At 50.7% G+C, this 55077-nt stretch carries 48 protein-coding genes, 2 pseudogenes and 1 CRISPR repeat array (1 of these 51 cut by a window edge); of the genes and pseudogenes, 18 read left to right on the forward strand and 32 right to left on the reverse strand.

Translation table 11 applies throughout. The features are described 5' to 3' along the window. A protein-coding gene (gene iap / locus FEK46_RS03030) for an alkaline phosphatase isozyme conversion aminopeptidase (protein WP_131162384.1) crosses the window boundary here: on the forward strand, nt 1-407 show its end. 631 nt of this gene lie to the left of the window's left edge; the window shows 407 of its 1038 coding nt (coding positions 632-1038); its start codon lies beyond the left edge, outside the window; it ends in the stop codon at nt 405-407. Nucleotides 408-453: 46 nt separating this feature from the next. Here iap and FEK46_RS03035 read toward each other — a convergent pair. From FEK46_RS03035 to cysJ, 5 genes and pseudogenes are all read right to left on the reverse strand, one after another. Continuing rightward, nucleotides 454-1836: pseudogene (locus FEK46_RS03035) on the reverse strand (CRISPR-associated endonuclease Cas3''); the annotation flags it as partial. Nucleotides 1837-2054: 218 nt separating this feature from the next. Further along, on the reverse strand, nt 2055-2207 hold the full coding sequence (locus FEK46_RS03040; RefSeq protein ID WP_135490267.1) for a Hok/Gef family protein: 153 nt from the start codon (nt 2205-2207) through the stop codon (nt 2055-2057). 265 nt (nt 2208-2472) lie between these two features. Further along, complete coding sequence (gene cysH, locus FEK46_RS03050; RefSeq protein WP_135559283.1) at nt 2473-3207, reverse strand: phosphoadenosine phosphosulfate reductase; 735 nt, start codon at nt 3205-3207, stop codon at nt 2473-2475. A gap of 274 nt (nt 3208-3481) precedes the next feature. Then, the gene (cysI, locus tag FEK46_RS03060; RefSeq protein WP_135559282.1) at nt 3482-5194 is read right to left on the reverse strand and encodes an assimilatory sulfite reductase (NADPH) hemoprotein subunit; all 1713 of its coding nucleotides are present in this window, start codon (nt 5192-5194) and stop codon (nt 3482-3484) included. Beyond that, nucleotides 5194-6993, reverse strand: a complete 1800-nt coding sequence (gene cysJ, locus FEK46_RS03065) for an NADPH-dependent assimilatory sulfite reductase flavoprotein subunit (protein ID WP_135559281.1) — start codon at nt 6991-6993, stop codon at nt 5194-5196. The genes cysI and cysJ overlap by 1 nt, the downstream gene beginning before the upstream one ends. Nucleotides 6994-7308: 315 nt before the next feature. Here cysJ and queD point away from each other — a divergent pair, with 315 nt between their 5' ends. From queD to FEK46_RS03085, 4 genes are all read left to right on the forward strand, one after another. Further along, entirely contained in the window at nt 7309-7674 is a 366-nt protein-coding gene (queD, locus tag FEK46_RS03070; protein WP_016159619.1) for a 6-carboxytetrahydropterin synthase QueD, read from the forward strand. 77 nt (nt 7675-7751) lie between these two features. Continuing rightward, nucleotides 7752-9023, forward strand: a complete 1272-nt coding sequence (locus tag FEK46_RS03075) for an FAD-dependent oxidoreductase (RefSeq protein WP_135559280.1) — start codon at nt 7752-7754, stop codon at nt 9021-9023. After that, nucleotides 9014-9274, forward strand: a complete 261-nt coding sequence (locus tag FEK46_RS03080) for a ferredoxin family protein (RefSeq protein ID WP_135559279.1) — start codon at nt 9014-9016, stop codon at nt 9272-9274. The genes FEK46_RS03075 and FEK46_RS03080 overlap by 10 nt, the downstream gene beginning before the upstream one ends. Nucleotides 9275-9290: 16 nt before the next feature. Then, complete coding sequence (locus FEK46_RS03085; RefSeq protein ID WP_130214505.1) at nt 9291-9866, forward strand: glycerol-3-phosphate responsive antiterminator; 576 nt, start codon at nt 9291-9293, stop codon at nt 9864-9866. A 146-nt stretch (nt 9867-10012) separates the two neighbouring features. Here FEK46_RS03085 and FEK46_RS03090 read toward each other — a convergent pair whose 3' ends face one another. The 5 genes from FEK46_RS03090 to FEK46_RS03110 all read right to left on the reverse strand — a co-directional run bounded on the left by FEK46_RS03090 (nt 10013) and on the right by FEK46_RS03110 (nt 15367). Further along, on the reverse strand, nt 10013-10873 hold the full coding sequence (locus tag FEK46_RS03090; RefSeq protein ID WP_135559278.1) for an electron transfer flavoprotein subunit alpha/FixB family protein: 861 nt from the start codon (nt 10871-10873) through the stop codon (nt 10013-10015). After that, nucleotides 10870-11649: an electron transfer flavoprotein subunit beta/FixA family protein gene (locus tag FEK46_RS03095; protein ID WP_135559277.1), complete on the reverse strand. Its 780-nt coding sequence runs from the start codon at nt 11647-11649 to the stop codon at nt 10870-10872. The genes FEK46_RS03090 and FEK46_RS03095 overlap by 4 nt, the downstream gene beginning before the upstream one ends. Continuing rightward, nucleotides 11627-13036 carry an MFS transporter gene (locus FEK46_RS03100; protein WP_167852907.1) on the reverse strand — a complete coding sequence of 470 codons (1410 nt, stop codon included), beginning with the start codon at nt 13034-13036 and terminating at the stop codon, nt 11627-11629. The genes FEK46_RS03095 and FEK46_RS03100 overlap by 23 nt, the downstream gene beginning before the upstream one ends. Before the next feature lie 21 nt (nt 13037-13057). Then, the gene (locus tag FEK46_RS03105) at nt 13058-14512 is read right to left on the reverse strand and encodes an FAD-binding oxidoreductase (protein WP_135559275.1); all 1455 of its coding nucleotides are present in this window, start codon (nt 14510-14512) and stop codon (nt 13058-13060) included. Nucleotides 14513-14581: 69 nt separating this feature from the next. Further along, nucleotides 14582-15367, reverse strand: a complete 786-nt coding sequence (locus FEK46_RS03110) for an SDR family oxidoreductase (protein WP_000021321.1) — start codon at nt 15365-15367, stop codon at nt 14582-14584. Nucleotides 15368-15685: 318 nt separating this feature from the next. Here FEK46_RS03110 and FEK46_RS03115 point away from each other — a divergent pair, with 318 nt between their 5' ends. Beyond that, on the forward strand, nt 15686-16963 hold the full coding sequence (locus FEK46_RS03115) for an MFS transporter (protein WP_130258101.1): 1278 nt from the start codon (nt 15686-15688) through the stop codon (nt 16961-16963). Between the two features lie 26 nt (nt 16964-16989). After that, entirely contained in the window at nt 16990-18468 is a 1479-nt protein-coding gene (locus tag FEK46_RS03120) for an FGGY-family carbohydrate kinase (protein ID WP_135559274.1), read from the forward strand. 45 nt (nt 18469-18513) lie between these two features. Further along, nucleotides 18514-18726: a CRISPR direct-repeat array (repeat unit 29 nt; unit sequence CGGTTTATCCCCGCTGGCGCGGGGAACTC). Nucleotides 18727-19065: 339 nt separating this feature from the next. On the opposite strand, the gene queE is transcribed toward FEK46_RS03120, so the two are convergent. After that, a complete protein-coding gene (gene queE, locus FEK46_RS03125) occupies nt 19066-19737 on the reverse strand; it encodes a 7-carboxy-7-deazaguanine synthase QueE (protein ID WP_135407680.1) in 672 nt (223 codons plus the stop codon). Between the two features lie 172 nt (nt 19738-19909). Between queE and FEK46_RS03130 the strand changes: the two genes are divergently transcribed. The 3 genes and pseudogenes from FEK46_RS03130 to FEK46_RS03140 all read left to right on the forward strand — a co-directional run bounded on the left by FEK46_RS03130 (nt 19910) and on the right by FEK46_RS03140 (nt 22351). After that, nucleotides 19910-20512 (forward strand): LemA family protein, encoded by a 603-nt coding sequence (locus FEK46_RS03130; RefSeq protein ID WP_130207677.1) that lies wholly within the window; start codon nt 19910-19912, stop codon nt 20510-20512. Nucleotides 20513-20525: 13 nt separating this feature from the next. Beyond that, a pseudogene (locus FEK46_RS03135) lies at nt 20526-21197 on the forward strand (YgcG family protein); the annotation flags it as partial. A 233-nt stretch (nt 21198-21430) separates the two neighbouring features. After that, on the forward strand, nt 21431-22351 hold the full coding sequence (locus tag FEK46_RS03140) for a YgcG family protein (RefSeq protein WP_135559272.1): 921 nt from the start codon (nt 21431-21433) through the stop codon (nt 22349-22351). Between the two features lie 59 nt (nt 22352-22410). Here the strand turns inward: FEK46_RS03140 and eno are convergent, their stop codons facing one another. The 7 genes from eno to rlmD form a co-directional block, all read right to left on the reverse strand. Continuing rightward, nucleotides 22411-23709 carry a phosphopyruvate hydratase gene (eno, locus tag FEK46_RS03145; protein ID WP_064528183.1) on the reverse strand — a complete coding sequence of 433 codons (1299 nt, stop codon included), beginning with the start codon at nt 23707-23709 and terminating at the stop codon, nt 22411-22413. Nucleotides 23710-23796: 87 nt separating this feature from the next. After that, nucleotides 23797-25434, reverse strand: coding sequence for a CTP synthase (glutamine hydrolyzing) (gene pyrG / locus FEK46_RS03150; protein WP_130207680.1), 1638 nt, complete (start codon nt 25432-25434; stop codon nt 23797-23799). Between the two features lie 227 nt (nt 25435-25661). Then, nucleotides 25662-26453, reverse strand: coding sequence for a nucleoside triphosphate pyrophosphohydrolase (mazG, locus tag FEK46_RS03155; protein WP_135559271.1), 792 nt, complete (start codon nt 26451-26453; stop codon nt 25662-25664). A 71-nt stretch (nt 26454-26524) separates the two neighbouring features. Continuing rightward, nucleotides 26525-26860, reverse strand: a complete 336-nt coding sequence (mazF, locus tag FEK46_RS03160) for an endoribonuclease MazF (RefSeq protein ID WP_135559270.1) — start codon at nt 26858-26860, stop codon at nt 26525-26527. Continuing rightward, nucleotides 26860-27108: a type II toxin-antitoxin system antitoxin MazE gene (gene mazE, locus FEK46_RS03165; RefSeq protein ID WP_000581937.1), complete on the reverse strand. Its 249-nt coding sequence runs from the start codon at nt 27106-27108 to the stop codon at nt 26860-26862. The genes mazF and mazE overlap by 1 nt, the downstream gene beginning before the upstream one ends. 77 nt (nt 27109-27185) lie before the next feature. Continuing rightward, nucleotides 27186-29420, reverse strand: a complete 2235-nt coding sequence (relA, locus tag FEK46_RS03170) for a GTP diphosphokinase (RefSeq protein WP_130207682.1) — start codon at nt 29418-29420, stop codon at nt 27186-27188. A gap of 47 nt (nt 29421-29467) precedes the next feature. Beyond that, nucleotides 29468-30769, reverse strand: coding sequence for a 23S rRNA (uracil(1939)-C(5))-methyltransferase RlmD (rlmD, locus tag FEK46_RS03175; protein ID WP_130259345.1), 1302 nt, complete (start codon nt 30767-30769; stop codon nt 29468-29470). 56 nt (nt 30770-30825) lie between these two features. Here rlmD and barA point away from each other — a divergent pair, with 56 nt between their 5' ends. Then, nucleotides 30826-33582, forward strand: coding sequence for a two-component sensor histidine kinase BarA (gene barA, locus FEK46_RS03180; RefSeq protein WP_130207684.1), 2757 nt, complete (start codon nt 30826-30828; stop codon nt 33580-33582). A 232-nt stretch (nt 33583-33814) separates the two neighbouring features. Here barA and gudD read toward each other — a convergent pair whose 3' ends face one another. The 7 genes from gudD to syd form a co-directional block, all read right to left on the reverse strand. Then, a complete protein-coding gene (gudD, locus tag FEK46_RS03185) occupies nt 33815-35155 on the reverse strand; it encodes a glucarate dehydratase (RefSeq protein WP_135559269.1) in 1341 nt (446 codons plus the stop codon). A 20-nt stretch (nt 35156-35175) separates the two neighbouring features. Then, nucleotides 35176-36516 (reverse strand): enolase C-terminal domain-like protein, encoded by a 1341-nt coding sequence (locus FEK46_RS03190; protein WP_135559268.1) that lies wholly within the window; start codon nt 36514-36516, stop codon nt 35176-35178. A 1-nt stretch (nt 36517) separates the two neighbouring features. Beyond that, nucleotides 36518-37870 (reverse strand): galactarate/glucarate/glycerate transporter GudP, encoded by a 1353-nt coding sequence (gudP, locus tag FEK46_RS03195; protein WP_135407692.1) that lies wholly within the window; start codon nt 37868-37870, stop codon nt 36518-36520. 435 nt (nt 37871-38305) lie between these two features. Next, nucleotides 38306-38755, reverse strand: a complete 450-nt coding sequence (locus FEK46_RS03200; RefSeq protein WP_130207688.1) for a flavodoxin — start codon at nt 38753-38755, stop codon at nt 38306-38308. Nucleotides 38756-38772: 17 nt separating this feature from the next. Further along, nucleotides 38773-39555, reverse strand: coding sequence for a tRNA pseudouridine(65) synthase TruC (gene truC, locus FEK46_RS03205; RefSeq protein WP_130207690.1), 783 nt, complete (start codon nt 39553-39555; stop codon nt 38773-38775). Beyond that, nucleotides 39555-39884: a YqcC family protein gene (locus FEK46_RS03210; protein WP_130207692.1), complete on the reverse strand. Its 330-nt coding sequence runs from the start codon at nt 39882-39884 to the stop codon at nt 39555-39557. Before FEK46_RS03210 ends, truC begins: the two co-directional genes overlap by 1 nt. Before the next feature lie 622 nt (nt 39885-40506). Further along, nucleotides 40507-41052: a SecY-interacting protein gene (gene syd / locus FEK46_RS03215; RefSeq protein ID WP_135559267.1), complete on the reverse strand. Its 546-nt coding sequence runs from the start codon at nt 41050-41052 to the stop codon at nt 40507-40509. A 67-nt stretch (nt 41053-41119) separates the two neighbouring features. On the opposite strand from syd, the gene queF reads away from it, so the two are divergent. The 5 genes from queF (at nt 41120) to xni (ending at nt 47755) form a co-directional block, all read left to right on the forward strand. Beyond that, nucleotides 41120-41968, forward strand: coding sequence for an NADPH-dependent 7-cyano-7-deazaguanine reductase QueF (queF, locus tag FEK46_RS03220; protein WP_130214551.1), 849 nt, complete (start codon nt 41120-41122; stop codon nt 41966-41968). A 111-nt stretch (nt 41969-42079) separates the two neighbouring features. After that, nucleotides 42080-43444, forward strand: a complete 1365-nt coding sequence (ppnN, locus tag FEK46_RS03225; protein WP_130207698.1) for a nucleotide 5'-monophosphate nucleosidase PpnN — start codon at nt 42080-42082, stop codon at nt 43442-43444. A gap of 557 nt (nt 43445-44001) precedes the next feature. Then, complete coding sequence (sdaC, locus tag FEK46_RS03230) at nt 44002-45291, forward strand: HAAAP family serine/threonine permease SdaC (protein ID WP_064528228.1); 1290 nt, start codon at nt 44002-44004, stop codon at nt 45289-45291. A gap of 57 nt (nt 45292-45348) precedes the next feature. Then, a complete protein-coding gene (sdaB, locus tag FEK46_RS03235) occupies nt 45349-46716 on the forward strand; it encodes an L-serine ammonia-lyase II (protein ID WP_130207700.1) in 1368 nt (455 codons plus the stop codon). Nucleotides 46717-46999: 283 nt separating this feature from the next. Beyond that, nucleotides 47000-47755 carry a flap endonuclease Xni gene (gene xni / locus FEK46_RS03240; RefSeq protein ID WP_130207702.1) on the forward strand — a complete coding sequence of 252 codons (756 nt, stop codon included), beginning with the start codon at nt 47000-47002 and terminating at the stop codon, nt 47753-47755. 53 nt (nt 47756-47808) lie between these two features. Here xni and rlmM read toward each other — a convergent pair whose 3' ends face one another. From rlmM to FEK46_RS03260, 4 genes are all read right to left on the reverse strand, one after another. Next, nucleotides 47809-48909 carry a 23S rRNA (cytidine(2498)-2'-O)-methyltransferase RlmM gene (gene rlmM / locus FEK46_RS03245; RefSeq protein WP_130214557.1) on the reverse strand — a complete coding sequence of 367 codons (1101 nt, stop codon included), beginning with the start codon at nt 48907-48909 and terminating at the stop codon, nt 47809-47811. Further along, nucleotides 48902-49297 carry a DUF423 domain-containing protein gene (locus FEK46_RS03250; protein WP_135495007.1) on the reverse strand — a complete coding sequence of 132 codons (396 nt, stop codon included), beginning with the start codon at nt 49295-49297 and terminating at the stop codon, nt 48902-48904. Before FEK46_RS03250 ends, rlmM begins: the two co-directional genes overlap by 8 nt. Before the next feature lie 18 nt (nt 49298-49315). Further along, nucleotides 49316-50233, reverse strand: coding sequence for a glycine cleavage system transcriptional regulator GcvA (gcvA, locus tag FEK46_RS03255; protein WP_130207706.1), 918 nt, complete (start codon nt 50231-50233; stop codon nt 49316-49318). A 350-nt stretch (nt 50234-50583) separates the two neighbouring features. Further along, nucleotides 50584-50811, reverse strand: coding sequence for a YgdI/YgdR family lipoprotein (locus tag FEK46_RS03260; RefSeq protein ID WP_130207708.1), 228 nt, complete (start codon nt 50809-50811; stop codon nt 50584-50586). A 191-nt stretch (nt 50812-51002) separates the two neighbouring features. Here FEK46_RS03260 and csdA point away from each other — a divergent pair, with 191 nt between their 5' ends. Together csdA and csdE are read left to right on the forward strand one after the other, a co-directional pair. Then, nucleotides 51003-52208, forward strand: a complete 1206-nt coding sequence (csdA, locus tag FEK46_RS03265) for a cysteine desulfurase CsdA (RefSeq protein WP_135559266.1) — start codon at nt 51003-51005, stop codon at nt 52206-52208. Beyond that, complete coding sequence (gene csdE / locus FEK46_RS03270) at nt 52208-52651, forward strand: cysteine desulfurase sulfur acceptor subunit CsdE (protein ID WP_130259362.1); 444 nt, start codon at nt 52208-52210, stop codon at nt 52649-52651. The genes csdA and csdE overlap by 1 nt, the downstream gene beginning before the upstream one ends. Before the next feature lie 56 nt (nt 52652-52707). Here csdE and tcdA read toward each other — a convergent pair whose 3' ends face one another. From tcdA to FEK46_RS23545, 3 genes are all read right to left on the reverse strand, one after another. Continuing rightward, nucleotides 52708-53514: a tRNA cyclic N6-threonylcarbamoyladenosine(37) synthase TcdA gene (gene tcdA / locus FEK46_RS03275; RefSeq protein WP_135559265.1), complete on the reverse strand. Its 807-nt coding sequence runs from the start codon at nt 53512-53514 to the stop codon at nt 52708-52710. Between the two features lie 238 nt (nt 53515-53752). Then, nucleotides 53753-54850 carry a murein transglycosylase A gene (gene mltA / locus FEK46_RS03280; protein ID WP_135559264.1) on the reverse strand — a complete coding sequence of 366 codons (1098 nt, stop codon included), beginning with the start codon at nt 54848-54850 and terminating at the stop codon, nt 53753-53755. Between the two features lie 11 nt (nt 54851-54861). Continuing rightward, nucleotides 54862-55077, reverse strand: a 216-nt coding sequence (locus FEK46_RS23545; RefSeq protein WP_205712902.1) for a hypothetical protein, incomplete at its 5' end; no start/stop codon positions are given.

The following is a 55077-nucleotide window of genomic DNA, read 5'->3' on the forward strand; positions in this document are numbered from 1 at the left end:
AGCTGTATTTCAACAGTGGCGTAAAAACACCTGAAGCAGTAAGGAAATTAACGCGCGACCGGGCGCTGGCAATTGCCCGCAGTCACGGAATTGCCGCCACCACAAATCCAGGTTTGAATAAAAACTATCCGAAAGGCACTGGGTGTTGTAATGACGCAGAAATATTCGACAAAGCGGGCATTGCTGTACTTTCGGTGGAAGCGACAAACTGGAATCTTGGGAATAAGGATGGTTATCAGCAACGAGCAAAAACAGCCGCATTCCCTGCGGGAAATAGCTGGCATGACGTAAGACTGGATAATCAACAGCATATAGATAAGGCACTTCCTGGAAGAATAGAACGCCGCTGCCGTGATGTTATGCGGATAATGTTACCGTTGGTGAAGGAGCTGGCGAAGGCGTCTTGATGGGGTTGAAAATGAGAGTTGGGAGTTCCCCGCTGGCGCGGGGAACACGCCGCTCGATCAACCCTTCAAGAATGCACGACATGTAAGCGTCACAGGCGTGGATCTCATCAGCCAGCAGGATTTTATTACTCAGCCCCAGAAGCCGCAGATTATTATGTTTGAACGGCATCACCGCCATCATCGCCTGATCCAAAGTGCCGACGCCAATTTCAGCCAGCAACGCCTTCTTGTTACTGTCGGCAAACCAGGCCGCACATCCCTGACTGAACGTTTGTTCATCCGATTCTTCTGACCCGACTAAATCACCGGACCAGAGTGATTCATTAAAGCGGTCCATTAATGTGCGGGAACTGTGTGCCAGCACCAGGCTGGGGCGAGATTCTGGAGAATAGAAAGCAAGCCAGGTTTTGACCAACCGATCGTACATGGCATTGGCCGTTGCCATTGTTGGCAAGCCAAAAAACAAACCCTGAGCTTTCCCCGCAGCCATCAACCTGTGCGCCAGGATAAGCGCCGCTTCCGTTTTACCTGCGCCAGTCACATCTTCCAGAATAAATAACTGTGGCCCAGGCTGGCTGATATCCAGATCCAGCACCTTTTGCTGTAACGGTGTCGGGTGCTCGATAAAAGGAAACAGTGTGTTAATTCCGGTGAAAGGCGCGGTTTCTGCTTTTGGAGGAAAGACGGTTAATGCGGTTTGAGCCTGAACTAAAGCCTTCTGCCAGTAATCTTTAATATCCATTGCCTGTGCGACACGTGGAAAAAATCGCGTTGACGAACCCGTCCAGTCTGCGAGTACGATGGTTGCAGAGATGTACCAGGAAAGTTGTTTTATAAGTTCAACACCCTCATCATCATCCCAGAATGCAGGGATCTCTATGAGGGGAAACAGTGGTTTGATTGCAAGGAGAAAATCTCGTGCGGCAGCTTTGTCTTCAGGCAGAAAATTATCCAGTTCATCCACGCGATCAGGGGGCCGACCATGATGCCCGGTAGTCAAAGGCATCCACATCTCTATCACCCGTTTAAGTTTGCGCGAAGAGAGTGAAGATGAAGGAAGCAATTCTTCGCATTCACATAAATAATGATGCCATAACCAGTAGCCCAGCGTTGAATGAGAGATCTTTTCGTAATTCTTTCTTGCGCCTTCCGGAACCTTGAGTTGTGGGTGCCGGTAAAGTTGCTGAAATGAGCGGGCAAATTTTCCAGTATCGTGCCAGCACAGCAACCAGGCGAAAAATTGTGCCGCCTGTTCCCTATCTGAAATACCTAATTGACGAAAATAGTCAGCCAGCCCGAAGCAATTGCTTTTGACCATTAAATAGCCCATCGCGGCTACATCGAGCGAATGCCAACAAAGAAGATGATAGTCGTCGCCACCCTCTTTATCACCCTGGCGGGTTTTCGCCCAGTAATTAAATAACGTCACAGCAATTCCTGTCGAAAAAAACTTCAGGAAATTTTATGTAATTTTAAGATATATTCTGTGATGAGTGTCGCCATTAATATTATCCACACAATGAATAAAACAAGTGAAAATATATAATTTTCAGAGAAATATGTTTTATAAATACCATGAATATTATAAAAGGGGTGCAGGAAGCCAACCATCACAATCCGAAACGCGGGGTTACCCCCGCGTGGTAGCTACTTCTTCGATTCGTAAGCGAGAACAGCCTTAAACTCAACACCACGTTCTCTGATACTCAACTCACATAACGAGTCGCCTACCATCAGCGTGAATCCCAGTACTGTAAAACACAGTACTATGATTGCCACAAGGGCATATTTTGTTAGCATGTCTTGCCTCCCTGCAAAGAAGAGACTAACATCCAAATTGCTTAGGTTTGAACGCTGGCCTCAGGTTGATAGAAATATCTCCTGGGGCTTTTGTCCATCTGGAGCCTCGCGAATGCTCAACGCCAGACAGCTTCAAGCACCCGTCGCTATTCTATTCCTTCCAGGCTCTCCCTCTATATTTCCGTGCAAAATCAGGAATGCTGCTCGCAAAATAAAAACGCCCCTATCATTTCTGACTGAGGCGTTTATTTTATTCAGAAGATATTTACCCTTCGTGCAATCCACATTCCCTTTTTAATCCAAAGAAACGCGTTTCTTCTTCCGCCATGCCAGGTTCCCATTTACGGGTTGTATGGGTATCTCCCACCGATAAATATCCTTCATCCCATAATGGGTGATATTTCAGGCCATGTTTTTGCAGGTACTGATATATCATCCGGTTATCCCAGTCGATAATCGGCAGCACCTTAAATACGCCACGCTGAATTGCCAGCACCGGTAAATTAGCGCGGCTGCCGGATTGTTCGCGGCGCAGGCCAGCAAACCACGTTTGCGCATTCAGTTCTTTCAGCGCCCGGTTCATCGGTTCAACTTTGTTGATGTCATTGTATTTTTCAATGCCTTCAACGCCCTGCTCCCACAGTTTACCGTAGCGCGCTTCCTGCCAGGCGGCGCTTTCGGTAGCACGGTACACTTTCAGGTTGAGCTTGAGTTTGTCCGTTAACTCGTCAATAAAGCGGTAAGTTTCCGGGAACAGATAACCGGTATCGGTGAGGATCACCGGAATGTCCGGGTGAATCTGATTCACCAGATGCAGGCTCACCGCCGCCTGAATGCCGAAGCTGGAAGAAAGCACATATTCACCGGGCAGATTATCCAGCGCCCATGCAACGCGGCCTTCAGCGTCCAGTTTTTCCAGTTCGACGTTAGTTTGGGCCAGCGCCAGAATCCGGTCTACCTTTGGCAGTTCGTTCAGGGTGTTTAGATCGAGTTTGGACATAAGTTCCTCACTGTTTGCCTTGCCTGATGCGACGCTGACGCGTCTTATCAGGCCTACAAGACCGGGCTCAACCGTAGGTCGGATAAGGCGTTTACGCCGCATCCGGCAAAGGTGCCAACTTGCCTGATGCGACGCTGACGCGTCTTATCAGGCCTACAAAACCGGGCTCAACCGTAGGCCGGATAAGGCGTTTACGCCGCATCCGGCAAAAGGTGCCAACTTGCCTGATGCGACGCTGACGCGTCTTATCAGGCCTACAAGACCGGGCTGATGGTTAATCCCACAAATCGCGCGCCGGGTCGAGCACCGGGCGAATGATGCCCGCACGCACCGTAAAGTCGCCGAAGCCTTCACCCGCTTCACGCTCTTTCGCCCAGCGCCCTATCAGTTCATCAAGCGACGCCAGGATTTCCGGATCGGAGATGTTTTCTTTATACATCCGTGGGATACGTGTCCCCATGCGGTTGCCGCCAAGATGCAGGTTGTAGCGACCCGGCGCTTTACCCACCAGACCCACTTCCGCCAGCATCGCGCGACCACAACCATTCGGGCAGCCTGTTACACGCATCACGATATGCTCATCGCTAATGCCATGTTTCGCCATTAAATTATCGATGTTATCGATAAACGACGGCAGGAAACGCTCCGCTTCCGCCATCGCCAGCGGGCAAGTCGGGAATGACACGCAAGCCATTGAGTTTTCACGCTGCGGCGTGACGGCATTCATCAACCCGCTCTCTTTGGCGATCTTCTCGATCTTCGCTTTCTCGCTTTCCGGTACACCGGCGATGATCAGATTCTGGTTCGCCGTAATGCGGAAATCGCCTTTGTGGATCTTCGCGATCTCCAGCAAGCCGGTTTTCAGCGGACGCCCAGGATAATCAAGGATGCGACCATTTTCGATAAACAGCGTCAGATGCCAGTTATCATCAATGCCCTTAACCCAGCCAATACGATCACCGCGTCCGGTAAACTCATACGGACGGATCGGTTCAAATTTGATCCCCGCGCGACGTTCCACTTCCGCTTTAAACGTCTCAACACCCACGCGCTCCAGCGTGTATTTGGTTTTGGCATTTTTACGATCGGTTCGGTTACCCCAGTCACGCTGAGTTGTCACGACGGCTTCCGCCACCGCCAGCGTATGCTCCAGCGGCAGATAGCCAAACTCGCTCGCCGTGCGGGCGTAGGTTTTCTTGTTACCGTGCTCCATGGAAAGCCCACCGCCCACCAACAGGTTAAAGCCCACCAGCTTGCCGTTTTCAGCGATCGCCACGAAGTTCATGTCGTTGGCATGCAGATCGATATCGTTCTGCGGCGGGATCACTACCGTGGTTTTAAACTTACGCGGCAGGTAGGTCTGACCAAGGATCGGCTCTTCATCAGTAGTGGCGACTTTTTCCTGATCGAGCCAGATCTCCGCGTAAGCTCGAGTACGCGGCAGCAGATGTTCAGAGATTTTCTTCGCCCATTCATAGGCTTCCGCATGCAGCTGCGACTCGAACGGGTTCGAGGTGCACAGCACGTTACGGTTCATGTCGTTGGCGGTGGCTAACGCATCCAGACCGACCGAGTGCAGCATCTGGTGCGCAGGTTTGACGTTCTTTTTCAGAATACCGTGGAACTGAAACGTCTGACGGTTGGTCAGGCGGATGCTACCGTAAATGGTGTTTTCCACCGCAAATTTGTCGATCGCCTGCCACTGTTTGGTGGTGATAACACCGCCAGGCAAACGGCAGCGCAGCATCATGGCGTGGCGCGGTTCCAGCTTCTGCTCAGCACGTTCAGCGCGGATGTCACGGTCATCCTGCTGATACATACCGTGGAAACGGATCAGCAGGAAGTTATCGCCCTTAAACCCACCGGTCAGGCCGTCATTTAAATCTTCAGCAATCGTGCCGCGCAGATAGTTGCTTTCAAGCTTCATGCGCTCGGCGTCTGCCAGTTTACCTTCGACCACTAAAGGCCCTGGATGTTTTTCGCTCATTAGTAGACATCTCGCTGATAACGGCGCTCTACGCGCAGCTCACTTAAAAATTCATCTGCCGCTTCGGTGTCCATGCCACCAAATTCGGCAATCACTTCCAGAAGTGCCTGTTCAACGTCTTTCGCCATGCGATTAGCGTCGCCACAGACATAAATGTGGGCACCGTCATTGATCCAGCGCCACAACTCCGCGCCCTGTTCGCGCAGTTTGTCTTGTACGTAAATTTTTTCTTTTTGATCGCGCGACCAGGCAAGATCGATACGTGTCAGCACGCCCTCTTTGACGTAGCGCTGCCACTCCACCTGGTAGAGGAAATCTTCCGTAAAGTGCGGGTTGCCAAAGAACAGCCAGTTTTTACCCGGCGCTACGTCGGCGGCACGTTGCTGCATAAAGGCGCGGAACGGCGCAATACCGGTACCTGGGCCAATCATAATCACCGGGGTTTCCGGGTTAGCGGGTAGGCGGAAGTTGTCGTTATGTTCGATAAAGACGCGAACTTCGCCCTCTTCTTCCACACGATCCGCGAGGAAACTAGAAGCACCACCGGCACGGGCGCGGCCTTCCACGTCGTAACGCACCACGCCAACGGTGACGTGTACTTCGTTCTCGACTTCCGCCTGCGAGGAGGCGATGGAATAGAGGCGCGGGGTCAGCGGGCGCAGCAGATTAATCAGCGCTTCGGCATCCAGTTGTGCCGGAGAGAAACGCACCATGTCGACAATCGGCGTGGTCGCGGCGTAATGCTGCAACTTCGCTTTATCGCCCACCAGCGGCAGCAGCGTTTCGCTGCGCGTTAAGGTAGCGTAGTTCTCAACGATATTGGCGGTGTTGACGGTCAGTTCGAAGTGCCACTGTAGCGCCTCGTTCAACGGCAGGGTTTTGCCCTCAACGGTGACAGGTTCATCGCCTTTCAGCCACAGCAGTTCGACAAGTTCTTTCACCAGTGCCGGATCGTTCTGATACCAGACGCCCAGCGCGTCACCCGGCTGATAACGCAGGCCAGAGTCGCCTAAGTCAATTTCGATATGACGAACGTCTTTTTCAGAGTTACGCCCGGTAATTTTCTGGTTAACCGAAAGGCTAGCCACCAGCGGCGCGTCTTTGCTGTACGGGCTGGTGTGGATTTCATTTACCGCGCCAGTAGCGACGGATTGTGAAGGTGCTGCGACGGGCGCGCGCGATTTAAGCGCATCAACCACGCGGGCGCGCCACTCGCTGGCAGCGGCCTGGTATTCAACGTCGGCATTGACACGATCGAGCAGGCGTTCACCGCCCAGTTCCGCCAGCTTGCTGTCGAAATCTTTCCCGGACTGGCAGAAAAATTTATAAGAGCTATCGCCAAGGCTAAACACGGCAAACGCGGTGTTTTCCAGCTTCGGCGCTTTTTTGGAGAACAGAAACTTATGCAGCGCGACGGCTTCTTCCGGCGGTTCCCCTTCCCCTTGTGTTGACGTCACCACGATAAGCAGTTTTTCGCTGGCGATTTGTTTGAATTTATAGTCGCCCGCGTTCACCAGCTTAACGTTCAGTTTTACCGCTAATAAGTCATCGCGTAACGCTTCGGCGACCCGACGCGCATTGCCGGTTTGCGAAGCGGAGATAATAGTAATACCCGGCATTTCTGCGGCGGGCGCTGGCGTCGCTGCAAGCGTAGCAGGCTGCTGATTGAGCACGCCCCAGAAATAGCCAGAAACCCAGGCAAGCTGGGCGGGCGTTAAATCGGTCGTGGCCGCCTGAAGGCGTGCCAGTTGCTCCGGGTTCAACGGAAGCAACGCGGAAGGTGGGACCTGTGTCGTCATGCGTCGTTATGTTCCAGTAAGCAAAGCTGTTTATCGGCCCTGTCAGCGCCCATAAAACAGAAGAGAAGGTAAGGTTAACGGCGCGAAGGGGGTGGATTAAAGACGGGATAGCGATAACTAATAACCAAATCGACTAACCTGTTTTAGCAATAGTCTTTAACAACAAAATAGATTTATTAACTCAATGAAAAATAAATAAATATCGACCGCAATTAAGTTAAATCGGTCATTTTGCGCAACAAACCCGTTTTTAGTAATGCGAAAAAACAGGCTTTCCGGTACTCTACGGCGGTTTTATCGTCCTGTAGAGAAATTATGATGTCCACCACGTTATTTAAAGATTTCACCTTCGAAGCCGCTCACCGTCTGCCGCACGTCCCACAGGGACATAAGTGCGGGCGCTTACACGGGCATTCTTTTATGGTGCGCCTGGAAATTACAGGGGAAGTCGATCCACATACGGGCTGGATTATTGATTTCGCTGAACTGAAAGCGGCGTTTAAACCGACCTATGATCGCCTCGACCACTATTATCTCAATGATATACCCGGTCTGGAAAACCCGACCAGCGAAGTTTTAGCAAAATGGATTTGGGATCAAGTTAAACCCGTTGTGCCACTATTAAGTGCGGTGATGGTGAAAGAAACCTGCACTGCGGGCTGTATCTATCGCGGCGAATGATAAGAGTGTGTCGGCGGTCAATTTCCCTTAAGTAACGCCATGTTAGGGTGTTGCGCTCTGGATATCTGGGGCATGACATGGAAGACGACTGCGACATTATTATTATTGGTGCGGGTATAGCAGGCACCGCTTGTGCTTTACGCTGCGCGCGGGCAGGTTTGTCCGTTCTGTTACTGGAACGCGCTGAAATTCCCGGCAGTAAAAACCTTTCAGGCGGGCGTTTATATACCCATGCGCTCGCTGAACTCCTCCCGCAATTTCATCTGACCGCGCCCCTTGAGCGCCGTATCACCCACGAAAGCCTTTCTTTATTAACACCAGATGGCGCCACAACATTTTCCAGCTTACTGCCCAGCGGCGAGTCATGGAGCGTGTTACGCGCGCGATTCGATCCGTGGCTGGTTGCCGAAGCCGAAAAAGAAGGTGTCGAGTGTATCCCTGGTGCGACGGTAGATGCGCTGTATGAAGAAAACGGCAGAGTGTGTGGCGTTATCTGTGGTGACGATATTCTCCGCGCCCGTTATGTGGTGCTGGCAGAAGGTGCCAACAGCGGACTGGCTGAACATCACGGGTTAGTGACTCGTCCTGCTGGCGAAGCGATGGCGTTGGGGATCAAAGAAGTGCTGTCGCTGGAAACATCCGCTATTGAAGAACGTTTTCATCTGGAGAATAACGAAGGCGCAGCGTTGCTGTTCAGCGGCGGGATCTGTGATGACTTACCCGGCGGCGCATTTCTTTATACTAATCAACAAACGCTCTCGTTAGGGATTGTTTGCCCACTCTCTTCCCTTACGCAAAGTCGTGTTCCGGCAAGCGAGCTGCTGGCTCGCTTTAAAGCGCATCCGGCAGTGCGCCCGCTTATCAAAAACACGCAATCGCTGGAGTATGGCGCGCATCTGGTGCCGGAAGGTGGTCTGCACAGTATGCCGGTACAATACGCTGGTAACGGCTGGCTGCTGGTGGGCGATGCATTGCGCAGTTGCGTTAATACCGGAATTTCAGTGCGCGGTATGGATATGGCATTGACTGGCGCACAGGCGGCAGCACAAACCCTGATAAGCGCCTGCCAGCACCGCGAACCGCAAAATCTGTTTCCGCTTTATCATCACAACGTAGAACGCAGTCTTCTGTGGGATGTTCTACGGCGTTATCAGCATGTTCCGGCGCTTTTGCAACGTCCAGGCTGGTATCGGGCGTGGCCTGCGTTAATGCAGGATATTTCCCGTGATTTATGGGATCAGGGTGATAAACCTGTTCCGCCGCTGCGCCAGTTACTCTGGCGTCATTTACGTCGTCATGGCCTGTGGCATCTGGCGGGCGATGTTATCAGGAGTATCCGATGTCTGTAGCCCGTAATTTCTGGCGCGCTGCTGATGCGCCGCATATTGTTCCCGCTAAATACGTTGAGCGCCAAACGGCAGAACGATTGATTAACGCCTGTCCGGCAGGGCTTTTTGCGCTCACACCGGAAGGGGACTTGCGCGTTGATTATCGCGGTTGCCTTGAGTGCGGAACCTGCCGTTTGCTGTGCGACGAAAAAACACTACAACAGTGGCGCTATCCGCCTTCCGGATTCGGCATCATCTACCGCTTTGGATAAATAACAAGGATAATTTATGTCCCTCTTACACCTGCTCCGTCAGAATCCGGTGATTGCTGCCGTTAAAGACAATGCCAGCTTGCAACTGGCAATCGATTCTGAATGCCGGTTTATTTCCGTGTTGTACGGCAATATCTGCACCATCAGTCATATCGTCAAAAAGATTAAAAATGCCGGGAAATATGCCTTTATTCATGTCGATTTGCTGGAAGGCGCATCGAACAAAGAAGTGGTGATTCAGTTTCTGAAACTGGTGACCGAAGCGGACGGTATTATCAGTACCAAAGCCTCAATGTTGAAAGCCGCCAGAGCAGAAGGTTTTTTCTGTATCCATCGCTTGTTTATTGTCGATTCGATTTCGTTTCACAACATTGATAAGCAGGTTGCGCAATCGAACCCAGATTGTATTGAGATCCTGCCTGGCTGCATGCCCAAAGTGCTGGGCTGGGTGACGGAGAAAATCCGCCAACCGCTGATTGCTGGTGGGTTGGTGTGCGATGAAGAAGATGCGCGTAACGCGATTAACGCGGGTGTCGTGGCGCTTTCCACCACGAATACCGGGGTCTGGACGTTAGCGAAAAAATTGCTTTGACGGGATAATCGTAACGAATTGAATTTGTGTGATTTGTAGGCTGCACGCCAAATCTGGCATTCAGCGCCTGATGCGACGCTTAACGCGTCTTATCAGGCCAACAAGTCCCGAGCCTGGCCCCCGTCCACGCCGCATCCGGCTGTACGTTATTGGCAATCTGCGTGAATGTTTGTCACCAGTGCCTCCAGCACGGCTTTCCAGTCATCTACCACACCAACATCTGCCTGCGAAAATACCGCCGCGCTGGCGTCATGATTAATCGCCACCACAAACTTACTATTACGTACGCCCGCCATTAACGCTGCCGCACCGGATGCGCCCGCCACAATGCAAACATCTGGCGCCAACAAATGCCCGGAAATACCAATGACCTTTTCGGCTTCAAAGCCACCGTTCATCACTCGCGCCCGACTGTAGCCCACTTCTGCCCCCAGCTTTTCAGCCAGTGTAGCGATGTCATGGCTATCTGCCTCGCCGCCCTGCCCCACTACCAGTACTCGTCTGGCCTCAGCTAATGGTTCGCGGGTAACATTTTTAAGATCCTCTGTGCTAACCAGCCAGTCGGGAAGCGCCCCGGGAACAATGTTCAGTTGCTGCATACCAGAGGGCAACGTGGCGTTTTTCGCTGCTCCCACCTGACGTGCCAGCGAAAGGCATAGCGGGCGTTTTTCTGTTTGCAGCGTCGCCGTTAGCGCATTTCCCCAGTGGGATTTACGCACGCTTACGGTTGGAATCTCTAACGAAGTCACCTGGCAGATGCTTGCACCATGTAAACGCCAGGCCAGCCGGGTCGACAGTTCATCGCCAAACGTTCCCGGCGGAAAGAGAACAACGTCCGCAGGCGTTCGCTGCCACTGTTCCACCAGCGCATTCAGCACCTGTTCCGCCACTACGGGCTGAGGTTCTATTTGCCAGTGCGCCAGGGTACAACCGCTGAAATCCTGCGCCGCCAGCCAGCTCGCTATTGCGGCATTCTCCTGATTTATTGTCACAATTGCGATATTCATGGCTGCATCCTTTGGCGTAAATAGTCCTGCCATAGCTTTTGCGCTTTTTCTGCTACCGTTTGCCCATCAATCAGCGTCGCTCCACGCCGTTGCTCTGCTCTTGCCAGATGCAGACACTGCATCGCTGGCAATTCGACAGCAACAGTTTTACGGATAATTTCTGCTTTCCCCGCAGCCATTCGCTGGCGCATTCCCGGTACTGGCAAGGCCACTTCACCACACTGGCGCACGGCAATCACCGCAGGCAAGCGAACCCGGCAACAACGCAACCCATGTTCAGTACGCTGTTCGAGGGTGATAAACGGCGCGTCGAGAGTGAAACGCTCCACCTGGGTGAAGCAGGGCCAGCCCAGCATTTCCGCCAGCAAAAATGGCGTTTGCCCATTTTGTCCTTCGCTGCTTTGGCAGCCGGTAATTAGCAGATCCAGCGGATTCTGGCGCTGCCATTCGGCAATATGCCAGGCGACAAATTCCGGCGCAAAGCGCAGATCTGCCGCCGTCTCCAGCAATACAACTTTCTCAAACCCAAGAGCCATGAGATAGCGCAGCCAGTGCAACGCCCGTTCATCGCCTATGCTCAACGCGGTTAAAGTCATCGGCGTGCCATTTTTTCTCTGCGCCAACAGCAGCGCGGCAGCGGCCTGTTCATCAGCACCGAGTAAACTTCGCAGTAGCGAAACATCCGGTCCGCTATTACCCTGAGCCGCCGCCTGCCACTCTTTTTCCGCCAGCATTCCGGCATCCGGTTCGGCTTTAAACGCTAACAGAATGTTCATTCGCACCTCCTACATTTCCCGCCGCCACCAGCGGGAGAGCTTTAGTTTCTGGTGCCCATAGCCAGGTCACGACAAAACCCACTAACAACACTGCCGCCAGGAGTAATAAGGTAACTTGCATTCCCCACTGCGCCAGAATCCACGGCAGCAGGCCAGTACTTACCGCCGCGCCCAACCGACTCATGGCGGTGGCAAAACCGACGCCTAACGAGCGAATGTCGGTAGGAAAACTTTCCGCAGGTAAAATGCCCACCAGATTACTGACCGCCGAAATGGTGGTACTGAAGAGAACAAAGAGCAGCAGCGTTACCGAACTGCCGGAAGGCAAACAGGCCATCACCATCAGTGTGGCTGCCAGCAGCAAAAAGCTCCCCAGTAAAAATTTGCGATGGGCCATCAGGTGCGTCAGAAATAATCCCAGCAGCGCGCCAACAATTAACAACGCATTAAGCATCAGGCTGGCAGTCAGTGCATCTTCCAGACCAATAGTCTGGGCGATGGTCGGCAGCCAGGTATAAATCACAAACCACGGGATCACCAGGCAGACAAAGAACACGCTGTTAAACGCCGTGCGCCGCCAGTAGCGCGAAGAGAACAAGGTTTTGATGTGCTTAGTGGTGGCCGTAGCCACTTCATCGCCCAATAAAACATGGGGACCAAAAAAGCGATGTACGATAGCGTGAGCTTCTGCAAAACGTCCCTGGCGTAGCAGCCAGCGCGGCGATTCCGGCGTCCCCCAACGTAACAACGTAATCAACAATGCGGGCAGAGCTGCCGATGCCAGCAGCCAGCGCCAGGCTTCCGGGTTTTCGGAAATAAAGTGATGTCCGGCAATACTTGCCAACACATAGCCTACGGTCCACACCACGCTGAACGCGCCCAGCAAAATACCGCGATGGCGGCGCGGGGAAAATTCAGCCAGCAAGGTATGACCTACTGAGTAATCGCCTCCCAGACCAATGCCAATCAAAATGCGCAGTCCAATAAGATGCTCTGGCGTGGTGGCAAAAAATTGTAAAAACGAAGCAAGCGTAATCAGCAAAAAACTGAAGGTGAAGATTTTTTGTCGCCCAATATGGTCGGAGATCCACCCCAAAACCAGACTGCCGATAAACAGGCCAAGTAACGCCGAGCCGCCAATCATACCCGCCATAAACGGCGTCAGTTGCATGGCTGGAGTAAGCTGAATAATGGCGTAACCAATGACGCCGAGGACATAACCGTCGGTCAGGTGCGCACCGAAAGTGAGCGCAGCAATGCGGCAGTGAAAACGGTTAAGTGGTAAATCATCCATTCGCACCGGTGAAGTGTTCATCTTTACCCCTTCATTGTCCGGTAATAAGAACGGCTTCCCGGTTGAGAAGCCGAAAAGGCAACGCCCCGTCATCAAGGGACGCTGCCTGACACATTATTTTTCAATCGGATAGATAGTACCCGTATTCATAATGCCGTTAGGATCGAACTGCTTTTTCAGCCCTTCCAGCAACGCCCATGCGCTGCCGTGTTCCAGCTTGCTCCAGTGAACGCGATGTTTACCAATGCCGTGGTGGTGCACCATCGAACCGCCGAGGCGAATGGTTTCTTCGCAGATGATTTTGTTGAGCGGATTGTGGTACTTGTCGATTTCCTCTTCCGGCTTACAGTCAACGACGTTGTAGTCGTAGACGAAGTACATGTTGGTGCCGTTCTGGTAGCTATGAGAGGAGTGACCGCCCAGCATGGTAATGTCGTCGGCGTGCGGGAACTCGGTACGAATACGGTTAATAACGCTTTCGTAGATTTCGTGGATGCAGCTCCAGCAGCCGGAGACTTCGGTGGTAAAGCCCATGTTGCCGGTTTTGAGGATCTGCACACGTTCGGCGGCAACTTTATCTGGTCCCCAGTTCAGATTGTTAAACCAGGTTTCAATCAGTTTGCTGTCTACACGCTGGCATTGCGGGTAGCGGGCAACGATTTCCGCAATCCCTTCGCCCGTCGCCTTCGCAATGCGAGGGTTACCTTCAGCCATAAAGATCAGCACACATTTTCCGTCGGCAAAATGAGTGAAATGCTGTGTGCCATCTTCAGCGTCATACAAACGAGCAATCGACGGGCGATACCCTTCCACCATGATTTCACGCAGGATGTTGAAGCCGGTTTTCATGTCTTCCAGGATATAGCCGTAGAAGAGGTTGTTTTCCGGAGTGAATTTAAAGATTTTCACTGTTACTTCAGTGATATAGCACAGTGCACCTTCGTTACCGATGATGACGTGACGAATGTCCGGCCCAGCCGCGCGACGTGGCACGTTTTTAATGCGTGTCATGGTGCCATCAGCCAATACTGCTTCCAGACCAACGACCATATCTTCGATTGCGCCGTAGAGTGTGGAGAACTGCCCGATACTGCGGGTCGCTACCAGCCCGCCCATCTGCGCCAGCGGTTTTGATTGCGGAGAATGCCCTGTGGTGTAACCCTTTTCACGCAACGCGTTTTCCAGCACCTCCAGCGGAACGCCACATTGCGCCGTGGCCTGCATATTCTCAATATCAATATTAATGATTTGATTCATGGCGGAGCCGTCGAGCACCACCGAGTTTTCTACAACGGTTTCCAGCCCACCTTCGGTGGCGGAAGCACCGGTACGCGGCACACCGTTAATTTTGTGCGCATTCATAAAATTCAGCACACGGGAGACTTGTTCTGTGGAACCGAGTTTTACGACCGCTGCCGGAATCGGCAAAGTATAAATGCCATGAATATCCGGAAATTTACGAAAACGGTCAATACTGTTCTTCTTTAATACTGTTTCATCGGTAATTACGCGATCTGCACCAACAATTTCCTTTAGCTGGTCGACAATCGCTGCGCGAGATAAAGACATAGTAATTCCTTCCTGGTAATAAAAATGGAATAATCATTAATAAGAGAAAACAGAAACCACCGTTATGGATTAGCGCACTAAATAACCGCCATCAACCACTAATAAATGTCCGTTGACATAATTTGAAGCCGGACTTGCGAGGAATACGGCTGCGCCCATTAAATCCTGAGTATCGCCCCAACGGTTTGCCGGAATATGATCAAGAACGCGCTGGTTAGTTTCTGGATTACTACGGGTCGCCAGAGTGATATCGGTAGCGTAATATCCCGGGGCAATACCATTTACCTGAATATTATATTGACCTAATTCATCGCAATAGGCTTTGGTGAATCCGGCAAGGGCGTGTTTAGTTGCAGAATATGCAGGTGACCATTGTCCACCTAAGTAAGAGAACAATGAACAGATATTAATGATTTTACCGCTTTTCTGCGGAATCATAATTTTTGCTGCTTCATAGCTTAACTCGAATGCGGCGGTCAGGTTCACATCAATCATCGGGTCCCAGTCGGCACGACCGAAGTCCAGCACCTTATTCAGCTTACAAATACCGGCATTGTTAACCAGAATATCGACTGTACCGAAACGCTCACAGCAGGCAGCGATAATCTTCTGCGGTGCGCCTTCTGCGGTGATGTCCACCTGCATGAAGTCCACTTCAACACCCTGTTTTTCAATCATTTCCTTTGTTTCGCCGTTATCTTTGACGAAACTTGGAATAAAAATATTTGCGCCTGCTTTGGCCAACGCCATTGCAAATGCCTGACCTAAACCGCTATTCCCGCCGGTAACAATTGCTGTTTTACCTTTCAGGGAGAAAAAATCCATTGAGAACGCATTGAGAGATTCGATTGACATAGTTAGCTCCAATTTCCGTAAGGCAAAAAAAAAGAAAGGTAACTTCCCCCGCGAGAGGGAAGTTACCTTTCTCATTATCTCTGGTAACTGGAGATAATTTTTAGCATAAGGGCATAACTGCTAATGTGATCGTAATCACAGAGTGCTGTTCGTATTATCAAATAGTTTTAAAAAGCAGAAGCGTGATTACTCTCACACAACACCTTTTCTTTCCATGTTATTTCTTATTGCAATTACTAGAGAGCTGAGAAAAGTAATCCACCTGAAAGGGCGGCTTACTTTTCTCTTTTTTTTGTCTATTACAAATGGGAATACGATATGCAACACAACTCATATCGCCGTTGGATAACCCTCGCGATAATTAGTTTTAGCGGCGGCGTAAGTTTTGATCTGGCTTATTTACGTTATATTTATCAAATTCCCATGGCGAAATTTATGGGATTCAGCAATACCGAGATAGGTTTAATAATGAGTACATTTGGTATTGCGGCCATTATTCTTTATGCCCCCAGCGGCGTTATTGCCGATAAATTTTCACACCGCAAAATGATTACTTCCGCGATGATCATTACCGGGTTGCTGGGCCTGATAATGGCAACCTATCCACCACTCTGGGTAATGCTCTGTATTCAGGTCGCCTTTGCCATAACCACTATTTTAATGCTGTGGTCAGTGTCGATTAAAGCCGCCTCATTGCTGGGCGATCATAGCGAGCAAGGGAAAATTATGGGCTGGATGGAAGGGCTGCGCGGCGTCGGTGTAATGTCGCTGGCGGTGTTTACCATGTGGGTCTTTTCTCGCTTTGCACCGGATGACAGCGCCAGCCTGAAAACGGTCATTATTATCTACAGTGTGGTTTACATCTTATTGGGGATTCTGTGCTGGTTTTTTGTTAGCGATAACAACAACCTGTGCAGTGCCAATAACGAAGAAAAACAGTCATTCCAGCTTAGCGACATCCTGGCCGTTTTGCGCATCAGCACCACCTGGTATTGCAGCATGGTGATTTTTGGCGTCTTCACCATCTACGCCATTCTGAGTTACTCCACCAACTATCTGACCGAGATGTACGGCATGTCGCTGGTGGCGGCGAGCTACATGGGGATTGTGATCAACAAAATCTTCCGCGCACTGTGTGGTCCACTTGGCGGCATCATCACCACCTACAGCAAAGTGAAATCCCCTACCCGCGTGATCCAAATCCTTTCCATCATCGGCCTGCTGGCACTGACTGCCCTACTCGTTACCAACTCTAACCCGCAATCGGTCGCGATGGGGATTGGCCTGATTTTACTACTGGGATTCACCTGTTACGCCTCACGCGGGCTGTACTGGGCCTGCCCCGGCGAAGCGAGAACACCGTCTTACATTATGGGTACCACGGTAGGTATTTGTTCGGTGATTGGATTCCTGCCGGATGTCTTCGTTTACCCGATTATCGGTCACTGGCAGGACACCCTGCCCGCTGCAGAAGCCTACCGCAACATGTGGCTGATGGGCATGGCGGCCCTCGGCATGGTGATCGTCTTTACCTTTTTGCTGTTCCAAAAAATTCGTACTGCTGATATCGCCCCCGCAACGGCTAACAGCAAGTAAGCCAGAAAAATTACAGGAGAAAAATCATGTCGAAGAAATACATCATAGGGATTGATGGCGGAAGTCAGAGCACAAAAGTAGTGATGTACGATCTGGAAGGTAATGTAGTTTGCGAAGGTAAAGGCTTATTACAGCCGATGCACACGCCGGATGCCGATACCGCAGAACATCCTGACGACGATTTATGGGCATCATTATGTTTTGCCGGTCACGATTTAATGAGCCAGTTTGCCGGGAATAAAGAAGATATTGTTGGCATCGGCCTGGGATCAATCCGTTGCTGTCGTGCGTTACTAAAAGCCGATGGCACGCCTGCTGCTCCGTTGATTAGCTGGCAGGATGCACGCGTTACACGCCCTTACGAACATACGAATCCTGACGTGGCATATGTCACCTCTTTTTCGGGTTATCTGACGCACCGTTTAACGGGGGAATTAAAAGATAATATCGCCAACTATTTTGGTCAGTGGCCGGTGGATTATAAGAGCTGGGCATGGAGTGAAGATGCTGCGGTAATGGAGAAGTTTAATATCCCCCGCCAGATGCTTTTTGATGTGCAAATGCCAGGCACTGTTCTTGGGCATATCACACCTCAAGCCGCGCTGGCAACGCATTTCCCGGCTGGGCTGTCCGTAGTTTGTACCACCAGCGATAAACCGGTAGAAGCTCTGGGAGCCGGGTTACTGGATGATGAAACGGCAGTAATTTCTCTTGGCACTTACATCGCATTGATGATGAACGGTAAAGCACTGCCGAAAGATCCGGTTGCGTACTGGCCGATTATGTCTTCTATTCCGCAAACGTTGCTTTATGAAGGTTACGGTATCCGAAAAGGCATGTGGACGGTGAGCTGGCTGCGCGACATGTTAGGCGAGTCGTTAATTCAGGATGCCAAAGCACAAGATCTTTCACCGGAAGATTTGCTCAACAAAAAAGCTTCTTGTGTGCCACCTGGCTGTAATGGTCTGATGACAGTGCTGGACTGGCTGACCAATCCGTGGGAACCGTACAAACGCGGGATTATGATCGGCTTTGATTCCAGCATGGATTACGCATGGATATATCGCTCGATACTGGAAAGCGTGGCGCTAACGCTGAAGAACAATTACGACAATATGTGTAATGAAATGAATCACTTTGCGAAGCATGTGATCATTACTGGCGGTGGTTCGAACAGCGATCTGTTTATGCAGATTTTTGCCGATGTATTCAATCTTTCGGCGCGCCGTAATGCCATTAACGGTTGTGCAAGCCTGGGGGCGGCGATCAACACGGCTGTAGGGCTTGGTCTGTATCCAGATTACGCAACGGCTGTCGACAAAATGGTTCGCGTGAAAGATGTCTTTATGCCGATTGAGAGCAATGCCAAACGCTACGATGCGATGAATAAAGGTATTTTCAAAGATTTAACCAAACATACTGATGTGATCCTGAAAAAATCGTATGAAGTGATGCATGGTGAGCTGGGGAATGCGGATTCAATCCAGAGCTGGTCGAATGCGTAAATGAGGAAGACCGGGCGGGAAACTGCCCGGCCTGAACATACCTGAATGGTTATCCCCGACTGACGCGGGGAGCTCATAGTCGAAGTCTTCATGACTTCCTTGATATTCGGTTTATCCCCGCTGGCGCGGGGAACTCACCAGTGCCGTCCGGCATCACGTCTTTAACCTCGGTTTATCCCCGCTGGCGCGGGGAACTCCGGCAGGTTCTGCGGCTAAAACAGTCGCCAAACGGTTTATCCCCGCTGGCGCGGGGAACTCTCTAAACATAACCTATTATTAATTAATGATTTTTTAAGCCAGTCACAATATACCAACTTTACAGGATCACACAAACAACATATCCATTATGTTAAAGAGCACTTAATCCATTGATTGAAAAGATAAATATATAAAATAACTCTATACAAACTAAAATCTACCAAACTCCGACGTAATAATTTTCACTCCAGTGAAAAATTAACGCCACAGAATTTGTAGAGAATGACAATGATTAGCCCGGAATGGGCAAAATGGATGAGTGTTCAGAGGCGACAAAAAATATAAATGAGTGGGAGACTTTACAAACCCCACCCATTTACAACGCTTATAAATGTTTAATCAGGCAATATTTAAATATTTATGTGTTTGCATCGACAAACGCCAGTTACGCGCAATGCAAGTTTCAATGCACAAACGCGTAGCATCTTCCTTCTGGCTAATTGGCTGAAGTGCAATGATTCGCGGTTTATCATCGGTCAGCGTCGCCAGCAATTCATCCAGTGCTTCGATATCCCGTACGCGTCCAACTGGGTGTTTGATTTCGTTAGCTCGCTCCAGGGCTTGCGACAATACTTCATAACCGCCACGCATATTCAGTTTTGGCGACACGGTGACCCAGGTATTCGGCGTACAACGCACTTCATGAGTGCCGCTGGTTTCAATCTGGCAGCTAAAACCGTTCTTTTCGAGCAGGTCAGTAAGCGGCAGCAAGTCATGAATGCAAGGCTCACCACCGGTAATCACCACGTGACGCGCGGTGTATCCCTGACGACCGATGACTGCGAGTAAGTCTTCACTGCTTGCTGCTCCCCACTTATCACTCTCTTTCGTTTTACCCAGAATGCTGAAAAGGGAAACTTCCCGATCCTCAAGCTTTTCCCATGTGTGTTTGGTGTCGCACCAGGCACAGCCGACCGGGCATCCCTGTAAACGAATAAAAATGGCGGGGACGCCGGTAAAGTAACCCTCACCTTGCAGGGTCTGGAACATCTCGTTAATCGGGTACTGCATAGCATTCTCTGAGAAGTGGATAATTGTTAATTATTGCAGATCCTGCCGCAATATTCATGCTTTATTAACATTCTGTTACAGGCGGGTTTAAGGTAAAAAGTGAATCAGATCATTAAGAATAAAATGAAGCGGCGTATTATGTTTTAAGGAATTAAATAAAAGGGATTTAAACATGTTTAGAATATTCATCGTATTTATATTTATTTTCAATTTATCAGGTTGCGGTTATAACGATATTCAAACCTATGATGAACAGGTCAATGCCTCCTGGTCAGAAGTATTGAATCAGTATCAACGCCGTGCAGATCTTATTCCTAATCTTGTCGCCAGCATTAAAGGTTATTCCAGCCATGAAAAAGAGGTACTGGAGGCCGTTACGTTAGCTCGTAGTCAAGCTAATCGTGCCAGCAGCGATCTTCAGCAAGCTCCGGGAGATGAGCAAAAATTACAAGCCTGGCAACAAGCTCAGGCGCAGGTAACTCGCACTCTCGGGCAGTTAACGATTATTAGTGAACGTTATCCAGAATTAAAGGCTCAGGAACTCTATCAAAATTTAATGGTACAACTCGAAGGAAGCGAAAATCGAATTGCTGTCGCGCGAGGAAGATATATTAAAGCCATTGAACAATATAATGTCACTATCCGCAAATTTCCCGCAGTGTTAACCGCAAAGGTCATGGATTACACACCAAAGAAAAATTATTTGCCGGATGATGTCGCCGCAGTAAGCAAAGCCCCAACAATAGATTTTAGCCAGAATGCTAATGCTCATTAGGCGAGTTAATTATATGAAAAATTTTATCTTACTTCTTGTTCTGGTCTGTTCATCTGCGTTTGCAGTGCAAGTTCCAGTACCTGAATTACCTAAATATATGAATGATTTAACAGGGACATTAACCAGAGGGGAAGTAAGTACGCTGACCAGCCAGATTAAAGCCCTGACGCAAAAAGAACAGACGCAGCTTGTGGTATTGGTGGTTGAAACCACAGGCGAAGAAACCATCGAGCAATATGCAACACGTGTGTTCGAGAGTTGGCAGCCCGGCCATAAAGGTCGTGATGACGGTATTTTACTGGTAGTTGCCTGGCAAGATCATACAGTTCATATTGAAATCGGTTACGGGCTTGAGGGTATTCTTACTGATGCACAGTCCGGGCAAATTATTCGCAACAGTATTATTCCAGCGTTTAAAAAAGGCGACCTTACTGGCGGCTTGCAACAGGGTATCAGTGATATTGAAACCCGACTATCAGGAAATGATTTAGTCAATAACACATCGCCCGATCACCCTTTGCCCTTTAGCGGTTGGTGGGCTTTGTTAGTCTGGGCGATAGTACTGACGTTTATTTCTGCCAGAGGATATGTCAAAACGCTGGGAGTAATTTGCTTTGCTGCCATAATATTGGCCTTTGTACTTCCCATCGCTGGATATAGCGGGAGCTGGGGAGTTCTTGCCACATTATTATGTTTCGCCACACCGTTCCTGGTCGTAGCTATCGCTTTCACACCTTTCGGCAGAAAGGTGCGTGCTTCAATGCGTAGTGCCAACCGACCGTCTCGTTACGAAAGAAGCAACTCGGCCTCCTGGCATTCTTCATCATCGTCGTCATCTTCCTCTTCATCGTCTTTCGACAATGACAATTTCAGCGGTGGCGGCGGTTCGTCTGGTGGCGGTGGCGCTTCCGGGCGCTGGTGATCGTAATGCGCTTAATCTTTATTTTACTCGCTTTGTGGTGCCTTCCGGTGCTTGCCCAGCAAATTGCTGTGCCGGAGCTGCGCCACCAGGTGACCGATATTACTGGTACGTTAAGCTCGTCTGAACAACAATCACTGACACAGCAGCTGCAGGATATTACACAAAAAACACGAGCCCAGGTCGCCGTATTAATTGTGCCATCCACCGGGGACGATACCATTGAACAATATGCAACTCGCGTTTTTGATAGCTGGAAACTGGGGGATGAGCGGCGTGACGATGGTATTCTGATCCTGGTCGTCTGGGAAGATCGTAAAGTTCGCATTGAAGTGGGCTACGGGCTGGAAGGGGTGGTTACCGACCTGCAAGCGGCGAAGATTATCCGTGATATATTAATCCCTGCCTTCAAAAGTGATGACCTTATGGGTGGGTTAACACTGGCAAGCGAAAATATTGGCGCGCTTCTGTTGAATGGTGAATTACCGGAAAACAGGGGGAATTACTACAGTATCAATCCCCCTATTCCATTATCGCTTGCTGTAATTATATTACTGGCGGTGCTTTCATATTTTATTGTTTTTACCGATCCGTCAAATCTCCCCTGGATAGCACTCACTGGCGCAATTTACGGGATGGTATTCCTCTATGTTGCAGAGCCAGGACCATGGACGAATTTAATCGTTGCCTGCGGCATGTTAACGCCTTTTGCGATCGTAGTGCTGCTTATCTTTTGGCTTATCGTTAGTAAAAAACTACGCGCCAGATATAAGAAACTCGGTAAAGAAAGAGCTTCAAGAAAAGGTTCTTCGTCATCCTCTTCCGGTGGCGGCTCAAGTGGTGGTGGGTTTAGCGGCGGCGGCGGATTTAGCGGAGGTGGCGGTTCTTCTGGAGGCGGTGGTTCCTCAGGCCGCTGGTAACTCGACCATAAAAAATGCCAGCCCGAAGGCTGGCATTTTTAAATCAGATAAAGTCAGACTTATGCCTGGCCTTTGATCTCTTTACGACCGTTGTACGGTGCTTTTTCGCCCAGAGCTTCTTCGATACGAATCAGCTGGTTGTATTTAGCAACACGGTCAGAACGGCTCATAGAACCAGTTTTGATCTGGCCTGCAGCAGTACCAACAGCCAGGTCAGCGATGGTAGCGTCTTCAGTTTCGCCAGAACGGTGAGAGATAACTGCAGTGTAGCCAGCGTCTTTCGCCATCTTGATTGCAGCCAGAGTTTCGGTCAGAGAACCGATCTGGTTGAATTTGATCAGGATGGAGTTAGCGATGCCTTTTTCGATACCTTCTTTCAGGATCTTGGTGTTGGTTACGAACAGGTCGTCACCAACCAGCTGGATTTTGTCGCCCAGAACTTTGGTCTGGTATGCGAAACCGTCCCAGTCAGATTCGTCCAGACCGTCTTCGATAGAAACGATCGGGTACTGTTTGGTCAGTTCTTCCAGGAAGTGAGTGAATTCTTCAGAGGTGAAAGCTTTGTTGCCTTCGCCAGCCAGAACGTATTTACCGTCTTTGTAGAATTCAGAAGCTGCGCAGTCCATCGCCAGAGTGATGTCTTTGCCCAGTTCATAGCCAGCAGCTTTAACAGCTTCAGCGATAACAGCCAGAGCTTCAGCGTTGGAACCCAGGTTCGGCGCATAGCCACCTTCGTCACCAACTGCAGTGTTCATGCCTTTCGCTTTCAGAACTTTTGCCAGGTGATGGAAAACTTCAGAACCCATGCGGATGGCTTCTTTCACAGTTTTCGCGCCAACCGGCTGAATCATGAATTCCTGGATATCAACGTTGTTGTCAGCGTGCTCACCACCGTTGATGATGTTCATCATCGGAACCGGCATGGAGTATTTGCCCGGAGTACCGTTCAGTTCAGCGATGTGCTCGTACAGCGGCATACCTTTAGCAGCTGCAGCAGCTTTGGCGTTAGCCAGAGACACAGCCAGGATTGCGTTTGCGCCGAAGTTAGATTTGTTTTCGGTGCCGTCCAGGTCGATCATGATCTTGTCAATACCAGCCTGATCTTTGGCATCTTTGCCAATCAGCGCCTGAGCGATCGGGCCGTTAACCGCAGCAACAGCTTTGGTTACGCCTTTGCCCAGGAAACGGGATTTGTCGCCATCGCGCAGTTCCAGAGCTTCACGGGAACCAGTAGAAGCACCTGATGGAGCAGCTGCCATACCGACGAAACCACCCTCCAGATGTACTTCGGCTTCAACAGTCGGGTTACCACGGGAGTCGATGATTTCACGACCGATGATTTTTACGATTTTGGACATTAGGTTTTCCTCAAGTCACTAGTTAAACTGAAACTCCAGACAAACAACGCGTACCCAGGGTACGCGTTGCCGTTCTAACTTTTTTACTTACTTCGCCTGACGTTTCTGGAACTCGCTGGCGGCTTTTACAAAGCCAGCAAACAGCGGGTGGCCATCACGTGGAGTAGAAGTAAACTCCGGATGGAACTGACAAGCCACGAACCACGGGTGATTCGGAACTTCGATGATCTCGACCAACTGATCATCCCCGGAACGGCCCGCAACGCGCAGACCTGCATCTTCAATCTGTTTCAGCAGCATGTTGTTGACTTCGTAGCGGTGACGATGACGCTCAACAATTGTCGGCGCATTGTACAGCTGGCGAACCAGGCTATTGTCAACCAGCTGGCACTGCTGTGCGCCAAGACGCATGGTGCCACCGAGATCGCTCTTCTCGCTACGAACTTCAACGTTGCCGTTTTCATCGCGCCACTCGGTTATCAGCGCCACAACCGGGTACTTACAGTCTGGCACAAATTCCGTAGAGTTGGCGTTCTCCATGTTGGCAACATGGCGAGCGTAATCAATTAACGCCACCTGCATACCCAGGCAAATGCCCAGATAAGGAATATTGTTCTCACGCGCAAAGCGCGCGGTAGTAATCATGCCTTCTACGCCACGATAGCCGAAACCGCCAGGTACGAGGATCGCGTCCAGACCTTTAAGGATTTCAACACCGCGCGTTTCAACATCTTGTGAATCGATCAGTTTGATGTTGACGCTGACACGATTTTTCAGCCCGCCGTGTTTCAGTGCTTCAATCACTGATTTGTAAGCGTCCGGCAGTTCAATGTACTTACCGACCATACCGATGGTGACTTCACTCACCGGATTCGCTTCTTCGAAGATAACCTGTTCCCATTCGGACAGATTCGCTTCCGGGCAGTTTAAGCTGAATCGTTTACAAATATAATCGTCCAGCCCCTGAGATTTCAACAGGCCCGGAATTTTATAGATGGAATCGACGTCTTTCAGAGAAATAACCGCTTTTTCCGGAACATTACAGAACAATGCAATCTTCGCACGTTCGTTCGCCGGTACAGCGCGATCTGAACGACAAATCAGGATGTCAGGCTGGATACCGATGGAGAGCAGCTCTTTTACAGAGTGCTGGGTCGGTTTGGTTTTGACTTCACCAGACGCTGCCATGTACGGCACCAGCGTCAGGTGCATAAACAGAGTGTGCTCACGGCCAATTTCAACAGCCAACTGGCGAATCGCTTCGAGGAACGGCAGGGATTCGATGTCACCTACGGTACCGCCGATTTCGACCAGAACCACGTCGTGGCCTTCGCCACCTGCAAGAACGCGTTCTTTGATAGCGTTAGTGATGTGTGGAATAACCTGTACGGTTGCGCCGAGGTAGTCACCGCGGCGTTCTTTACGCAGAACGTCTGAGTAGATACGACCCGTGGTGAAGTTGTTGCGGCGGCTCATTTTGGTACGAATGAAACGCTCGTAGTGACCCAGGTCCAGGTCGGTTTCAGCGCCGTCTTCAGTAACGAACACTTCCCCGTGTTGGATTGGGCTCATAGTACCTGGATCGACGTTGATGTACGGATCCAGTTTCATGATAGTCACATTGAGGCCACGGGCTTCAAGAATGGCTGCGAGGGAGGCTGCGGCAATGCCTTTACCCAGAGAGGATACGACCCCGCCGGTCACAAAAATATAGTTCGTTGTCATGCTGAACCTGAGAAGTTAGGTTGAAAAGACGATGGAATAACCAGGACGGGAAAGCAGTATACCCGAACATGACCTGTGCCACAAACTTTCATTATCCCTCCTCTTCGCCAGCGCACCATTGAAATCAGGAGTGAGAAAATAGCCCCTTTGGGGTAAATGTTTTTGACGCAAATCAAGCGCTTGTCATTTAAAAAATGACACAAATGGCGCTTGACCGCGTAATTCCCTTAGAGATCAATTTCCTGCCGTTTTACCTGTTGCCAGACTTCTTCCATTGTTTCGAGGTCAACACCTGTCATTTCCAGTCCACGCGCGGCAACAATACGCTCCACTTCGCGAAAACGACGCTCGAATTTTTCGTTCGCTTTTTGCAATGCGATTTCTGCTTTCGTCCCTAAATGGCGAGCCAGATTAACCGTGGCAAACAGCAGGTCGCCCATTTCCTCCTCCAGTTTAGCCTGGTCGACAACAGCCTGCCGCGCCTCGTACATCACCTCGTCGATCTCTTCGTAGACTTTATCAACCACCGGGCCAAGCGTCGTCCAGTCGAAGCCAACGTTGGCACAACGTTTCTGGATTTTTTGTGCGCGCATTAAAGCCGGCAAACTGCGAGGAATATCGTCCAGCGCCGAATGCTGTGCTTTCTGCGCGCGTTCTTCGGTTTTGATCTGCTCCCAACGGGCGAGAACTTCACTGCTGTTTTCGGCAGAACTATCAGCAAAAACATGCGGATGGCGACGCTCTAATTTATCGCTGATCGCAGCACAAATATCATTAAAGTCAAAGCGCCCTTCTTCCTGGGCCATTTGCGCGTAAAACACCACCTGGAACAACAGATCGCCCAGTTCACCGCGCAGATCGTCAAAGTCTTCGCGGGCAATGGAGTCCAGCACTTCGTAGGTTTCTTCAAGGGTATAAGGCGCAATAGAAGCAAATGTCTGCTCCTTATCCCACGGGCAGCCGTTTTCCGGATCGCGCAGGCGCTGCATGATAGTGAGTAAACGGTCGATTTGATTCATTGGAATGTCCTGAAAATTGCGGGTCTGTCAGGTGGAAGCCTGTGACCAGAATAGAAGTGAGTTAGTAACACTTACCCAATCAGCACGTTAATTTTGGCTTTAATGAGTTGTAATTCCTCTGGGGTAACCGTTCCTTTCTTCGTTGCTCCTCTTGCCCGCCAGACGATACTTTTTACCTGATCAGCTAACGCTACGCCATCACGTTCCTGACCGGATAAAACAACTTCGAACGGATATCCTTTTGATTGTGTTGTACAAGGAACACACAGACACATACCTGTTTTGTTGTTATACATGAACGGACTCAGGACAACAGCCGGACGATGTCCGGCTTGCTCGCTACCTTTTGTCGGGTCAAAATCAACCCAAATCAGATCGCCCATATCGGGTACGTATCGGCTTACCATTACCAGACTTCCTTATCTTTCGGCTCCCCCCAGTCGATATTCTCGTGGAGGTTTTCCGGCGTGATGTCGTTGACCAGTTCAGCAAGCGTAAATACGGGCTCTTTACGCACTGGCTCAATAATTAATTTGCCATCCACCAGGTCAATCTTCACTTCATCATCAATATTCAGATTGAGCGCCTGCATTAACGTAGCCGGGATCCGCACTGCAGGAGAATTTCCCCAACGCTTTACGCTACTGTGGATCATAACCCTTTCCTCAAACCGCTATCATATGTAGATACAGTATATATCAATCTACATTGTAGATACGAGCAAATTTCGGCCTAACTCCCGTGCAGTCGACGCGCGTCGATAACATCCGGCACCTGATTGAGTTTACCCAGCACGCGGCCCAGCACCTGCAGGTTATAAATCTCAATGGTCATATCGATGGTTGCCAGTTGCTGTTTGGTATCGCTACGGCTGGCAACGCCAAGCACGTTCACCTTCTCGTTGGCGAGAATGGTCGTGATATCACGCAACAACCCACTACGATCATTAGCCAGCACGCGGACCACCAGCGAATATCCGGCGGAGTAGCTCTCGCCCCATACTGCATCAACAATGCGTTCTGGCGCATGGGAGCGTAGCTCCACCAGTTGTTCACAATCGGCGCGGTGCACAGAAATACCGCGTCCCTGAGTAATGAAACCAACAATTTCATCACCAGGAATCGGCTGACAGCAGCGCGCGATGTGGTGCATCAGATTGCCGACACCTTCTACTACCACGCGCCCGTTATCTTTACTGCGGTTTTGCGGGGCATGGCTTTTTTGCTGAAGCTGCTTCAGCGCGGCGGCGTCCTGCTCTTCGGCACTCGGCTTATTAAATTGCGATTGCAGGAAATTCACCATCTGATTGAGCCGGATATCCCCGCCACCAATCGCCGCCAGCAACTCGTCGACATCATTGAAGTTGTAACGCGGCAGCAGGTGTTTTTCTGCTTCTTTCAGGCTGATCCCCAGATGTTCCAGCTCGTCATCAAGGATTTGTCGTCCAGCCAGAATGTTTTTGTCACGATCCTGTTTACGGAACCAGGCATGAATTTTCGAACGCCCACGGCTGGTTGTGACATAGCCCAGGTTTGGGTTTAACCAGTCACGGCTGGGATTGGGCTGTTTCTGGGTGATAATTTCAATCTGGTCGCCCATTTGCAGCTGGTAGGTGAACGGCACAATGCGCCCGCCAATTTTTGCCCCGATGCAGCGGTGTCCGACATCACTGTGGATGTGGTAAGCGAAGTCCAGCGGCGTTGATCCCGCAGGCAAATCAACGACATCACCTTTCGGCGTAAAGACGTATACCCGGTCGTCAAAGACCTGGCTGCGTACTTCGTCGAGCATTTCGCCGGAATCAGCCATCTCTTCCTGCCACGCAATCAGTTTACGCAGCCAGGCAATCCGGTCTTCATGTCCCGAACGCGCCCCGCCAGCAGCCGCACCTTCTTTGTATTTCCAGTGCGCAGCGACACCCAGCTCTGCATCTTCATGCATCTGTTTGGTGCGGATTTGGATCTCAACGGTTTTGCCACCCGGCCCCAGTACCACAGTATGAATAGACTGATAGCCGTTTGGTTTCGGATTTGCGACGTAATCATCAAATTCATCCGGCAAGTGGCGATAGTGAGTGTGCACTATCCCCAGCGCGGCGTAGCAGTCTTGTAAACGCTCGGCAACAATACGTACTGCACGGACATCAAACAGCTCATCGAAGGCGAGGTTCTTTTTCTGCATTTTGCGCCAGATGCTGTAGATGTGTTTCGGACGACCATACACCTCAGCTTTAACGCCTTCAGCTTTCATCTCAGCGCGCAGATGACCGACAAACTCTTCGATATAGTGTTCGCGGTCGAGACGGCGTTCATGCAGCAATTTGGCGATGCGCTTGTATTCAGTCGGGTGGAGATAACGGAAGCAGTAATCTTCCAGTTCCCATTTCAGTTGCCCGATCCCGAGACGGTTCGCCAGCGGCGCGTAGATATTGGTGCACTCTTTTGCTGCAAGTACGCGTTCATCTTCTGGCGCATCTTTTACTTCGCGCAGATGAGCAATACGCTCCGCCAGTTTGATGACCACGCAGCGGAAATCATCGACCATCGCCAATAACATCCGGCGAACGTTATCGACCTGTTCGGAGGAAACAGAATCAGTGTGCGTCGCTTTCAGCTGGCGGATTGCCGCCATATCGCGCACACCGTGAATAAGATTAACGACCGACTTACCGACGCTCTCGCGCAGTACGTCTTCGCTGACTACGTTGGCATCGGCCAGAGGGAACAGTAGCGCCGCCCGCAGCGTGTCAATGTCCATACTTAATGTCGAGAGGATCTCCACCATCTCGACACCACGCCACAACAGCAAACTGGCATCCGGATGCCCCTGCGTCTGCTGCAGACAATACGCCCAGGTTTCGGCTAAGCACTCACACGACTTCTGGCTGGCAATCCCCAGACTTGCGATCCATTTGTCCGGATCAAATTCACCAGCCTTATTGATATGTGCACTTCTTACCGCAACCATTGTCCTCTCCTTTAGGGACCTGACCTGCCGAAATCAGCAAATCGTAACTATTTAACGCGCGAAAAAAGCACCATCGATTCCAGATGCCCCGTGTGTGGGAACATATCCAGCATCGCCAGTCGCGCAATGGTATATCCTGCTTTTAATAACGCCTCGCTATCCCGAGCCAGCGTCGCAGGGTTACAGGATACATAAACTATACGAATGGGTTCCAGTTTTATAATTTGCTGCATGACGCCAGCAGCACCTGCTCGCGCCGGGTCCAGCAACACTTTGTCAAAGCCGTTTTTAGCCCACGGTTGCTTTGTGACATCATCTTCAAGATTTTCATGATAAAACGTCACATTTTGTAAACCATTAAGTCGCGCATTTTCCTGACCTTTCTCCACCAGCGCCGCAACACCTTCTACCCCTACCACGCTAGCCGCTCGTGTCGCTAATGGCAGTGTGAAATTGCCCATACCGCAGAACAGATCAAGCACGCTGTCTTCAGCCTGCACATCCAACCACTCCAGCGCGCGAGCCACCATTTTCTGGTTCACACCCGCGTTGACCTGAATAAAATCACGCGGGCTAAAAGTTAAACGCAACCCATTTGAGTCATACCAGGGCATCTCGCCAGAGACGGTTTCGAGTATCTCACTATCGGGAGCGAGAAACAGATCCAGGCCTTCAGAATGCGAAAAGCGTTCCAGTTTTTCACGATCAGCCGAACTTAGCGGTGCGGTATGGCGTAAAATCATCAGCGTGCCGCTGGTTGCCTGCACCAGTTCAACGTGACCAAGATGGCGCATGGCTTGTAAGCTGGTCAGGCATGCCCTGACTTTGGGCAGCAATGCTTCAAGTTGGGGCGCTAAAATGGGGCATTGCTTAACATCGACAATGTCACTGGAACCCGCTTTGCGAAATCCCATCTGTAATTGTTGTGTTTTCGGCTGATAGTTCAGGCTTAAGCGCGCGCGGCGACGGTACCCCCAGGGAACATCGGCGATCACTTCAGAGACGTCGTGCTTCATTAACCGGGCGAGCGCCGCACTTTTGCTTCGCTGCTGTAGTTCGATGCTGGCGTGTTGTTGCTGACAGCCGCCGCATACGCCAAAATGAGGGCAGCGTGGCGTTTCGCGTTCCGGGCTGTCGCTTAGCCTGCGCACGACTTTAGCGCGGGAATACTGTTTTTTATCTTCAGTAACAGTAACTTCCGCGTCTTCCTGCGGCAATAGCCCGGGGATAAATAACGCTTTTCCGTTATGTCGTGCCACGCCCTGACCAAAAGAGTCGAGGTCGTTGACTGAAACGGTTATGATCTGACGCGTCGTCACGCGTCGTTTTGCAGAGTAGAATTGCGCCATTGGCGAGACTTTCTCAATTTAACAGTGTGACCTTAATTGTCCCATAACGGAACTCCATGACCAACTACAGCCTGCGCGCACGCATGATGATTCTGATCCTGGCGCCGACCGTCCTTATTGGTTTATTGCTCAGTATCTTTTTCGTCGTGCATCGCTATAACGACTTGCAGCGTCAACTGGAAGATGCCGGTGCCAGCATTATTGAGCCGCTTGCAGTTTCTACTGAATATGGCATGAGCCTGCAAAATCGCGAATCTATCGGTCAGTTGATAAGCGTTTTGCATCGTCGCCATTCTGATATTGTTCGCGCCATTTCAGTTTACGATGAAAATAACCGACTCTTTGTCACCTCCAATTTTCATCTCGACCCTTCAGCAATGCAGCTCGGTAGTAACGTGCCATTTCCGCGCCAGCTCACTGTCACACGTGATGGCGATATTATGATTTTGCGTACGCCGATTATCTCCGAGAGTTATTCTCCCGACGAATCGCCCATTAGCGATGCCAAAAATAGTCAGAATATGCTGGGGTATATTGCCCTTGAGCTGGACCTTAAATCGGTGCGCTTACAGCAATATAAAGAGATTTTTATTTCCAGCGTGATGATGCTGTTCTGTATTGGTATTGCGCTTATTTTTGGCTGGCGACTCATGCGCGATGTAACCGGCCCGATTCGCAACATGGTGAATACTGTCGACCGCATCCGCCGAGGACAACTCGACAGCCGGGTGGAAGGATTTATGCTCGGCGAGTTGGATATGCTGAAAAACGGCATTAACTCGATGGCAATGTCTCTGGCGGCTTATCACGAAGAGATGCAGCACAATATCGACCAGGCGACATCAGATCTGCGTGAAACGCTGGAGCAGATGGAAATTCAGAACGTTGAGTTGGACCTGGCGAAAAAGCGCGCCCAGGAAGCGGCGCGTATTAAGTCCGAGTTTCTGGCGAACATGTCACATGAGCTGCGTACACCGCTGAATGGAGTTATTGGCTTTACCCGCCTGACGCTGAAAACAGAATTAACGCCAACGCAGCGCGATCACCTGAACACGATTGAACGCTCGGCAAATAATTTGCTGGCAATTATTAATGATGTTCTCGACTTCTCGAAACTGGAAGCGGGCAAGCTGATTCTGGAAAGTATTCCGTTCCCGCTGCGCAGCACGCTGGATGAAGTGGTTACTCTTCTGGCGCATTCTTCTCACGATAAAGGGCTGGAATTGACGCTCAATATTAAGAGCGACGTGCCAGATAACGTGATAGGCGATCCGCTGCGTTTACAGCAAATCATCACTAACCTGGTAGGGAATGCGATTAAATTCACCGAGAATGGCAACATCGATATTCTGGTGGAAAAACGAGCGCTGAGTAATACCAAAGTTCAGATTGAAGTGCAGATCCGCGATACCGGTATTGGTATTCCTGAACGCGATCAATCGCGCCTGTTCCAGGCCTTCAGGCAGGCAGATGCCAGTATTTCACGCCGTCATGGCGGCACCGGGCTGGGGCTGGTAATTACGCAAAAACTGGTTAATGAGATGGGCGGAGATATCTCGTTCCATAGCCAGCCGAATCGTGGCTCAACCTTCTGGTTCCATATTAATCTCGATCTGAACCCGAATATTATTATTGAAGGACCATCCACCCAGTGCCTCACAGGCAAACGCCTGGCTTATGTCGAACCGAACTCGGCAGCCGCGCAGTGCACGCTGGATATTTTAAGCGAAACACCGCTTGAGGTGGTCTACAGCCCAAGCTTCTCGGCACTCCCTCCCGCGCATTACGACATGATGTTGTTAGGGATTGCGGTGACTTTCCGCGAACCGCTAACGATGCAACATGAGCGGTTAGCGAAAGCAGTGTCGATGACCGATTTTCTGATGCTCGCCCTTCCGTGCCATGCACAGGTCAATGCCGAAAAGCTCAAGCAAGATGGTATCGGCGCGTGTCTGCTGAAACCCCTGACGCCTACACGTCTGTTGCCTGTACTGACCGAGTTTTGTCATCAAACACAAAATACGCTGTTGCCTGTCACCGACGAAAGTAAGCTGGTAATGACGGTTATGGCTGTTGATGATAACCCAGCAAACTTGAAACTTATCGGCGCATTGCTGGAAGACATGGTTCAGCATGTGGAGTTGTGCGATAGCGGACATCAGGCGGTTGAACGAGCAAAACAGATGCCGTTCGATTTAATCTTAATGGATATTCAAATGCCGGACATGGACGGCATTCGTGCATGCGAACTTATCCACCAGCTTCCGCACCAGCAACAAACGCCAGTCATCGCGGTGACTGCACATGCGATGGCTGGGCAAAAAGAGAAATTACTTGGCGCGGGGATGAGCGATTATCTGGCGAAACCGATAGAAGAAGAGCGATTGCATAATTTGCTGCTGCGCTACAAACCCGGCAGCGGCATTTCTTCCCGCGTTGTGACGCCAGAAGTGAACGAAATTGTGGTGAACCAGAATGCGACTCTGGACTGGCAACTGGCGCTACGCCAGGCCGCTGGCAAAACCGATCTGGCGCGCGATATGCTGCAAATGTTGCTCGATTTCCTGCCAGAAGTTCGCAACAAAGTTGAGGAACAACTGGTTGGGGAAAACCCGGAAGGCCTGGTTGATTTGATTCATAAACTGCATGGCAGTTGCGGCTATAGCGGTGTGCCGCGTATGAAGAATCTCTGTCAACTTATCGAACAACAGCTACGAAGCGGTACTAAAGAAGAAGATTTGGAGCCGGAGCTACTGGAATTGTTGGACGAGATGGATAATGTGGCACGCGAAGCCAGTAAAATTCTTGGGTAATAAATATTTTATCGAGTAAAAATCGGCTTCTTATGAAACCGGTTTCAGACTGGTGACAAGGTGCCTGTGTTTATGCCGGATGCGGCGAAAACGCCTTACCGGCCTACGAAACCATTCAAATTCAATGAATTAAAAAAGCATGTGGGCCTGATAAGCGTAGCGCATCAGGCAATTTTGTGTTTGGCATCAGTCTCAAACCGACTCCTGACAGAGCCGGTTTTTGTTTTCTGTCTTAACGCACCATGCACGGACGCTTGTTATCGAACGTCCAGCCAGGAATCAGGTACTGCATCCCCATCGCATCATCACGCGCGCCAAGCCCGTATTTCTGATACAGCTCGTGGGCTTTCATCACCTGATCCATATCGATTTCTACACCCAGACCCGGTTTTTCCGGCACTTGTACCAAACCGCCTTTGATCTCAAAAGGCTCTTTAGTCAGGCGCTGATTACCTTCCTGCCAGATCCAGTGCGTATCAATCGCGGTGATTTTACCCGGTGCAGCTGCGGCAACATGGGTAAACATCGCCAGGGAAATATCGAAGTGGTTGTTAGAGTGTGAACCCCAGGTCAGGCCAAATTCATGGCACATTTGCGCCACACGTACCGAACCCTGCATCGTCCAGAAATGCGGGTCCGCCAGCGGGATATCAACAGATTGCAGGGAGAGCGTATGGCCCATCTGCCGCCAGTCGGTGGCGATCATATTGGTTGCAGTCGGCAGACCAGTCGCGCGACGGAACTCTGCCATCACCTCACGCCCGGAGAAACCTTGCTCCGCACCACACGGATCTTCTGCATAAGCCAGCGAACCTTTCAGGTATTTACCAATTTTAATCGCTTCGTTCAGCGACCAGGCACCGTTAGGATCGAGCGTAATACGTGCCTGCGGGAAGCGTTGCGCCAGTGCCACAATAGATTCGGCTTCATCTTCCCCGGCCAGTACACCGCCCTTCAGTTTGAAATCGTTGAAGCCATATTTTTCATACGCCGCTTCCGCCAGGCGCACCACCGCATCCGGCGTCATCGCTTCTTCGTGACGAAGACGATACCAGTCGCATTTGTCATCCGGCTGGCTTTGATACGGTAACGGTGTGGCTTTGCGATTGCCGACAAAGAACAGATAACCCAGCATTTCGACTTCGCTACGCTGTTGACCATCGCCCAGCAAGGATGCCACGTTAACTCCAAGGTGTTGCCCAAGCAGATCCAGCATTGCCGCTTCTATCCCGGTAACTACATGGATAGTGGTACGCAGATCAAAAGTCTGTAAACCACGCCCGCCAGAATCACGATCGGCAAATGTATTACGCACCAGCGTCAGAACGTTTTTGTATTCACCCAGCGTTTTACCTACCACCAGCGGAATCGCATCTTCCAGCGTTTTACGGATGTTCTCGCCGCCGGGAATTTCCCCTACGCCGGTGTGACCAGAATTATCTTTGATGATCACAATATTACGCGTGAAGAACGGTGCGTGTGCGCCACTCAGATTCATCAGCATACTGTCATGACCCGCCACCGGGATGACCTGCATTTCAGTAACAACAGGCGTCGTAAATTGAGAATTCATATTTATGTCCTTATTCAAAATCAATGACGGCCGAAAACGGGACGTTTACGGTCAAAGGTCCAGCCGGGGAGCAGGTACTGCATCGGACCCGCGTCGTTACGCGCGCCGCCAGGCAGACGTTTATAGGCTTCGTGCGCCTTTTGTACCTGTTCCCAGTCCAGTTCCACGCCCAGGCCGGGCGCATCAGGAACGGCAATTTTTCCGTTTTTAATCTCCAGCGGATTTTTGGTCAGGCGACAATCGCCCTCCTGCCAAATCCAGTGGGTATCGATAGCGGTGGGATTACCCGGTGCCGCCGCGCCCACATGGGTAAACATCGCCAGAGAGATATCGAAGTGGTTGTTGGAATGACAGCCCCAGGTTAGTCCCCATTCATCACACAGTTGCGCGACACGCACCGCGCCAGAGAGAGTCCAGAAGTGCGGATCGGCAAGTGGAATATCTACCGCATTGAGCATCACCGCATGACCCATTTCACGCCAGTTGGTGGCGATCATGTTGGTCGCGACGGGCAAGCCGGTCGCCCGCCGAAACTCCGCCATCACTTCACGACCGGAGAACCCCTGCTCAGCGCCGCACGGGTCTTCCGCATAGGTCAGCACATCATTCAGGCCTTTACACAAAGAAATGGCTTCATCAAGCAGCCAGGCACCGTTGGGATCAACGGTAATCCGCGCATCAGGGAAGCGTTTCTTCAATGCACGAACGGTGTCGATTTCTTGCTCGCCAGGTAATACGCCACCTTTGAGTTTGAAATCTTTAAAGCCATAGCGATCCTGTGAAGCCTCCGCCAGACGCACAACGGCTTCGCTGTTCATCGCTTTCTGGTGACGCAACTGATACCACTCATGGTTACCTGGTGTACTTTCCAGATAAGCAAGATCGGTTTTAGTCCGATCACCGATATAAAACAGATAACCGAGGACGGTAATAGCATCGCGTTGCTTACCTGGGCCAAGCAGTTCACAGACCGGAACATTCAGCGCCTTACCTAACAGGTCAAGCAAAGCGGCTTCCAGCGCCGCCACGGCGTTAACGCGCAATTCAAAGGTCCAGGCACCTTTGCCGAAGGTATCAAAATCGGCGGCCTGATTACCTTTATGCACCTGCTGGACCACTTTATTCAGTCGCGCGACTTCCTGGCCCAGAACCATCGGAATAGCATCGACAAGCGTTTGATAAATCACCTCTCCGCCCGGTGCTTCACCAATGCCGGTATGTCCGGCATTATCGGTGAGTACCACAATGTTGCGGGTGAAATATGCGTTATGTGCACCACCAATATTGAGCAACATGCTGTCATGTCCGGCGACCGGAATGACTTTCATATCAGTAATGACTGGACTGGATTGTGTCGTCATCTTATTGCCCCGCGACAGGTTTCAGCTCAATACGTTTAATATCGCCCACCAGCACCAGGTAGCTCAGCACCGCAATTAAGGCATGAACCCCGACATAAATCAGCGCCCCATTAAAGGAGCCAGTCGTGCCAACGATATAACCAATTGCGATTGGCGTGACGATACCGGAAATGTTACCGAACATATTGAACAGGCCGCCGGAAAGACCGCTGATCTCTTTTGGCGCAGTATCTGCCATTACCGCCCAACCCAGCGCCCCGATGCCTTTACCGAAGAAGGCCAACGCCATGAAACCGATGATCATCCACTCAACATCGACGTAGTTACAGAACACCATCACCATCGACAGCAACATGCCCATCACGATCGGTGTTTTACGCGCAATGTTCAGCGAGCCCGTGCGACGCATCAGCCAGTCGGAAATAATCCCCCCCAGCACGCCGCCGATAAAACCGCAAACAGCAGGAACGGAAGCCACAAAGCCCGCTTTCAGAATCGACATCCCGCGCGCCTGCACCAGATAAACCGGGAACCAGGTAATAAAGAAGTAAGTCAGGGCGTTGATACAATACTGACCGATATAAACACCGATCATCATCCGCGAACCGAGCAGCTGTTTGATCTGCCCCCACTTCACGCTGAACGGCACTTTAACTTTGGTGTTTTGCTGATCCATATTGATCAGCGCGCCGCCAGCGGCGATGTACTCCAGCTCTTTCTGATTTACGCCCGGATGTTGATTTGGCTCGTGGATGACTTTCAGCCAGAAAAAACTGATGACAATGCCCAGACCGCCCATAAAGAAGAAGACGTGTGACCAACCCACTTCATGAGTCAGCCAGCCCATAATCGGCGCGAAGATCACCGTTGCGAAGTATTGGGCGGAGTTAAAAATCGACACCGCCGTTCCCCTTTCCTGCGCCGGGAACCAGGCTGCCACGATTCGGCTGTTGCCGGGAAAAGAAGGTGCTTCGGCAAGCCCTACCAGGAAGCGGAGAGTAAACAAGGCAACGATAATGCCGAATCCACTAAAGATATCGACGAAACCTTGCAGCAAGGTAAACATCGACCAGATAAAGATTGACCAGAAGTAGACGCGTTTTGAACCAAAGCGATCCAGCAACCAGCCGCCAGGGATCTGCCCAATAACATAAGCCCATGAGAAAGCAGAGAACACATAGCCCATACCCACTGGATCAAGACCGATATCTTTGGCCATTTCCGAACCGGCGATCGAGAGCGTAGCGCGATCGCCGTAGTTGAAAGATGTGACGATAAACAGCATCACCACTATCCAGTAACGAGCATTCGTGCGTTTTTCCACACTGCTCGCAGCCTGACTTAAAGAACTCATTGTTGCACTCCTGAAAATTCGCGTTAGCCACGCTCACTCTGGACTGCGACATCGCCAGGAAATCAGAGGTGACGTAGGGTGTTTTTGCCGTTTTTATAGGTCGTTCGCCGAATGCGGCGCGTGTTTTATATCTGGCAATAGCAGTATAAAAAGCGCGCCATAGCGGCTCACCGTGCAACAACACAACATTAATGCGTTCAATGAGGCTCGATTTTGGCATTAGCCCTGGACGGTGGAATCCACTTCACGGAAATGAAAACAAGAACAAGAAAGGAAGGGTTAAATCGGAGAAATAAAGAAGAGTATGAAATGGATCGCTTGACTCCAGGCAAACGCCAGTAAAAATCCGCGCTAAGAAGCAGTTTTTACAGGCATTTGCCTGAAAAGACTCGATTCAGCACCGCTAAAACGGTATTTTGCCGATCGCTGAACAAATCAGGGCAACAGCGTCCCCCACTGCTCAACCCACGGATTGGATTCCGTTTCTGGTTCCGGGGTTTCACTGGCATCGATCAGCAGCATTTCCCCTACCCGCTGCGCGCTCTGTTCCTGTAACAAAGCATCAAACTGTTTGCCACCGTTGCAGAAATTCACATAACTACTGTCGCCGAGCGCAATCACGCCGTAACGCAGGTTCGGCTGGAAACCGAGGTTATCCTTTATGCCCAGAAAGAGTGGCACAATGCTGTCAGGAAGGTCGCCCTGCCCGGTGGTGGACGTAACTACCAGAACATACTTGTCCTGATAGGGTAACCAGTCGCTTAATTCTGGGTCTTCAAACACCGTTGCTTTGTGGCCCTGCGCGGTCAGAATCGCTTCCGCTTCTTCGGCCACTAGCAGTGAATTCCCGTACATGGTGCCTACAAAAATACCAATTTCCGCCATACCGTTTTCTCCCTGGATTAGGAACTTAACTCATCATCCTGACCCGATGGCGCGCTGAACTCAACCCTTTCATTTTCAGGAAGCAGACCGCGCCAGCCAAATTGTGATAATGCCCGCATCCAGGTGTCGTCCAGACCGGCGTGGATAGTCAGCGGCTCGCCAGTAAAAGGATGCGTCAGTGACAACTTACTGGCGTGCAACATTAACCGCTGGAGGCCAAAATGTTCAGCCGCGCTGCGATTCTGGCGCAAATCGCCATGTTTGCTGTCGCCAATAATCGGATGGCGCAAATGGGCAAGATGGCGACGAAGCTGATGTTTGCGTCCGGTTTTCGGCTCCAGTTCCACCAGACCGTAGCGTGTCGTCGGGTAACGCCCGGTCGCAACTGGCATTTCAACCGTCGCCAGACCGCGATAATGCGTCACTGCTGGCTGCGGGTCTTTATCTTCGCGGGCATACTTATCGGCGATTTTATCCAGTTCTTCCACCAGCGGATAATCCAGCACCGCTTCTTCCATCAGCCAGCCACGCACAATCGCATGGTAACATTTCTGGATTTGGTGCTGTTCAAACTGTTGCGCTAACAGCCGTCCGGCCTCGCTGGATAATCCCATCAGCAATACGCCGGAAGTCGGTCGGTCCAGCCGATGCGCGGTAAACACGTGCTGACCAATCTGGTCACGTACGGTTTGCATGACCACCACTTTTTCGTCACGATCCAGCCAGCTGCGGTGAACCAGCCAGCCAGACGGTTTGTTAACCGCAACCAGCCATTCATCCTGGTAGAGTATTTCCAGCATCAGTTTGTATCATCCGCAAAAAGCGCATCCAGTTTTTCCAGCTCCGCCAGAATAAGCGCGCGCTGGGGGTGGTCCGTCGCCAGCGCCATTTCATAATACGGCGCCACGGCGAAAGCCCCTGGCAATGGCTGATTATTATCTAAGAGATCGTGCATTCGCGGGATCAGTACCCATTGCAACCATTCCAGTGGCTCCATCGTATCCATAAAGAAAGGTTGGGTACTGTTGAATTGATGCGGCTGCGGTTCATCGCTCCGCCAGTGCTGATGTTCACGCAGTAATGTTTCAAGCGCCTGCAACTGAAGACGAACGCGGTCATGAGTGGTCATAAAACAACCTCAAGAAGAAAAAACTGCCGCGAAGGATAGCAGGAATAAAAAAAGGGAGCACTGTATTCACAGTGCTCCCGGTTCGTTTCGCAGCATTCCAGCTACTTTTGTTGCTCCCTGCTCATCCTTGACAACTTTTCCTGTGGTCTTGCGACCAATCGTTCATCCTGAACTAATGCTTCCTGCTCACACCACCCCGATGTGATACTTCATCCTGAAGTGTCCCTGGCCATCCTGACCCACCGAATCATCCTGACCGGTTCTCATTCTCCGTCCTGGAGGTGTCCTTTAACGCATCCAGCGTTTTCCTCTTCGCTTCATCCAGAAGCCTTTCCCTGAAGCACCATCCTGGCGTGTCCTTTAGAAGTGTCATCATCCTGATGTTCACTTCGTTGTCTGACTCCCTGTCGACGAAGATAGAATCGTCTTTTTCGCTGAGTCTTACAAGGCGCTTACAGACAATGCCTTAAGGAAAATTTCATATGAAAGTTAAGAATATTTCTTCAATGCATTGATTTAAAATAGAAATATCGATTCTTATCTTTTTAAGTATTCACTTACTTCCTGGCGATCTCCTACAGGGTCTGTAAGAGATCTCTCACAACTAGACGGGGTATTTGGATTACAGAAGAGGCTTAAGCTGCATAAGGAATTCCGCAAGATTTGAGGCTAAATGCATACGATTCCGCGTCCCCAGCGTCTCTTTGCATACTTCGCCAGAGAGATTACACACCGAAATCACTTCCAACTCTTCTTCCAGTGTGGCGATAAATAACGAGGGGGGCAGTTTCAGACGTTTCTGGGTAACCAGATGTCCAATCAGGTTTTCCTGCACCCGGCGGAAGTCATCTTCGCTCCAGGTTTGCAGTAATGTCAGTTTGATATCGCCAAACTGCGCATGCATATCCCCGGCAAACTGGGTCGTATAGAAGGTATGAATTGCGGGTTGTATCACAATATCAAACGCACGCTCAACCGCGTTTACATTTTGCTCACCGCTAAACGGCTGCGGTTGCCAGAACACAGCATCATTAGTGGTTGAAATAATGCACGGTGAAGGAACGCCATACAGCTCCTCGCTTAACGGCCAACTATTGTGCTGTTCGTGCCATGCATCACAGTAACGCGTGGTAAAATCTCTCAAGGCTTGTGCGGTCAATTCGTCCACTAATTTCTCTCTTCACTTAAACCAGATACACTTGTCGTTTAGTTTATCTGGTTTATGACGGTGAAACATGTCTTCTTATGCAAACCATCAGGCACTTGCGGGCCTGACTCTTGGAAAATCAACCGATTACCGGGATACCTATGACGCCAGCCTGCTACAAGGCGTTCCACGTAGTTTGAATCGCGATCCGCTGGGCCTGAAAGCAGATAATCTGCCTTTTCACGGTACGGATATCTGGACGCTATATGAACTTTCCTGGCTGAATGCGAAAGGTTTGCCGCAGGTTGCCGTGGGTCATGTTGAACTTGATTACACCAGCGTAAATCTCATTGAGTCGAAGAGTTTTAAGCTCTATCTCAACAGCTTTAACCAGACACGCTTTAACAATTGGGATGAAGTGCGCCAGACGCTGGAGCGCGACTTAAGCACTTGCGCCCAGGGTAACGTTAGCGTGGCGTTATATCGTCTTGATGAACTGGAAGGTCAGCCGGTGGGGCATTTCAATGGCACCTGCATTGATGACCAGGATATCGCTATCGATAACTATGAATTCACCACTGACTATCTTGAGAATGCCACCAGCGGCGAGAAAGTGGTGGAAGAAACACTCGTTAGCCACCTGCTGAAATCAAACTGCCTGATTACTCATCAACCAGACTGGGGATCTATCCAGATTCAGTATCGTGGACGCAAGATTGACAGGGAAAAACTGCTGCGTTATCTGGTTTCTTTCCGTCATCATAACGAGTTCCATGAACAGTGCGTAGAACGCATTTTTAATGATCTGTTACGCTTCTGCCAGCCAGAGAAATTAAGCGTTTACGCACGTTATACCCGTCGTGGCGGTCTGGACATTAACCCATGGCGCAGTAACTGTGATTTTGTCCCATCGACAACCCGTCTGGCACGGCAATAAAATTTTTCTCAATTTTGCGGGCTGGATTCACGCATAAGGTTGTGAAAGGTCATCAGGCAGGGCTATTGTAATCAAAGGGAATGACGATAATCGTCCCATAAGGAGTTTTTCTTGATTACACATATTAGCCCTCTTGGCTCCATGGATATGTTGTCGCAGTTGGAAGTGGACATGCTTAAACGCACCGCCAGCAGCGACCTCTATCAATTATTTCGCAACTGTTCACTCGCTGTTCTGAACTCCGGTAGCCTCACCGATAACAGCAAAGAATTGCTGTCCCGTTTTGAAAATTTCGACATTAACGTGCTACGCCGTGAACGCGGCGTTAAGTTAGAACTGATCAATCCCCCGGAAGAAGCTTTTGTCGATGGGCGTATCATTCGCTCCTTGCAGGCCAACTTGTTTGCCGTTCTGCGCGACATTCTCTTCGTCTATGGGCAAATCCATAACACCGTTCGTTTTCCAAATCTGAATCTCGACAACTCTGTTCATATTACCAACCTGGTCTTTTCTATCTTGCGCAATGCTCGCGCGCTGCACGTGGGCGAAGCGCCCAATATGGTGGTGTGCTGGGGCGGTCACTCCATCAACGAAAACGAGTATTTGTATGCCCGTCGCGTTGGTAATCAGTTGGGGCTGCGTGAGTTAAATATTTGCACTGGCTGTGGTCCAGGCGCGATGGAAGCGCCGATGAAAGGCGCAGCGGTTGGACACGCCCAACAGCGTTACAAAGACAGCCGTTTTATTGGTATGACTGAACCATCAATTATCGCCGCTGAACCGCCTAACCCGCTGGTTAACGAACTGATCATCATGCCGGATATCGAAAAACGTCTGGAAGCGTTTGTCCGTATCGCCCACGGCATCATTATCTTCCCTGGCGGTGTGGGTACAGCGGAAGAGCTACTGTATTTGCTGGGAATTTTAATGAATCCGGCCAACAAAGATCAGGTCTTGCCATTGATCCTCACCGGCCCGAAAGAGAGTGCTGATTACTTCCGCGTACTGGACGAGTTTGTCGTGCATACGTTGGGAGAAAACGCGCGCCGCCATTATCGCATCATCATTGATGACGCTGCAGAAGTAGCCCGTCAGATGAAAAAAGCGATGGCGCAGGTGAAAGAAAACCGTCGCGATACGGGCGATGCCTACAGCTTTAACTGGTCAATGCGTATTACGCCAGATTTGCAAATGCCGTTTGAGCCGTCTCACGAGAATATGGCTAATCTGAAGCTTTACCCGGATCAGCCCGTTGAAGTGCTGGCTGCCGACCTGCGTCGTGCATTTTCTGGCATTGTAGCCGGTAACGTAAAAGAAGTCGGCATTCGCGCCATTGAAGAGTTTGGGCCATACAAAATCAACGGTGATAAAGAGATCATGCGCCGTATGGACGACCTGCTTCAGGGGTTTGTTGCCCAACATCGTATGAAGTTACCAGGCTCTGCCTACATCCCTTGCTACGAAATCTGCACCTAATCCTCCCTTCCCCGGTAACGTTTGTTGCCGGGTTTTTCTCTTTTTTGGTCGCTCACTAATCAATCTATTTCATTTGTTATATGAATGTTTAAGCGCGTCATCATGTCATTAATATCACCACCTGTAATATGTCATACAATTTATGTTGCAACGCAAACGTTTCCCTTAATTTGAAGACCGCATTTTATCTCCGCAAAAAAGAAAATCTTGTAATCATTAACTAAAAGTATTGATTTTTGCAGTTCAACCTACATATATTGCGCGCCCCGGAAGAGGCCAGATGTCGTTAATCTGCCAAATATTGCCCTTAAATTCTCTTTTACTTTTGATTTACAGAGTAAAGCATTGGGATTATCTATCTTCCAAGTAGATTATTGTATTTGAGATCAAGATCACTGATAGATACATAACTTGTGTGTATCTTTCCGCCCTCAAATTATTACGGCGGAAAATGATTAAGCCATCGCCGATAGACAGATTTCATTTTTACGGCCAGGCACCTTCCCGGGCTGAACTGGCTAAAAGCTGAATTATTTGCATTCCTCCAGGAGAAATAGATGGAAACGACTCAAACCAGCACGATTGCGTCGAAAGACTCTCGCAGTGCCTGGCGCAAGACAGATACCATGTGGATGCTGGGCCTTTACGGCACGGCGATCGGCGCGGGCGTGCTGTTCCTGCCAATCAACGCCGGTGTTGGCGGTATGATCCCGCTGATCATCATGGCTATCCTTGCGTTCCCGATGACGTACTTTGCGCATCGTGGCCTGACTCGCTTCGTGCTGTCTGGTAAAAACCCAGGCGAAGACATCACCGAGGTAGTAGAAGAACACTTTGGTATTGGCGCAGGTAAACTGATTACCCTGCTCTACTTCTTCGCTATCTACCCGATTCTGCTGGTTTACAGCGTGGCAATCACCAACACGGTTGAAAGCTTCATGTCTCACCAGCTGGGTATGACGCCGCCGCCGCGTGCGATTCTGTCACTGATCCTGATCGTGGGTATGATGACCATCGTTCGCTTCGGTGAGCAAATGATCGTTAAGGCGATGAGTATTCTGGTATTCCCGTTTGTTGGCGTACTGATGCTGCTGGCTCTGTACCTGATCCCGCAGTGGAACGGCGCAGCACTGGAAACTCTGTCTCTGGACACTGCATCGGCAACCGGAAACGGTCTGTGGATGACCCTGTGGCTGGCAATTCCGGTAATGGTGTTCTCGTTCAACCACTCTCCGATCATCTCTTCTTTCGCCGTTGCGAAGCGTGAAGAGTACGGCGATATGGCAGAACAGAAATGCTCGAAGATCCTGGCATTCGCTCACATCATGATGGTGCTGACCGTAATGTTCTTCGTATTCAGCTGCGTACTGAGCCTGACTCCGGCAGACCTGGCTGCGGCTAAAGAGCAGAACATCTCGATTCTGTCTTACCTGGCTAACCACTTTAACGCGCCGATCATCGCGTGGATGGCTCCGATTATCGCGATTATCGCTATCACCAAATCCTTCCTGGGCCACTACCTGGGCGCACGTGAAGGCTTCAACGGTATGGTGATCAAATCACTGCGTGGTAAAGGTAAGTCTATCGAAATCAACAAGCTGAACCGTATCACTGCGCTGTTCATGCTGGTAACGACCTGGATTGTTGCCACCCTGAACCCGAGCATCCTGGGTATGATTGAAACCCTGGGCGGCCCAATCATCGCGATGATCCTGTTCCTGATGCCGATGTACGCCATTCAGAAAGTACCGGCAATGCGTAAATACAGCGGTCACATCAGCAACGTATTCGTTGTCGTGATGGGTCTGATTGCAATCTCCGCAATCTTCTACTCTCTGTTCAGCTAAGTCCTTTCGCGCCGCTTTCGGGCGGCGCTTCCTCCGTTTTAACGCGATGTATTTCCTATGATTAGCGTATTCGATATTTTCAAAATCGGCATTGGCCCTTCCAGTTCTCATACCGTTGGACCAATGAAAGCGGGTAAACAATTTACCGACGATCTGATTGCCCGTAACCTGCTTAAAGACGTGACCCGCGTGGTGGTTGACGTCTATGGTTCGCTCTCTCTGACCGGCAAAGGGCACCACACTGATATCGCCATTATTATGGGCCTGGCAGGGAATCTGCCGGATACCGTGGATATCGATTCCATCCCTGGTTTTATTCAGGATGTGAATACTCACGGTCGCCTGATGCTGGCAAACGGTCAGCACGAAGTCGAGTTTCCGGTTGATGAATGCATGAACTTCCATGCCGATAACCTTTCTCTGCATGAGAACGGCATGCGCATTACCGCGCTGGCGGGCGATAAAGTTGTTTACAGCCAGACGTATTACTCCATCGGCGGTGGCTTTATCGTTGATGAAGAGCATTTTGGCCAGCAGGATAGCGCACCGGTTGAAGTTCCGTATCCTTACAGTTCAGCAGCCGACCTGCAAAAACATTGCCAGGAAACCGGGCTGTCACTCTCTGGTCTGATGATGAAAAACGAGCTGGCGCTGCACAGCAAAGAAGAGCTGGAACAGCACCTGGCGAACGTCTGGGAAGTGATGCGTGGCGGTATTGAACGCGGTATTTCCACCGAAGGCGTGTTGCCAGGCAAATTGCGCGTTCCTCGCCGTGCCGCGGCACTGCGCCGGATGCTGGTCAGCCAGGATAAAACCACCACTGACCCGATGGCGGTTGTTGACTGGATCAACATGTTCGCACTGGCAGTGAACGAAGAGAACGCTGCGGGCGGTCGTGTGGTGACTGCGCCGACTAACGGTGCGTGCGGGATTATCCCGGCAGTGCTGGCGTACTACGACAAGTTTATCCGCGAAGTGAACGCTAACTCACTGGCTCGTTACCTGCTGGTAGCCAGCGCCATTGGTTCTCTTTATAAGATGAACGCGTCGATTTCTGGTGCCGAAGTGGGTTGCCAGGGTGAAGTTGGCGTGGCGTGCTCAATGGCGGCGGCGGGTCTGGCAGAACTGTTAGGCGCAAGCCCGGCGCAGGTGTGCATCGCGGCGGAAATCGCTATGGAGCATAACCTCGGCCTGACGTGTGACCCGGTTGCTGGACAGGTTCAGGTACCGTGCATTGAGCGTAACGCCATTGCGGCAGTGAAAGCGGTGAACGCCGCGCGTATGGCACTGCGCCGTACCAGCGAACCGCGCGTCTGCCTCGATAAAGTTATCGAAACCATGTACGAAACAGGTAAAGACATGAACGCCAAGTACCGCGAAACCTCTCGCGGCGGCCTGGCAATGAAGATCGTTGCCTGCGATTAATCGCTCTCCAGAGGCCTCGTTTTGCGAGGCCTCACATTGTTGAGAATGTACCTGTTGTTTATGTCGGATGCGGCGCAAACACCTTATCAGACCTATAAAACAGCGCAAATTCAATAGATTGCGATTCTTTTGTAGGCATGATAAGCGCAGCGCATCAGGCAATTTGGCGTTGTCATCAATATCAGATCTCGTTTTGCGAGCCCTCTTCCTGTTTTCTCATCCAGCCATAGCCTGTTCCGGCATCGAATGTTACCCTTATCGCCTGATCTTTAAGGGGGTTATCGTGGCTGTTCATTTGCTTATTGTCGATGCACTGAATCTTATTCGTCGCATTCATGCCGTGCAGGGTTCACCCTGCGTGGAAACCTGTCAGCACGCCCTTGATCAACTTATTATGCACAGCCAGCCGACCCACGCCGTCGCCGTTTTTGATGATGAAAACCGCAGTAGCGGCTGGCGTCATCAGCGCCTGCCTGATTATAAAGCGGGTCGCCCGCCAATGCCGGAAGAGTTGCACAACGAGATGCCCGCGTTACGTGCAGCCTTTGAGCAACGCGGTGTCCCGTGCTGGTCAGCCAGCGGCAACGAAGCCGATGACTTAGCCGCCACGCTGGCGGTCAAAGTGACCCAGGCGGGGCATCAGGCAACCATCGTTTCGACAGATAAAGGCTACTGTCAGCTACTTTCACCTACATTACGTATTCGCGATTACTTCCAGAAACGCTGGCTGGATGCACCGTTTATCGATAAAGAATTTGGCGTTCAACCGCAGCAATTGCCCGATTACTGGGGGCTGGCGGGGATCAGTAGTTCAAAGGTGCCAGGCGTTGCGGGAATTGGGCCCAAAAGCGCCACGCAGTTGCTGGTCGAGTTTCAGAGTCTGGAAGGGATCTATGAGAATCTGGAAGTGGTTGCCGAAAAGTGGCGCAAGAAATTAGAAGCCCATAAAGAGATGGCGTTCCTGTGCCGTGATATCGCCCGCTTACAGACTGATTTGCATATCGACGGCAATTTACAGCAGCTAAGACTTAAACGCTGATAAACCAATGCCGGGAGCAGACAGTTATAGCTTCCGGCACACGGAGTCAGCGATTAGCGCTCGTCGCGACGACCACCTACCGCAGCCCAGATGCGACGGACATGCACCGTCACTTCTTCGCGATCGTGATACAACTGACGCGCCTGAATCTGGGCGTTAATGCCATGTTCATCAAGCTGTGCCTGAATGTACGCCAGATTGTGTGATACTTCTTCGTAGCGTTTTTTCATCGGCAATTTAAGGTTGAAGATAGTTTCACGACACCAGCCATTAACCAGCCACTGCGCCATCAAAGCCGCGACCTTCGCCGGTTTTTCCACCATGTCACACACCATCCACGAGATATTGCTACGTGTCGGGCGGAATTTAAAACCATCTTCCCGCAGCCACGTTACTTGTCCGGTATCCATCAGACTTTGCGCCATCGGGCCGTTATCAACGGAGTAAACCCACATGTTGCGCTTCACCAGTTGGTAGGTCCAGCCGCCCGGGCAAGCGCCCAAATCCACCGCCCACATCCCGTTCGCCAGGCGTTCATCCCATTCATCCGCAGGAATAAACACATGAAATGCCTCTTCCAGCTTGAGCGTGGAACGACTTGGTGCATCTGCCGGAAACTTCAGGCGCGGAATGCCCATATAGAACGGCGAGTTATTATTGCTGTAGGAGTAGCCGGTATAACAGCAGCCTGGCGCGATAAAGAACACATGCACAACCGGACGCTTCGGCGTTTCATAGCTCGCCAGGACGCCCGCATCACGCAAGGCAGCCCGTAACGGTACAGTAAATTTGCGGCAGAATTTCAGTAACTCTTTACTTTCGTTGGTGTCCGCGACTTCAACGCGAAGTTCGCCGCCCTTCTCTACCACACCCTGCAACATGCCAACTATTGGCGTGATGCGGTCTTCCTGCGGCAAATGCTGGAGCAGTTCTCCCACCACAAACCACTGGCGGGCAAAAATTAATGAACTAAATGGCAGTTCACGGATTAACTTATCGCCATCTTCCGCTTGATAACATTCATAAATCACATAACCCGCATTCTCTTTTACACGGGCAAAACCGAATATTTCCCGCTGCCCGGCTTTATCGGTAATTTCTGCGGCGCACTCTTTTTCAAAGCCCGGACGGCACAACAATACAACTTTATTCATGACTTACGCCCTTGCGCTTTAAACGGATAGCACCAACTAACATTAACGCCCAGCCCGCGAGAAAACTCACACCGCCGACCGGAGTGACAAACGCCCACAAACGCAGATGAGACAGCGCCAGGCAATAAAGGCTGCCGCTGAACAGCACCGTACCTAGCGCCAGAAAGACGCTACTCCAGTAAAACCAGATACTGATGCGACGTTGCATTGCCACCGCCAGACCTAAAATTGCCAGCGTATGAAATGCCTGGTATTCGAGGCCGGTCTGGATCCAGCCCATTTCAACGGCGCCCACGGTTTTACTTAAAACATGCGCACCAAAAGCACCCAGAGCGACAAAAATGAAGCCGCTAATGGCGGCGAAAATCAGCATAAAACGGCTGGTCATGGTCGTACCCTACATAAATTATTGTTCATAACGAAAGCGGAATTTTTCTTGTTCAGCAGCGGCTTTCGCCAGGATCCATTGGCGAAAGGCGGCTATTTTACCCAGTTCTGCCTGGCTGTCATGACATACCAGATAAAAAGCATTTTTACTGACCAATACGTCATTAAACGGGCAAACAAGGCGTCCGGCCTCGATTTCAGATTGCGCCATCACGTTATTTGCCAGCGCCACCCCCTGCCCGTGAATGGCGGCTTGTAGCACCATGGCGCTATGGCTGAAGATAGGCCCTTGCTGAACGTTAATATGAGTCAGCCCCAACTGGCGGGTATATGTCTGCCAGTCTCGCCGGGATGCATCGTGTAATAACGTATGTTTAGCCAGATCTTCCGGCGTCTTCAAGGATTTCTCACCGGTTAATAGTAAAGGCGAACACACTGGCAACAGGTATTCGGCGTAAAGCTTTTCCACCCGCAGCCCCGGCCAGTTGCCTCGGCCATAAAATATCGCCACATCGACATCATCCGCCAGTTTATCTTCCTGTCGGTCGACCGCCTGGATTCGAACGTCGATTCCCGGATAAGCTGAATTAAAGCTGGAAAGTCGCGGTACCAGCCAGTGGATGGCAAAACTGGGGAGTAAGCTAACCGTCAATGCCCCTTTGGCGCTACGGGCCTGGAGTTTACGCGTCGCTTCGGTTAATTGCGAAAATATCTCTTTGATATCGAGAAAATAGCTTTGCCCTTCCTCGGTCAATAGAAGTGAACGATTACGGCGGCGGAACAGTTTTAGCCCCAAAAAATCCTCAAGGGACTTGATTTGATGACTTACTGCGGCCTGGGTCACAAAAAGCTCTTCTGCTGCACGCGTGAAGCTTAAATGGCGGGCTGCGGCATCAAAAACTCGTAAGGCATTTAGCGGTGGTAATCGTTTAGACATGGCTTTTAAACTTTGATGTTAAATGAATTTAACAATTAGATTACACTGTGTAACCTATTAGTTTTTTTAATCTGAGCCATTATAAATTGTCCGTTGAGCTTCTACCAGCAAATACCTATAGTGGCGGCACTTCCTGAGCCGGAACGAAAAGTTTTATCGGAATGCGTGTTCTGGTGAACTTTTGGCTTACGGTTGTGATGTTGTGTTGTTGTGTTTGCAATTGGTCTGCGATTCAGACCATGGTAGCAAAGCTACCTTTTTTCACTTCCTGTACATTTACCCTGTCTGTCCATAGTGATTAATGTAGCACCGCCTAATTGCGGTGCTTTTTTTTACCTTGCGATCGCGAATTACTGATCCAGTTCGACCATCTCTTTCACGTCGGTACGGTTGATCTGCTGTTTGTTGCCATTAGCGTCTTTATAAGAAATCATACCGGTTTCATCATCCGTCATCGGTTTACCATCAGATACAATGGTACGTCCGTCGTTGGTGTGCATCACATAGTTCGAACCGGAACAGGCGCTAAGGGCAAAAGTCAGCATACAGGCAGAGATAATGGCGGCAGTCTTTTTCATCTTCTTCTCCTTAAAGCGATTACTAAATCTTAATAATATTGATTAACAGGCTAAAATTAACGCCTAACACTATTCAGCATATGTTACTGACGCGGCTTCGACAGGATATCCAGACGATTCCGATGGTTAGCACTCACCTTGTTTCAAAGTGAATTTTGCGTCACGATCGGCGAATCAAGCCGAGGAGTCTCATGAACGTTTTTAATCCCGCGCAATTTCGCGCCCAGTTTCCCGCGCTACAGGATGCGGGCGTTTATCTCGATAGTGCAGCGACCGCACTCAAACCCGAAGCTGTAGTTGAAGCAACCCAGCAGTTCTATAGCCTGAGCGCCGGAAACGTCCATCGCAGCCAGTTTGCCGAAGCCCAACGCCTGACCGCACGTTATGAAGCTGCACGGGAAAAAGTAGCGCAATTGCTAAATGCACCGGATGATAAAACTATCGTCTGGACGCGCGGCACCACCGAATCCATCAACATGGTGGCACAATGCTATGCCCGTCCGCGTCTGCAACCGGGCGATGAGATTATTGTCAGCGTGGCAGAGCATCACGCTAACCTCGTTCCCTGGCTAATGGTTGCCCAACAAACCGGAGCCAAAGTGGTGAAACTGCCGCTTAATGCGCAACGGTTGCCGGATGTCGATTTATTGCCGGAGTTAATTACTCCCCGTAGTCAAATTCTGGCGTTGGGCCAGATGTCGAACGTCACTGGCGGTTGCCCGGATCTGGCGCGAGCGATTACCTTTGCTCATTCAGCCGGGATGGTGGTGATGGTTGATGGTGCTCAGGGCGCAGTGCATTTCCCTGCCGATGTTCAGCAACTGGATATCGATTTCTATGCTTTCTCTGGTCACAAACTGTATGGCCCGACGGGTATCGGCGTGCTTTACGGCAAACCAGAACTGCTGGAAGCGATGTCGCCCTGGCTGGGCGGCGGCAAAATGATTCACGAAGTGAGTTTTGACGGCTTCACTACTCAATCCGCGCCGTGGAAACTGGAAGCCGGAACGCCAAATGTCGCTGGTGTCATAGGATTAAGCGCGGCGCTGGAATGGCTGGCCGATTACGATATCTACCAGGCAGAAAGCTGGAGCCGTAGCCTGGCGACGCTTGCAGAAGACGCTCTGGCAAAACGTCCAGGCTTTCGTTCATTCCGCTGTCAGGACTCCAGCCTGCTGGCCTTTGATTTCGCGGGTGTTCATCACAGCGATATGGTGACGCTACTGGCGGAATATGGTATTGCCCTGCGCGCCGGGCAGCACTGTGCTCAACCGCTGTTGGCAGAATTAGGCGTAACCGGCACCCTGCGCGCCTCTTTTGCGCCATATAATACAAAGAGTGATGTGGATGCGCTGGTGAATGCCGTTGACCGCGCGCTGGAATTATTGGTGGATTAATGACGAACCCGCAACTCGCCGGACATCCGTTCGGCACAACCGTTACCGTAGAGACGTTACGCGATACTTTCGCGCCATTGACGCAATGGGAAGACAAATATCGCCAGCTGATTATGTTGGGGAAACAGCTGCCTGCGTTGCCAGACGAATTAAAAGCACAGGCCAAAGAAATTGCCGGATGTGAAAACCGCGTCTGGCTTGGATATAACGTCGCAGAAAACGGCAGGATGCATTTCTTTGGTGATAGCGAAGGGCGCATTGTGCGCGGTCTGCTGGCCGTATTGCTGACTGCCGTTGAGGGCAAAACCGCCGCCGAGTTACAAGCACTGTCGCCGCTGGCATTGTTTGATGAGCTGGGATTGCGTGCGCAACTTAGCGCCTCTCGCAGTCAGGGATTGAATGCGTTAAGCGAGGCAATTCTCGCTGCGGCAAAGCAAGCTTGATGTTACACAGATCCTGGTCGGATAAGACACACCAGACGTCGCATCCGACCTAATGTTTACCCCTGGCGCGCCGCTTTCGCCATCATCTTCTTCAGCGCATGAGAAACCGCAACAAACCCAAAGGTGGCGGTTACCATCGTCGCGGCGCCAAATCCAGATGCGCAATCCATCCGCTTTGGCCCTTCCGCCGTGGCTTTCATTGCACAGACCGTGCCGTCTGACTGCGGATACACCAGTGCTTCGGTAGAGAACACGCAATCCACGCCGAGCTTACCTTTACTGTTTTTCACCACGCCGAAATCGCTTTTCAGGCGCTCGCGCAGCTTCGCCGCCAGCGGATCCTGAATCGTCTTCGCCAGATCGGTAGCCTGAATCTGCGTCGGATCAATCTGCCCACCAGCGCCACCGGTCGTGACCAGCGGGATTTTATTGCGCCGACAATAAGCAATCAGCGCCGCTTTGGGTCGCACGCTATCAATGGCATCAATTACATACGAATAACCTGCACTCATGTATTGCGCTACGTTATCCGGCGTCACGAAGTCATCTACTACTGTTACACGGCACTCAGGGTTAATCTGGCGAATGCGCTCCGCCATCACTTCCGCTTTTGCCAGCCCGACGTTATCGCGCAGGGCATGAATTTGCCGATTGGTATTGGTGACGCACACATCATCCATATCAATAAGCGTGATTGCGCCAATCCCCGTGCGCGCCAGCGCTTCCGCCGCCCAGGAACCGACACCACCGATACCCACCACACAAATATGCGCATCAGCGAACAGTTGCAACGCTTTTTCACCATACAGACGCGCTGTGCCACCAAAACGCTGACGCCATGCATCACTAATTACAACAGACATAGCACCTCAGAATTAAAAAGGGCGAGGTTATCCCTCACCCTAAACGCATAAATGCCTGATGCGCTACGCTTATCAGGCCCACATAACTCCTGCAATATATTGAATTTGCATGATTTGTAGGCCGGATAAGGCGTTCACGCCGCATCCGGCATGAACAACGCGCACTTAGTCAACAATCAGGAGGTGAGGTTATTCCTCACCCTGCCTTATCCGTAAAAACGGCATAAAGAATAACACATCAACCACTAAAGACGTTACCTGCGCCCGGGGCGGTTTTCAGCACCCAGACACGTCCATAGTGGTTGTACCAACCTGCGCGGTGTCCGGCTTCAGGTCCAATCCCCTGGTAGATATCGAAGTGTTGGCCTTTGATTGCACCACCGACATCTAACGCCACCATCAAACGCAGTTCGTACTGACCGTTAAATTTGCCGTTATTATCCAGCAGCGGCACTTCTGCCAGCAAGGTTGTACCTGGCGGGATAATGGAACGATCGGAGGCAACTGAAGCGCGACCAACCAGCGGCACCGCACTTGCCCCTTTCACCGGTGCAAAAGACTGCGGTTTAAAGAAGACGAAAGACGGGTTCTGTTCCAGCAGCTCGCGAACTTCGGCTTCACTGTGTGTTTCACCCCAGTGACGAATCGCCTGCATCGACATATCTTCTTTTTTCACTTCGCCACGATCGATCAACACCTTGCCAATACTGCGATAGGCATGACCATTCTTTCCGGCATAGCTGAAGAAGTTAAGCGGACTGCCATCACCAAAATCGATATACCCACTACCCTGCACATCCATAATGAAGTTATCCATCAGAGAGTTGCTGTAAGCGAGGATGTATTTATCGCTCAATGCTCCCGCGTAGATCTCCGCGCGAGACGGCAAACGCCCACGTTTTGGCGGCATTCGATAAATAGGATACTGGAACTCGCCCTGACGAGTATGGCGCGCCTGAATCACCGGCGTGTAATAGCCCGTAAACTGTACGTTACCGTAATTATCCGTACCTTCCATCTGCCAGGCGTCAATGCCGAACTGGCGCATATTGCGGGTATCACCGCCTGCACGCAGCCACTCCTGCACGGCGTTATAAACGCTACTCTGGTTGCCATACAGACGCGGCGACGCGTTGCGGATATGGTTAATTTGTTCGGCAAAATCACCGGCGTTAATCGGCGCGCCAACAGCATCTGGTTGGTTCACCAGAGAGAAAGGCTGGGTAAATTTCCCGTCTTTATATTGCTGTCCGCGATCGGTTGGTTTGGAGGAGCAGGCGGCCAGTATCGTCACAACCGCGCCCATAAGAAGGTACTTTACCCAACATCCTTTCATTATTCTCTTCTTCAGGTTAAAAAATAAGGCGTTAATGAAGATAACAAACCGTCGCCTTTAATGAAATCCGTAGTATTCCCTGATGCAAATTTTGTACAAAAAATAGACTTCAATGCTTTGTTTTTGTTCAAAATCATGCCAAATCCGTGATCAGAGTAAAAAAAAGGTTGCATGAAAACGCGAGCGGAGTATAGTGCGCATCCACGGACGCGGGGTGGAGCAGCCTG

Source organism: Escherichia sp. E4736, assembly GCF_005781225.1.
Taxonomy (GTDB): Bacteria; Pseudomonadota; Gammaproteobacteria; order Enterobacterales; family Enterobacteriaceae; genus Escherichia.

Excerpts from the sequence above, each read along its gene's own strand:
- FEK46_RS03250 (WP_135495007.1), bottom strand. The coding sequence starts at position 49,297 with ATGACCAGCCGTTTTATGCTGATTTTCGCCGCCATTAGCGGCTTCATT.
- gudP (WP_135407692.1), bottom strand. The coding sequence starts at position 37,870 with ATGAGTTCTTTAAGTCAGGCTGCGAGCAGTGTGGAAAAACGCACGAAT.
- sdaB (WP_130207700.1), top strand. The coding sequence starts at position 45,349 with ATGATTAGCGTATTCGATATTTTCAAAATCGGCATTGGCCCTTCCAGT.
- mazG (WP_135559271.1), bottom strand. The coding sequence starts at position 26,453 with ATGAATCAAATCGACCGTTTACTCACTATCATGCAGCGCCTGCGCGAT.
- relA (WP_130207682.1), bottom strand. The coding sequence starts at position 29,420 with ATGGTTGCGGTAAGAAGTGCACATATCAATAAGGCTGGTGAATTTGAT.
- mazF (WP_135559270.1), bottom strand. The coding sequence starts at position 26,860 with ATGGTAAGCCGATACGTACCCGATATGGGCGATCTGATTTGGGTTGAT.
- queD (WP_016159619.1), top strand. The coding sequence starts at position 7,309 with ATGATGTCCACCACGTTATTTAAAGATTTCACCTTCGAAGCCGCTCAC.
- tcdA (WP_135559265.1), bottom strand. The coding sequence starts at position 53,514 with ATGTCTGTTGTAATTAGTGATGCATGGCGTCAGCGTTTTGGTGGCACA.
- pyrG (WP_130207680.1), bottom strand. The coding sequence starts at position 25,434 with ATGACAACGAACTATATTTTTGTGACCGGCGGGGTCGTATCCTCTCTG.
- FEK46_RS03095 (WP_135559277.1), bottom strand. The coding sequence starts at position 11,649 with ATGAACATTCTGTTAGCGTTTAAAGCCGAACCGGATGCCGGAATGCTG.
- FEK46_RS03130 (WP_130207677.1), top strand. The coding sequence starts at position 19,910 with ATGTTTAGAATATTCATCGTATTTATATTTATTTTCAATTTATCAGGT.
- FEK46_RS03200 (WP_130207688.1), bottom strand. The coding sequence starts at position 38,755 with ATGGCGGAAATTGGTATTTTTGTAGGCACCATGTACGGGAATTCACTG.
- FEK46_RS03110 (WP_000021321.1), bottom strand. The coding sequence starts at position 15,367 with ATGTCAATCGAATCTCTCAATGCGTTCTCAATGGATTTTTTCTCCCTG.
- rlmD (WP_130259345.1), bottom strand. The coding sequence starts at position 30,769 with ATGGCGCAATTCTACTCTGCAAAACGACGCGTGACGACGCGTCAGATC.
- FEK46_RS03190 (WP_135559268.1), bottom strand. The coding sequence starts at position 36,516 with ATGACGACACAATCCAGTCCAGTCATTACTGATATGAAAGTCATTCCG.
- FEK46_RS03100 (WP_167852907.1), bottom strand. The coding sequence starts at position 13,036 with ATGACGGGGCGTTGCCTTTTCGGCTTCTCAACCGGGAAGCCGTTCTTA.
- FEK46_RS03040 (WP_135490267.1), bottom strand. The coding sequence starts at position 2,207 with ATGCTAACAAAATATGCCCTTGTGGCAATCATAGTACTGTGTTTTACA.
- FEK46_RS03085 (WP_130214505.1), top strand. The coding sequence starts at position 9,291 with ATGTCCCTCTTACACCTGCTCCGTCAGAATCCGGTGATTGCTGCCGTT.
- FEK46_RS03080 (WP_135559279.1), top strand. The coding sequence starts at position 9,014 with ATGTCTGTAGCCCGTAATTTCTGGCGCGCTGCTGATGCGCCGCATATT.
- mltA (WP_135559264.1), bottom strand. The coding sequence starts at position 54,850 with ATGAAAGGATGTTGGGTAAAGTACCTTCTTATGGGCGCGGTTGTGACG.
- gcvA (WP_130207706.1), bottom strand. The coding sequence starts at position 50,233 with ATGTCTAAACGATTACCACCGCTAAATGCCTTACGAGTTTTTGATGCC.
- FEK46_RS03105 (WP_135559275.1), bottom strand. The coding sequence starts at position 14,512 with ATGTCTTTATCTCGCGCAGCGATTGTCGACCAGCTAAAGGAAATTGTT.
- cysJ (WP_135559281.1), bottom strand. The coding sequence starts at position 6,993 with ATGACGACACAGGTCCCACCTTCCGCGTTGCTTCCGTTGAACCCGGAG.
- mazE (WP_000581937.1), bottom strand. The coding sequence starts at position 27,108 with ATGATCCACAGTAGCGTAAAGCGTTGGGGAAATTCTCCTGCAGTGCGG.
- eno (WP_064528183.1), bottom strand. The coding sequence starts at position 23,709 with ATGTCCAAAATCGTAAAAATCATCGGTCGTGAAATCATCGACTCCCGT.
- sdaC (WP_064528228.1), top strand. The coding sequence starts at position 44,002 with ATGGAAACGACTCAAACCAGCACGATTGCGTCGAAAGACTCTCGCAGT.
- barA (WP_130207684.1), top strand. The coding sequence starts at position 30,826 with ATGACCAACTACAGCCTGCGCGCACGCATGATGATTCTGATCCTGGCG.
- FEK46_RS03210 (WP_130207692.1), bottom strand. The coding sequence starts at position 39,884 with ATGACCACTCATGACCGCGTTCGTCTTCAGTTGCAGGCGCTTGAAACA.
- cysH (WP_135559283.1), bottom strand. The coding sequence starts at position 3,207 with ATGTCCAAACTCGATCTAAACACCCTGAACGAACTGCCAAAGGTAGAC.
- FEK46_RS03090 (WP_135559278.1), bottom strand. The coding sequence starts at position 10,873 with ATGAATATCGCAATTGTGACAATAAATCAGGAGAATGCCGCAATAGCG.
- rlmM (WP_130214557.1), bottom strand. The coding sequence starts at position 48,909 with ATGAATAAAGTTGTATTGTTGTGCCGTCCGGGCTTTGAAAAAGAGTGC.
- FEK46_RS03120 (WP_135559274.1), top strand. The coding sequence starts at position 16,990 with ATGTCGAAGAAATACATCATAGGGATTGATGGCGGAAGTCAGAGCACA.
- truC (WP_130207690.1), bottom strand. The coding sequence starts at position 39,555 with ATGCTGGAAATACTCTACCAGGATGAATGGCTGGTTGCGGTTAACAAA.
- csdE (WP_130259362.1), top strand. The coding sequence starts at position 52,208 with ATGACGAACCCGCAACTCGCCGGACATCCGTTCGGCACAACCGTTACC.
- FEK46_RS03075 (WP_135559280.1), top strand. The coding sequence starts at position 7,752 with ATGGAAGACGACTGCGACATTATTATTATTGGTGCGGGTATAGCAGGC.
- gudD (WP_135559269.1), bottom strand. The coding sequence starts at position 35,155 with ATGAATTCTCAATTTACGACGCCTGTTGTTACTGAAATGCAGGTCATC.
- FEK46_RS03115 (WP_130258101.1), top strand. The coding sequence starts at position 15,686 with ATGCAACACAACTCATATCGCCGTTGGATAACCCTCGCGATAATTAGT.
- cysI (WP_135559282.1), bottom strand. The coding sequence starts at position 5,194 with ATGAGCGAAAAACATCCAGGGCCTTTAGTGGTCGAAGGTAAACTGGCA.
- FEK46_RS03260 (WP_130207708.1), bottom strand. The coding sequence starts at position 50,811 with ATGAAAAAGACTGCCGCCATTATCTCTGCCTGTATGCTGACTTTTGCC.
- queF (WP_130214551.1), top strand. The coding sequence starts at position 41,120 with ATGTCTTCTTATGCAAACCATCAGGCACTTGCGGGCCTGACTCTTGGA.
- csdA (WP_135559266.1), top strand. The coding sequence starts at position 51,003 with ATGAACGTTTTTAATCCCGCGCAATTTCGCGCCCAGTTTCCCGCGCTA.
- queE (WP_135407680.1), bottom strand. The coding sequence starts at position 19,737 with ATGCAGTACCCGATTAACGAGATGTTCCAGACCCTGCAAGGTGAGGGT.